The organism is Sphingobium sp. JS3065 (genome assembly GCF_026427355.1).
In the GTDB taxonomy this organism is placed as follows: Bacteria; Pseudomonadota; Alphaproteobacteria; order Sphingomonadales; family Sphingomonadaceae; genus Sphingobium.
Window position 1 is genome coordinate 742,501 of record NZ_CP102665.1, and the last position, 57,671, is coordinate 800,171.

The 57,671-nt window shown below is 66.7% G+C and carries 50 protein-coding genes (1 of these 50 running past the window's edge); 24 read left to right on the plus strand and 26 right to left on the minus strand.

The features are described 5' to 3' along the window. Positions 1–2,498: the 5' portion of an ABC transporter permease gene (locus tag NUH86_RS20805; protein ID WP_267252387.1), read on the minus strand. 34 nt of this gene lie to the left of the window's left edge; 2,498 of the gene's 2,532 nt are visible here — the first part of the coding sequence; the start codon lies at positions 2,496–2,498; the stop codon falls past the left edge of the window. Further along, positions 2,495–3,196: an ABC transporter ATP-binding protein gene (locus NUH86_RS20810; RefSeq protein WP_267252388.1), complete on the minus strand. Its 702-nt coding sequence runs from the start codon at positions 3,194–3,196 to the stop codon at positions 2,495–2,497. Before NUH86_RS20810 ends, NUH86_RS20805 begins: the two co-directional genes overlap by 4 nt. Before the next feature lie 16 nt (positions 3,197–3,212). Between NUH86_RS20810 and NUH86_RS20815 the strand changes: the two genes are divergently transcribed. Further along, positions 3,213–3,914 (plus strand): arylesterase, encoded by a 702-nt coding sequence (locus NUH86_RS20815; protein ID WP_267252389.1) that lies wholly within the window; start codon positions 3,213–3,215, stop codon positions 3,912–3,914. Positions 3,915–4,099: 185 nt separating this feature from the next. Here the strand turns inward: NUH86_RS20815 and ccoS are convergent, their stop codons facing one another. The 10 genes from ccoS to NUH86_RS20865 form a co-directional block, all read right to left on the minus strand. Next, on the minus strand, positions 4,100–4,240 hold the full coding sequence (ccoS, locus tag NUH86_RS20820; RefSeq protein ID WP_013849233.1) for a cbb3-type cytochrome oxidase assembly protein CcoS: 141 nt from the start codon (positions 4,238–4,240) through the stop codon (positions 4,100–4,102). Beyond that, a complete protein-coding gene (locus tag NUH86_RS20825) occupies positions 4,237–6,369 on the minus strand; it encodes a cation-translocating P-type ATPase (RefSeq protein ID WP_267252390.1) in 2,133 nt (710 codons plus the stop codon). Before NUH86_RS20825 ends, ccoS begins: the two co-directional genes overlap by 4 nt. Next, complete coding sequence (locus NUH86_RS20830) at positions 6,369–6,845, minus strand: FixH family protein (RefSeq protein ID WP_267252391.1); 477 nt, start codon at positions 6,843–6,845, stop codon at positions 6,369–6,371. Before NUH86_RS20830 ends, NUH86_RS20825 begins: the two co-directional genes overlap by 1 nt. A 2-nt stretch (positions 6,846–6,847) precedes the next feature. After that, on the minus strand, positions 6,848–8,272 hold the full coding sequence (ccoG, locus tag NUH86_RS20835) for a cytochrome c oxidase accessory protein CcoG (protein ID WP_267252392.1): 1,425 nt from the start codon (positions 8,270–8,272) through the stop codon (positions 6,848–6,850). A gap of 45 nt (positions 8,273–8,317) precedes the next feature. Further along, entirely contained in the window at positions 8,318–9,205 is an 888-nt protein-coding gene (ccoP, locus tag NUH86_RS20840) for a cytochrome-c oxidase, cbb3-type subunit III (RefSeq protein ID WP_267252393.1), read from the minus strand. Continuing rightward, positions 9,198–9,362 (minus strand): cbb3-type cytochrome c oxidase subunit 3, encoded by a 165-nt coding sequence (locus NUH86_RS20845; RefSeq protein ID WP_267252394.1) that lies wholly within the window; start codon positions 9,360–9,362, stop codon positions 9,198–9,200. Before NUH86_RS20845 ends, ccoP begins: the two co-directional genes overlap by 8 nt. After that, entirely contained in the window at positions 9,359–10,105 is a 747-nt protein-coding gene (gene ccoO, locus NUH86_RS20850) for a cytochrome-c oxidase, cbb3-type subunit II (protein WP_267252395.1), read from the minus strand. The genes NUH86_RS20845 and ccoO overlap by 4 nt, the downstream gene beginning before the upstream one ends. 14 nt (positions 10,106–10,119) lie before the next feature. Continuing rightward, positions 10,120–11,778, minus strand: a complete 1,659-nt coding sequence (ccoN, locus tag NUH86_RS20855; protein ID WP_267252396.1) for a cytochrome-c oxidase, cbb3-type subunit I — start codon at positions 11,776–11,778, stop codon at positions 10,120–10,122. 425 nt (positions 11,779–12,203) lie between these two features. Further along, positions 12,204–12,968: a Crp/Fnr family transcriptional regulator gene (locus NUH86_RS20860; RefSeq protein WP_267252397.1), complete on the minus strand. Its 765-nt coding sequence runs from the start codon at positions 12,966–12,968 to the stop codon at positions 12,204–12,206. A gap of 115 nt (positions 12,969–13,083) precedes the next feature. Then, entirely contained in the window at positions 13,084–13,746 is a 663-nt protein-coding gene (locus tag NUH86_RS20865; RefSeq protein WP_267252398.1) for an OmpW/AlkL family protein, read from the minus strand. 310 nt (positions 13,747–14,056) lie between these two features. Here NUH86_RS20865 and NUH86_RS20870 point away from each other — a divergent pair, with 310 nt between their 5' ends. From NUH86_RS20870 to NUH86_RS20880, 3 genes are all read left to right on the plus strand, one after another. Further along, the gene (locus NUH86_RS20870; RefSeq protein WP_267252399.1) at positions 14,057–18,832 is read left to right on the plus strand and encodes an autotransporter outer membrane beta-barrel domain-containing protein; all 4,776 of its coding nucleotides are present in this window, start codon (positions 14,057–14,059) and stop codon (positions 18,830–18,832) included. Positions 18,833–19,074: 242 nt separating this feature from the next. Then, positions 19,075–20,382, plus strand: coding sequence for an oxygen-independent coproporphyrinogen III oxidase (hemN, locus tag NUH86_RS20875; protein ID WP_267252400.1), 1,308 nt, complete (start codon positions 19,075–19,077; stop codon positions 20,380–20,382). Next, complete coding sequence (locus tag NUH86_RS20880) at positions 20,372–20,593, plus strand: hypothetical protein (RefSeq protein WP_267252401.1); 222 nt, start codon at positions 20,372–20,374, stop codon at positions 20,591–20,593. The genes hemN and NUH86_RS20880 overlap by 11 nt, the downstream gene beginning before the upstream one ends. Before the next feature lie 14 nt (positions 20,594–20,607). On the opposite strand, the gene NUH86_RS20885 is transcribed toward NUH86_RS20880, so the two are convergent. Further along, positions 20,608–21,696 (minus strand): helix-turn-helix transcriptional regulator, encoded by a 1,089-nt coding sequence (locus NUH86_RS20885; protein WP_267252402.1) that lies wholly within the window; start codon positions 21,694–21,696, stop codon positions 20,608–20,610. Between the two features lie 85 nt (positions 21,697–21,781). Here NUH86_RS20885 and cysD point away from each other — a divergent pair, with 85 nt between their 5' ends. From cysD to NUH86_RS20900, 3 genes are all read left to right on the plus strand, one after another. After that, positions 21,782–22,693, plus strand: coding sequence for a sulfate adenylyltransferase subunit CysD (gene cysD / locus NUH86_RS20890; RefSeq protein WP_267252403.1), 912 nt, complete (start codon positions 21,782–21,784; stop codon positions 22,691–22,693). A 133-nt stretch (positions 22,694–22,826) separates the two neighbouring features. After that, entirely contained in the window at positions 22,827–24,740 is a 1,914-nt protein-coding gene (cysN, locus tag NUH86_RS20895) for a sulfate adenylyltransferase subunit CysN (RefSeq protein ID WP_267252404.1), read from the plus strand. Next, complete coding sequence (locus NUH86_RS20900) at positions 24,737–25,486, plus strand: 3'(2'),5'-bisphosphate nucleotidase CysQ (RefSeq protein ID WP_267252405.1); 750 nt, start codon at positions 24,737–24,739, stop codon at positions 25,484–25,486. The genes cysN and NUH86_RS20900 overlap by 4 nt, the downstream gene beginning before the upstream one ends. Before the next feature lie 265 nt (positions 25,487–25,751). Here NUH86_RS20900 and NUH86_RS20905 read toward each other — a convergent pair whose 3' ends face one another. Continuing rightward, entirely contained in the window at positions 25,752–26,408 is a 657-nt protein-coding gene (locus NUH86_RS20905) for a class I SAM-dependent methyltransferase (protein ID WP_416365378.1), read from the minus strand. Between the two features lie 91 nt (positions 26,409–26,499). Continuing rightward, positions 26,500–27,384, minus strand: a complete 885-nt coding sequence (locus tag NUH86_RS20910) for a LysR family transcriptional regulator (protein ID WP_267252407.1) — start codon at positions 27,382–27,384, stop codon at positions 26,500–26,502. 100 nt (positions 27,385–27,484) lie between these two features. Here NUH86_RS20910 and NUH86_RS20915 point away from each other — a divergent pair, with 100 nt between their 5' ends. Further along, on the plus strand, positions 27,485–28,984 hold the full coding sequence (locus tag NUH86_RS20915) for a CoA-acylating methylmalonate-semialdehyde dehydrogenase (protein WP_267252408.1): 1,500 nt from the start codon (positions 27,485–27,487) through the stop codon (positions 28,982–28,984). 3 nt (positions 28,985–28,987) lie between these two features. Here the strand turns inward: NUH86_RS20915 and NUH86_RS20920 are convergent, their stop codons facing one another. The 3 genes from NUH86_RS20920 to NUH86_RS20930 form a co-directional block, all read right to left on the minus strand. After that, positions 28,988–30,076 (minus strand): PepSY-associated TM helix domain-containing protein, encoded by a 1,089-nt coding sequence (locus NUH86_RS20920; protein WP_267252409.1) that lies wholly within the window; start codon positions 30,074–30,076, stop codon positions 28,988–28,990. After that, a complete protein-coding gene (locus NUH86_RS20925) occupies positions 30,076–32,253 on the minus strand; it encodes a TonB-dependent receptor (protein ID WP_267252410.1) in 2,178 nt (725 codons plus the stop codon). The genes NUH86_RS20920 and NUH86_RS20925 overlap by 1 nt, the downstream gene beginning before the upstream one ends. A gap of 104 nt (positions 32,254–32,357) precedes the next feature. After that, complete coding sequence (locus NUH86_RS20930) at positions 32,358–32,777, minus strand: polyketide cyclase (protein WP_267252411.1); 420 nt, start codon at positions 32,775–32,777, stop codon at positions 32,358–32,360. Positions 32,778–32,900: 123 nt separating this feature from the next. Here NUH86_RS20930 and NUH86_RS20935 point away from each other — a divergent pair, with 123 nt between their 5' ends. Beyond that, positions 32,901–34,925 carry an elongation factor G gene (locus tag NUH86_RS20935; protein WP_267252412.1) on the plus strand — a complete coding sequence of 675 codons (2,025 nt, stop codon included), beginning with the start codon at positions 32,901–32,903 and terminating at the stop codon, positions 34,923–34,925. Positions 34,926–35,268: 343 nt separating this feature from the next. On the opposite strand, the gene NUH86_RS20940 is transcribed toward NUH86_RS20935, so the two are convergent. Continuing rightward, a complete protein-coding gene (locus tag NUH86_RS20940) occupies positions 35,269–35,631 on the minus strand; it encodes a hypothetical protein (RefSeq protein WP_267252413.1) in 363 nt (120 codons plus the stop codon). Between the two features lie 113 nt (positions 35,632–35,744). On the opposite strand from NUH86_RS20940, the gene NUH86_RS20945 reads away from it, so the two are divergent. Genes NUH86_RS20945 through fixJ form a run of 3 tightly spaced genes read left to right on the plus strand, consistent with a single transcriptional unit; the run spans position 35,745 to position 38,377 of the window. Next, positions 35,745–36,560 (plus strand): universal stress protein, encoded by an 816-nt coding sequence (locus tag NUH86_RS20945; RefSeq protein WP_267252414.1) that lies wholly within the window; start codon positions 35,745–35,747, stop codon positions 36,558–36,560. A gap of 20 nt (positions 36,561–36,580) precedes the next feature. Then, entirely contained in the window at positions 36,581–37,726 is a 1,146-nt protein-coding gene (locus NUH86_RS20950; RefSeq protein ID WP_267252415.1) for a sensor histidine kinase, read from the plus strand. Between the two features lie 3 nt (positions 37,727–37,729). Further along, a complete protein-coding gene (gene fixJ, locus NUH86_RS20955) occupies positions 37,730–38,377 on the plus strand; it encodes a response regulator FixJ (RefSeq protein WP_267252416.1) in 648 nt (215 codons plus the stop codon). Between the two features lie 260 nt (positions 38,378–38,637). Here the strand turns inward: fixJ and NUH86_RS20960 are convergent, their stop codons facing one another. Continuing rightward, complete coding sequence (locus NUH86_RS20960; protein ID WP_267252417.1) at positions 38,638–39,453, minus strand: DUF2182 domain-containing protein; 816 nt, start codon at positions 39,451–39,453, stop codon at positions 38,638–38,640. Further along, a complete protein-coding gene (locus NUH86_RS20965) occupies positions 39,450–40,085 on the minus strand; it encodes a DUF1326 domain-containing protein (RefSeq protein WP_267252418.1) in 636 nt (211 codons plus the stop codon). Before NUH86_RS20965 ends, NUH86_RS20960 begins: the two co-directional genes overlap by 4 nt. A 396-nt stretch (positions 40,086–40,481) precedes the next feature. Between NUH86_RS20965 and phhA the strand changes: the two genes are divergently transcribed. From phhA to NUH86_RS21015, 10 genes are all read left to right on the plus strand, one after another. Next, entirely contained in the window at positions 40,482–41,345 is an 864-nt protein-coding gene (gene phhA / locus NUH86_RS20970) for a phenylalanine 4-monooxygenase (protein ID WP_267252419.1), read from the plus strand. A 27-nt stretch (positions 41,346–41,372) separates the two neighbouring features. Then, the gene (hppD, locus tag NUH86_RS20975; protein WP_267252420.1) at positions 41,373–42,413 is read left to right on the plus strand and encodes a 4-hydroxyphenylpyruvate dioxygenase; all 1,041 of its coding nucleotides are present in this window, start codon (positions 41,373–41,375) and stop codon (positions 42,411–42,413) included. Positions 42,414–42,613: 200 nt separating this feature from the next. Next, positions 42,614–43,510, plus strand: coding sequence for a Flp pilus assembly protein CpaB (gene cpaB / locus NUH86_RS20980; protein ID WP_267252421.1), 897 nt, complete (start codon positions 42,614–42,616; stop codon positions 43,508–43,510). Between the two features lie 8 nt (positions 43,511–43,518). Continuing rightward, entirely contained in the window at positions 43,519–44,676 is a 1,158-nt protein-coding gene (locus NUH86_RS20985; RefSeq protein WP_267252422.1) for a type II and III secretion system protein family protein, read from the plus strand. A gap of 1 nt (position 44,677) precedes the next feature. Further along, positions 44,678–46,075 carry an AAA family ATPase gene (locus NUH86_RS20990; protein WP_267252423.1) on the plus strand — a complete coding sequence of 466 codons (1,398 nt, stop codon included), beginning with the start codon at positions 44,678–44,680 and terminating at the stop codon, positions 46,073–46,075. 3 nt (positions 46,076–46,078) lie between these two features. After that, complete coding sequence (locus tag NUH86_RS20995; protein ID WP_267252424.1) at positions 46,079–46,279, plus strand: hypothetical protein; 201 nt, start codon at positions 46,079–46,081, stop codon at positions 46,277–46,279. Further along, a complete protein-coding gene (locus NUH86_RS21000; protein ID WP_267252425.1) occupies positions 46,276–48,072 on the plus strand; it encodes a TadG family pilus assembly protein in 1,797 nt (598 codons plus the stop codon). Before NUH86_RS20995 ends, NUH86_RS21000 begins: the two co-directional genes overlap by 4 nt. 73 nt (positions 48,073–48,145) lie before the next feature. After that, complete coding sequence (locus NUH86_RS21005) at positions 48,146–48,325, plus strand: Flp family type IVb pilin (RefSeq protein WP_267252426.1); 180 nt, start codon at positions 48,146–48,148, stop codon at positions 48,323–48,325. A 6-nt stretch (positions 48,326–48,331) separates the two neighbouring features. Next, positions 48,332–48,760 (plus strand): TadE/TadG family type IV pilus assembly protein, encoded by a 429-nt coding sequence (locus NUH86_RS21010; RefSeq protein WP_267252427.1) that lies wholly within the window; start codon positions 48,332–48,334, stop codon positions 48,758–48,760. After that, positions 48,761–49,210: a hypothetical protein gene (locus NUH86_RS21015; RefSeq protein WP_267252428.1), complete on the plus strand. Its 450-nt coding sequence runs from the start codon at positions 48,761–48,763 to the stop codon at positions 49,208–49,210. Here the strand turns inward: NUH86_RS21015 and NUH86_RS21020 are convergent. From NUH86_RS21020 to NUH86_RS21040, 5 genes are all read right to left on the minus strand, one after another. Continuing rightward, complete coding sequence (locus NUH86_RS21020) at positions 49,200–50,198, minus strand: ParB/RepB/Spo0J family partition protein (protein ID WP_267252429.1); 999 nt, start codon at positions 50,196–50,198, stop codon at positions 49,200–49,202. The genes NUH86_RS21015 and NUH86_RS21020 overlap by 11 nt on opposite strands. Before the next feature lie 97 nt (positions 50,199–50,295). Continuing rightward, positions 50,296–51,513 carry an autotransporter outer membrane beta-barrel domain-containing protein gene (locus NUH86_RS21025; RefSeq protein WP_267252430.1) on the minus strand — a complete coding sequence of 406 codons (1,218 nt, stop codon included), beginning with the start codon at positions 51,511–51,513 and terminating at the stop codon, positions 50,296–50,298. 255 nt (positions 51,514–51,768) lie between these two features. Continuing rightward, positions 51,769–53,097 (minus strand): hypothetical protein, encoded by a 1,329-nt coding sequence (locus tag NUH86_RS21030; RefSeq protein WP_267252431.1) that lies wholly within the window; start codon positions 53,095–53,097, stop codon positions 51,769–51,771. Between the two features lie 303 nt (positions 53,098–53,400). Beyond that, positions 53,401–53,961: a 2OG-Fe(II) oxygenase gene (locus NUH86_RS21035; protein WP_267252432.1), complete on the minus strand. Its 561-nt coding sequence runs from the start codon at positions 53,959–53,961 to the stop codon at positions 53,401–53,403. Positions 53,962–54,010: 49 nt separating this feature from the next. Further along, positions 54,011–55,693 (minus strand): ShlB/FhaC/HecB family hemolysin secretion/activation protein, encoded by a 1,683-nt coding sequence (locus tag NUH86_RS21040; RefSeq protein WP_267252433.1) that lies wholly within the window; start codon positions 55,691–55,693, stop codon positions 54,011–54,013. Between the two features lie 451 nt (positions 55,694–56,144). On the opposite strand from NUH86_RS21040, the gene NUH86_RS21045 reads away from it, so the two are divergent. Further along, on the plus strand, positions 56,145–56,420 hold the full coding sequence (locus NUH86_RS21045) for an HU family DNA-binding protein (protein ID WP_267252434.1): 276 nt from the start codon (positions 56,145–56,147) through the stop codon (positions 56,418–56,420). A gap of 478 nt (positions 56,421–56,898) precedes the next feature. Next, a complete protein-coding gene (locus NUH86_RS21050; RefSeq protein WP_267252435.1) occupies positions 56,899–57,669 on the plus strand; it encodes a MucR family transcriptional regulator in 771 nt (256 codons plus the stop codon). Positions 57,670–57,671 lie beyond the last annotated feature (2 nt).

Sequence of the window (57,671 nt, forward strand, 5' to 3'; positions counted from 1 at the left end):
GACATCAGGGGAATCGACCCCAGCAGCCCGATCCCCAGCGTCAGCACCGCCCCCGCGCCCAGGGTCGACAACACCAGCAGCCAGTCCGGCGCCCAGTGGAAATCGAATATCCGCACGATCACGAACCAGGCCGCCGCCAGCCCCAGCCCCAGCGCCACCAGCGCCAGCACCCCCGCCAGCAGCGCATATTCGATAGCCTGCGCGCCCAATATCTGCCCCCGCGTCGCGCCCAGCGTTTTCAGGATCACACTGTCATAGGCCCGCGCCTGCCGGGACGCCGCGATCGCGCCGATCAGCACGGCGATGCCCGCCAATATGGCGACCGATCCCGCCAGCACGATGGCGGTCGACATCTGCCCCAGCAGCACGGTGACCTGCGCCACCACCTCGCCCACCGCGATGATGGAGACGGAGGGGAAAGCGGCCAGCAGCGCGCGCGTCATCGCCCCTTCCGACCCGCCTTTCGTCGTGCCGCCTTTCGTCGTGATCGTCGCGGACAGGCTGTGCGGCGCGCTGCGCAACGTGTCGGGTGAGAAGACCATGATGTAGTTGAAGCCCATCGTCTCCCAATTGACCTGCCGCAGGGATGCGATGCGCGCCTCTATCTCCCGCCCCAGCACCGACACGGTCAGCGTGTCGCCAACATCGACGCCCATCACCTCCGCCGCCTCCCGGTCGAGCGAGATCAGCGGCGGCCCGGCATAGTCGCGGGGCCACCACTGGCCCTTCACCAGTTCCGATCCTTCGGGCAGCGCATCGCTATAGGTGACGCCCCGCTCCCCGCGCAGGAACCATGCGCCTTCGGGCAATTGCTTCAGGTCCGCCACCCGCTGCCCGCCATAGGCGACGATGGTTCCCCGCAGGGTCGGCACCATATTGACGCTGGCCCCCGGCGCTTCCTTCGCGACCAGGGCGAGGAAGCGGTCCTTTCCGGCGATGGGGATGTCCAGCACGAACTGGTCGGGCGCGGTGCGCGGCACCGTGTTGCGGATTTCGGCGCTGAGGCTGGACTGGATCGCCGCCAGCGTCACGAACAAAGTCAGCCCCAGCCCCAGCGCCACCACCAGCGCCGAAGTCTGCGCACCCGGCCGGTGAAGATTGGCCACCGCCAGCCGGGCCAGCGGACGGCGCGGCGCGGGCGCGCGGCGCGCCCCATGCCGGACCAACAGCCCCATGCCGGTCAGCAGCGCCAGCATGGCCGCGACCGCGCCCAGCATCGCCGCCGCGAACCACGGCTCCCGCGCCGTGCCCAGCGCCAGCGCAACGGCTGCGGCCCCGGCCGCGCCCACCGCGATCATGCTCGCCCGGTCGACGCCGCGCCGCCGGTCCACCGTTTCGCGGAACAGGGCGGCGGCGGGCAGGGTCCGCGCATGGGCCAACGGCGGCATGGTGAAGATGAAGGCGATCAGCAGGCCGTAAAGCGCGCTGGTGACCAGCGGCCAGGGCGCGACGGCGAAACCCGGCTGCACCGGCAATATGTCCCGCATCGCCGTCACCAGCCCCAGCGGCAGCACGACCCCCGCCGCCAGCCCGCAGCCGATGGCCAGCATGGCGACCGCGCCGATCTGCATCAGGTAGATGCGGGCGATGTCGGCGGATGAAGCGCCCAAAATCTTCAACGTCGCGATGCCGTTGCGCTTGATCGCCAGATAGGATGCGACCCCGTTGCTGACCCCGATGCCCGCAATGGCCAGCGCGGCGAGGCCGATCAGCGACAGAAACTGCCCCATCCGCTCCAGGAAACGGCTGGTCCCCGGCGCCGCGCCGTCGCGATCCTTGATCTCGAATCCGGCGGAGGGGAAGGCGCGGTTCAGCCTTTCCCCCGCCGCCCCGGCATCCGCGCCGGCCGCCAGACGAATCCGGTATTTGCTCTCATAAAGGCTGCCCGGCTGGATCAGGCCCGTGCGCCTTATGCCCTCCATGGAGGTGAGCGCCACCGGCCCCAGGGTGAAGCCCTCCCCCACCCGATCCGGCTCCTCCGCGATGATGCCCCGGATGCGGAAGGTCGCCGCGCCATAGCGCAATCCATCGCCCGGCTTCACGTCCAGCCTGTCCGCCAGCGCCTGCCCGATGACCAGTTCGTCGGCGCGCATCGGCCCGGCGCGCCCGCCCTTCAGCGTCAGCGCACCGTAGAGCGGATAGGCCTCGTCCACACCCTTCAATTCCGTCAGAACGGCGGAGGGGCCATCGCCCTCCCCAACCCGCTGGGCCATGGCCCGCAGGCGGACCGTCTCGCTCAACGCGCCCTCGCGCCGGAAGGCCGCCTTCTCCGCCGCGCTCGCCTCGCGCTGCGACATCGCCACTTCGACGTCGCCGCCCAGCAGCACCTGCCCCTTGGTCGCGATCTCGCCGGTGATCGCGGCGGTCAGGCCGCCGATGGTCGCCAGCGTCGCCACGCCCAGGAACAGGCAGATGAACAGCAGCCGCAACCCCCGGAAACCGCGATGCAGGTCGCGCCGGGCGATCCGCCAGCAGCCCCGCCAACCCAGCCCCGTCACGGCCTGCGATCCGCGACGATCAACCCGTCGCGCATCTCGACGATGCGGTCGCACCGCTCAGCCAGTCCGGGATCATGGGTGATGATCACCAGCGTCGCGCCGTTCGCCGCCCGCCGGGCGAAGATCAGTTCGACGATGGCCCCGCTGGTCGCCCCGTCCAGATTGCCCGTCGGTTCATCAGCGAAGAGGATGTCCGGCCCCGGCGCGACGGCGCGGGCGATGGCCACGCGCTGCTGCTCGCCCCCCGAAAGCTGCGCCGGATAATGGTGCAGCCGATGCCCCAGCCCCACCGCCGCCAGTTCGTCCGCAGCGCGGGCGAAGGCATCCCCGAACCCCGCCAGTTCCAGCGGCACGGCGACATTTTCCACCGCCGTCATGGTCGGCAGCAGGTGGAAGCTCTGCAATATGATGCCCACGCGCCCGCGCCGCGCCCGCGCCAGCGCATCCTCGTCCAGCGGCCCGTAATCGATCCCCGCGACCCGCACGTCGCCGCCGCTGGCGCGCTCCAGCCCCGACAGGATCGCCATCAGCGACGACTTGCCCGATCCGGACGGGCCAAGGATCGCCAGGCTCTCGCCCTTCGGGATGGAAAGGTCGATGCCCTTCAATATCTGCGTCGGCGCTTCGCGAGTCCCCAGCGAAAGGGTGACATTGCGCGCTTCAATCGCGATATGGGCGAGGGAGGACGAACCGTGCATCGGCGAAAGGAACCCCATGAAGGCGGGAAGACGGTCAATATATGTGGGCGCGGCAGCGATTGTGCAATTGCTCACCGCCTGTTCCGGCGAACCGGCCGCCAACAACAGCGCCGCGCCGTCCGCTGAGGCGCGGAACGCAGCCGCCCCGGTCGCGGACGGCCAGCTCGTCCTCGTCTTCGGCGACAGCCTCTATGCGGGCTATGGCGTGGCCCAGAATGAAAGCTTTCCCTTCCGCCTGGAACAGGCGCTGAAGGCGCGGGGTCTGGCGGCCCAGGTCCGCAATGCCGGGGTTTCGGGCGAAACCTCTTTGGGCGGGATGCAACGGCTGGCCTTCACGCTGGACGGCCTGCCGCGCAAGCCCGACCTGCTGCTGCTCGACCTGGGCGGCAACGACATGCTGCGCGGCCTGGCGCCGGAGGATAGCGAGAAAAATCTGCGCGCCATATTGGACGAACTGAAACGGCGGCAGATAGCCGTGCTGCTGACCGGCATGCTGGCCGCGCCCAATATGGGGGCGGACTATGGCGCGAAGTTCAACGCCATCTATCCCCGCCTGGCGAAAGATTACGGCCTGCCGCTCTACCCCTTCTTCCTGGACGGCGTGATCGGCGATCCCCGGCTGATGCAGGCGGATTCCATCCACCCCAATGCCGCCGGCGTGAACGTGATCGTGGGCAGGATCGCGCCCGTCGTCGCAGGGTTGCTGAAATCCGCCTGAAACGGACGCCTACCGATTGGTTGGAAGCGATCGTTCTTAATCCTCCTTACGCGAAGCGTAGGGAGGATTTTACTAGAGCGGTTCTCGATCTGATTGAATCAGATCGACCGCTCTATTCCTTTGTTTTACCGCGATTTCTTAAACGTCAGATGATGCCATCTGACTGGAAATCGCTCTAGCCCCCATCACTCCTCATCGATCAAAATACGCACCGCCGCCCCGTCCGTATCCTCGAACTGGCCATTGCCCAGCGCCCAGAAAAAGGCCGCCAGCCCCAGCAGGCCAAGGCCAAGCGCAATCGGGATCAGCAGGCTCAGCCCAATCATTTCACGGCTCCTTTCAAACGCAACGCATTGGCGACGACGATCAGCGAGGATGTCGACATGGCGACCGCCGCCACCAGCGGCGTCACCTTCCCCGCTATGGCCAGCGGCACCGCCAGCGCATTATAGCCGATGGCCAGCGCGAAATTCTGCTTCACCACCGCCACCGTCCGCCGCGCCGCATGCACGGTCAGCGCCACGGGGGCCAGCCTGTCGCCCAGGAACACGGCGTCGGCGGCAAGCTGGCTCGCGTCGCTGGCGGATGCGGGCGCCATGCTGGCATGCCCCGCCGCCAGAGCCGGGCCGTCGTTCAGACCGTCCCCGACCATCAGCACCTTCTCGCCCCCGGCCTTCAGCCGCCCGATCAGCGCCAGCTTGTCCGCCGGGCGCAGACGGCCGATGGCGGTGACGCCGGTCGTCCGGGCGATCTCCTCCAGCGCGTCGGGGCGGTCGCCGCTGGCGATCAGCACCTTCACCCCCATGCCGCGCAGGACGTCCAGCGTCTCCGCCGCATCGGGCCGCAGCGCGTCGGTGAAGCCCAGCAACATGGCCTGATCGCCCCGCCGATATTCCGCCGCCAGCCCGAACAGGTTGATCAGGCTGCGCGGCCGCGCCAGCGACACGGCCACGCCTTCATAGTCCCCGAACACCCCCTCCCCCGCCACTTCGCGCACATTGTCGAGCATGGCAGGCGTCACCCCCCGCGCCTCCAGCGCCTGCCGCAAGGCGACGCTCAGCGGATGGCGCGAGGCCCGCGACAGCGACAGCAGGATCGACCGGTCGTCCCGCCACAAACGGCGCAGCCCCATCGGCACGGGACGGCCCAGCGTCAGCGTGCCGGTCTTGTCGAACACCGCTTCGCTGACCTCCGCCAGCCGCTCCAGCGCCGACCCGTCCTTCACCAGCACGCCCCGCCGCATCAGCGCGCCGCAAGCGACGATCTGCGCCGCCGGCACCGCCAGCCCCAGAGCGCAGGGACAGGTGATCAGCAGCACCGCCACCGCGATCAGCAACGCCTGATGCACGCCCGCCCCCGCGATCATCCACCCCGCGAAGGACAGCGCCGCCAGCAGATGGACGCAGGGCGCATAGAGCCGCGCCGCCCGGTCGGCCAGGCGGACATAGCGCGACTTGCCCTGCGCAGCCTCCTCCATCAGCCGGGCGATGTCGGCGATGACGGTATCGGCCCCCGCCGCCGTCACCTCTACCCGGATCGGTCCCTCGACATTGAGCGCTCCCGCCTGCACGCCATCGCCGGGGTGGACCCGCACCGGCGCGCTCTCCCCTGTCAGGAAGGCGATGTCGATCCCGCTTTCGCCCTCCACCACGCGCCCGTCGGCGGCCAGCCTTTCGCCAGCCGCGACCAATATCGTCATGCCCGGCCGCAGCGCATCGGCCCGCATCCACCGGCTGCTCCCGTCCTTCTCCAGCACCAGCGCGCCCGGCGCGGTCTGCTTCAGCAGCGCCGCCACCCCCGCCCGCGCCCGCCCGCGCATCATGCTGTCCAGCGCCCGCCCCGCCAGCAGGAAGAAGAGCAGCATCACCGCCCCGTCGAACCAGGCATGCGCGCCGCCGATGACGGTCTCATACAGGCTCATGCCGGTCGTCAGCAGCACGCCGATGCTGATCGGCACGTCCATGTTCGTCCGCCCCTGCCGCAGCGCCGCGAAGGCCGACCGGAAGAAAGGCTGACCCGCATAGGCCACCGTCGGCAGGGCGATCAGCGCGGAGAGCCAGTGGAACATCCCCCGCGTCGCGCCCGCCGCCCCGGACCAGACCGACACCGACAGCAGCATGATGTTCATCGCCGCGAAGCCAGCCACCACCAGCGCCCGCGTCAGGCGGCGACTTTCCGCCGCCGCGACGTCCAGCCCCGCGTCGGCCAGCGGTTCCGCCTCGAACCCCAGGGCGGCGATGGCGGCGCGCAGCTCCGGCGGGGTCAGCGCGGGGTCGTGGCGGATGGCGACCCGCTTCGCCCCCATATTGACCCGTGCGGACAGGATGCCGGGCTGGCGGGGCAACCCCTCCTCGATCTTGGCGATGCAGCCCGCGCAATGGATGCCGGGGACGGCGAACAGGCTTTCGGCCGTCTCCTCCGTGACGGGATCGGGGATCGGCGCTTTCGTGGCCATCAGTCGACCTCCCTCAACAAATGCTCCTCGCGCCCGGCGCGGCGCAGGTCGAAACGGATCTGCCAACGCCCCTCCGGCAAGGCCCGGTCGCTGGCATAGATGCCCGGCGTGGTCTCGCGGAAAGCCAGCGGCAGATCAGCCGCCCGCCCCAGCGGATGCTGCGCCACCGCCGTCACCTTGCCGCCCGCCAACGGCGTGCCCTTCGCGTCATTCAGCGTCAGCCCGACATGCCGCGCCGCATCCAGCGTCACCGCGTCCCGCCATCCCAGCCGCTTCTGCGCCCGCGCCTCCGCCAGCCAGCCGTTGAATTTCTGGCTGGCGACATAGGAGTTTTCGACCACCACGCCGCCGAAGGATCGTACCGCGACGGTCGCCATCAGCAGGTTGACCGCGATCGCCACGGCAAAGAAGGCCACCAGTATCGCCGTCATGTGCCAGCCGGTGAAGCGGCGGACGGGGGATGGTGCAGGGGTCATGTTCAAGGCCTTTCAAATCGTGCGGGTTCGCTGGCGCTGCCGCCCTCGCGATCCAGGGCGCGGGCGGTGAAACGGAAATCCTGCCGCGCCGGGCCGCCGGACGGCAGCGTCAGGAAGATGCGCAGCTTCGCCACGCTGTCGGCGGGCACCGTCGTCCGCACCGTGGAGGAAGCGGCCTCCCGCGATCCCGCATCGGTCCAGATCCTGCCGCCGGGCAGGCCGGCCAGGCCCACCTCCATTGGGCGGGGCCGCGCCTCCATATTGCGCAGCTTGACCGTATAGGCGTTGCGGATCGCGCCATCGGACAGGCGCACGAAAATCGGATTGCGGTCCTGCTGCGCGCTGATCTCCAGCCGATCCCGCGCCCCCAGCGCGAACAGCATGGCCGCGCCGATCCCCGCCCAGACCGCGAAATAGGCGATGATGCGCGGCCGCAGCAGCGTCCTCAGCACCGGGCGCGCCGCCGCGCCCTTCTGCTCCGCCTCCGCATCGTCCTGCGTGCAATAGTCGATCAGCCCACGCGGCCGCCCGACCTGCGCCATCACCTTGTCGCAGGCGTCGATGCACAGCGCACAGGTGATGCAGCCGATCTGCGGCCCTTCGCGAATGTCGATGCCGGTCGGGCAGACGGCGACACACTGGTTGCAGTCGATGCAGTCGCCATAGTCCCCCGGATGCGCTTGCGCCTTCTTCAGGCTCCCGCGCTTCTCCCCGCGCCAATGCCTGTAGGTGACGATCAGCGACTTTTCGTCCAGCATCGCCGTCTGGATGCGCGGCCAGGGGCACATATAGATGCACACCTGCTCCCGCATGAAGCCGCCCAGCACGAATGTCGTCGCGGTCAGCACAAAAGTCGTCGCATAGGCTTGCCACGCGGCGGTCCCGCTCCAGAATTCCCGTTGCAGCGTCGGGGCATCGGCGAAATAGAATATCCACGCGCCCCCGGTGACAAAGGCGATCCCCAGCCAGACCAACCATTTGAAGAGCCGCCGCGTGATCTTGGCCGCACCCCATGGCGCCTTGGCCAGCCGCAACTGCGCATTGCGGTCGCCGTCCACGAACCGCTCGACATGCTGGTAGAGGTCGGTCCACACCGTCTGCGGGCAGGCATAGCCGCACCAGGCCCGCCCCACCGCCGACGTGACCAGGAACAGCCCGATCCCCGCCATGATCAGCAGGCCCGCGACATAATAGAATTCCTGCGGCCATATCTCTATGGCGAACATGTAGAAGCGCCGATGGGCCAGGTCGACCAGCACCGCCTGGTCGGGCGCATAAGGCCCCCGGTCCCAGCGCAGCCAGGGCGTGCCCCAGTAGACAAGCAGCGTCACCGCCATGATCGCCCATTTCAGGCGGCGGTAGAAGCCGTCGACAGCCTTGGGATAGACCCCCTTGCGCTTCTCGTAGAGCGGTGCGGACATCAGCATCCCGCTATTCCTCCCCATGCAAGCATGGGGAGGATCAGGAAAGCCTCACCGCCCCCCATTGCCCTCACCCCCGCCCAGGCTATGCACATAGGCCGCCAGCATGCGGATGGTCGCCTTGTCCAGCTTGTCGTCCCAGCGCGGCATCACCCCATGGCGGCTGTTCCACACGGTCTCGCGAATGCTCCCCGCGTCGCCGCCATAGAGCCAGATCGCATCGGTCAGATCGGGCGCGCCCACCTCCCGGCTCCCCTTGCCCGCAGGCCCATGGCAAACCGCGCAATTGTCTGCAAAGACCTGCCCACCCCGCCGCGCCGCCGCGCTCGCCCCGTCCTGCCCGCTGATCGCCCGGACATGCGCCACCACGTCATCGACCTGCGCGGCCGTCAGCAATTGATCCTTGCCGAAAGCAGGCATCAGCGACTGGCGCGTGGCATCATGGTTCGGGTTGCGGATGCCGTCCGTGACGGTCTTCTCGATCCCCGCCAGATCGCCGCCCCACAACCAGTCGTCGTCATTCAGGTTCGGATAACCCTTCGACCCCGCCGCCCCCGACCCATGGCACTGGACGCAATGCACCCGGAAAGCGGCGCGCCCGCCCTCGACCGCCTGCTGCATCAGTTCGGGCCGCCCCGGCAGCGCCGTGATCGGCGTCTCCGCAATCGCCTTCCGGATCGGCGCGATCTGCCTTTCCCGCGCCGCCAGTTCCTTGTCCAGCGCCCCCCGGCTCGACCAGCCCAGCATGCCGCCGGTCGCCCGGTCGATCATCGGGATGGCCGGATAGGCGATCACATAACCGATGGAAAACAGGATCGTCGCATAGAAGGTCCACAGCCACCAGCGCGGCAGCGGCGTGTCCAGTTCCTGGATGCCGTCCCATTCATGATGCTTGATCTCCGTCCCTGTGGCGGCGTCGATGCGCTTGTCGTCAGCCATGATCGGCTTCCTCTTGTTCGAAAATGGCGAGCGCCGCTTCCGCGCTGCGCTGCCGCCCATGGGGCAGGAAGTGCCAGCCGATGAGGGTCACATAGACCACCCCCATGAACACCAGCCCCCAGCTATCGGCGAAATGCCGCAAGGCGTCGTAGCTCATCTGTCGACCTCTTGCGGCTTGGCGCTGTCCACATCGACCAGCGTGCCCAGCATCTGGAGATAGGCGACCAGCGCGTCCATCTCCGTCAGCTTGCCCGGATCGCCGTCGAAGTCCCGCGCCTGCGCCTTGGGATAGCGTTTCAGAAGGCCGCTGCTGTCCGCATCCGGATCGGCCTGCGCCTTCAGGTCGTCATTGGCCTTGGCGATATCCTCCTTCGCATAAGGCACGCCGACATCGTTCAGCGCCGCCAGATCCCGGCGCATGTCGCCCGCCTTCAACTCGCGCTCCGCCAGGAAGGCATAGCCGGGCATGATCGATTCCGGCACCACGGCGCGGGGGTCTTTCAGATGCTGGACATGCCACTCATCCGAATATCGCCCGCCCACCCGCGCCAGGTCCGGCCCGGTCCGCTTCGATCCCCACTGGAAGGGATGGTCGTACATGCTCTCGGCGGCCAGGCTGTAATGGCCATAACGTTCGGTCTCGTCCCGGAAGGGCCGGATCATCTGGCTGTGGCAATTATAGCAGCCCTCGCGAACATAGATATTCCGTCCCGCCAGCTCCAGCGGCGTATAGGGGCGCACGCCCTCCACCTTCTCGATCGTGTTGTCGATCCAGAAGAGCGGCGCGATCTCCACGATGCCGCCGATGGCGACGACGATCAGCGACGCGATGCCCAGCAGGGAAACATTCCGCTCCAGCCTGCCATGGTCGAAGAACTTGCCCTTGGTCTTGGTTGCCATGTCCGGATACTCCTTCAGGCAGGCTGGGTGACGAGCGGCCGGTCGGCTTCGGCGTCATAGGCCGCATCGTTCATCGGCTTCTCCACGCGCAGCGGACTGCCCGCGATCGTCCTGCCGATGTTCCAGGCCATGACGATGGCGCCGCTCAGGTACAGCAGGCCCCCCGCCGCCCGGATCAGGTACATGGGGAACATGGCGCTCACCACTTCGGAAAAGGCGTAGACGAGGTAGCCGTCGCTGCCATATTCGCGCCACATCAGCCCCTGCATGATGCCCGCGACCCACATCGACGCGGCGTAGAGGACGATCCCCACCGTCGCCAGCCAGAAGTGCCAGTTCACCAGGCGAAGACTGTACAGCCGCTCCCGCTTCCACAGTCGCGGCGTCAGATAATAGAGGCAGGCGAAAGTGATGAGGCCATTCCAGCCCAGCGCACCGCTATGCACATGGCCGATGGTCCAGTCGGTATAGTGGGAAAGACTGTTGACCGCCTTCACCGACATCATCGGACCTTCGAAGGTCGACATGCCATAGAAGGCCAGCGCCATCACCATCATGCGGATGATCGGATCGGTGCGGATGCGGTCCCATGCGCCGTTCAGCGTCATCAGCCCGTTGATCATCCCGCCCCAGCTAGGCATCCACAGCATGACCGAAAAGACCATGCCCAACGTCTGCGCCCAGTCGGGCAGCGCGGTATAGTGAAGATGGTGCGGACCCGCCCAGATATAGAGGAAGATCAGCGACCAGAAGTGGATGATGGAAAGCCTGTAACTATAGACCGGCCGCTCCGCCTGCTTGGGCACGAAATAATACATCATGGCCAGGAAGCCGGCGGTCAGGAAGAAACCGACCGCATTATGCCCGTACCACCACTGCGTCAGCGCATCCTGCACCCCCGCGAAGGCGCTGTAGCTCTTGGAACCGAGCAGGCTGACCGGCATGGAAAGATTGTTGACGATATGCAGCATCGCGATCGTCAGGATGAAGCTCAGGTAAAACCAGTTCGCCACATAGATATGCGGCTCGCTGCGGCGCAGGATGGTGCCGCCGAAGACGACCAGATAGGCGACCCAGACGATGGTCAGCCACAGGTCGACATACCATTCCGGCTCGGCATATTCCTTGCCTTCGGTAATGCCCAGCAGATAGCCGGTCGCCGCCAGCAGGATGAAAAGCTGATACCCCCAGAAGACGAACCGCGCCAACGCCGGAAAGGCCAGCCGCGCCCGGCAGGTCCGCTGCACCACGTAAAAGCTGGTGGCGATCAGCGCATTGCCCCCGAAGGCGAAGATGACGGCGGAGGTATGCAACGGCCGCAGCCGCCCGAAGCTGGTATATTCGATCCCCAGGTTGAGCGCCGGAAAGGCCAGTTGCAGCGCGATGTACAGCCCGGCCAGAAAGCCCGCCAGGCCCCAGAAGACGGTCGCGATCACGCCCCAGCGGACCGGATCGTCGTCATATTTCCCCTGGGACGCGGGCATCTTCAGCAACCCGCGGGTGATCGCCTCATAATCGGCATGCCGCATCGTCAGCACCGCCACGGCCAGCGCGGCGGCGCAGACGATGCCCATATGCACGGCAAAGCCGAAGTCCGCCGCCGCCAGCGCCGCCAGAAAGGCCAGCGTCGCGAGCGCGAACCAGCCGCCCGTCTTCCACACCAGTTGCTCCATAGGATTTCCCCGTCAAAGGCTATGCGGCGTCCTTCGTCCGGGAGCCGCCCTTATGCATTGACCTCTGTCAAAGCCGGAGGCGCGGGTATGTAGGGGAATGTCCTTATGGGGGTGGGAAGCGGACATTCCAAATCCCTCTCACTTGAGGGTCGGCCAGAGGCACGTGACTCTGGCCGAGGTTGCGCAGACTGGCAGCTTGCTGCCTTAGTCGTAGCTGGGTGAGGGGAGCGAACAGGTCGATCATGCCCCCGGCATGATCTAAGGGCTGCGGGGCAGCCCTTACCTGTTCGCTCGATCCAACGGATCGCGCGGGCCGCAGGCCCGCTCCCCCTCATCCAACTCCGCCTAGGCTCCTTCGTCGCCAAGGCTCCATATCCTTCTCCCTCAAGGGAGAAGGAATGTCCTGGATTGTCCAAAAACCGCCCTCATTCCCCGTCGGCCATCCCCTCCAGCCGCTCGACATCGACAACACGCACCCCGCGCCGCCCGGCCAGCGCGATCACGCCCATCCGCTTCAAATCGCCGATCTGGCGCGACACCGTCTCTATGGTCAGCCCCAGCACATCGGCGATCTGCTGCCGCGACAAAGGCAATTCGATCACCCCGTCCCGGTCCGCCCGAAGCCGCCTGCGCATGTCGAGCAGCAAGGTCGCCACCTTCTCCCGCGCATTCTTCCGCCCCAGCAGCAGCATCCACGCCCGCGTCCGGTCCAGATCGTCCAGCGTCCGCTGCAACAAGCGATGCTCCAATGCCGCATGCTCCCGCGCAAAGCCGTCAAAGGCCCCGCGCGGATAAAGGCACAGCCGCGCATCGGTCAGCGCCGTGACGCTGTGCGGCGTCCGCGCTCCAAAGGGCCGGCCGATGAAATCCGATGCATAGACGACGCCGACGATCTGCTCGCGCCCGTCGCCGGTGGAGGTGGACAGCTTCAACGTCCCCTCGATCACATTGGCGACCAGCGTCGAACTGTCGCCTTCCCACATCACGGTCTGCCCGGCCTGCAACGACACCCGCCGCCCGATCCGGTTCAGCGCCGCGCGCTCCTGTTCGCCCAGGTCTGCGCAGATCGCCTGATCGCGCACCTCGCACCGGTCGCAATATTGGCTGCTACAGCCCGTGGACGGCGCCGCCGCCAGGACGAAATCCACGTCCCGCGGCGGCCTTTGCGCCAGATCAAATCGCATATCCATGCGCCGATCCATGCCGCCCCGGCACGACTCAACCTATCCGTAATTTTCCCTAGGCCGCGTGGGCGAACCTATCCTAATCCTCCCCACGCTGCGCGCAGGGAGGATTTTCGCCCCGTCAGAACTTCATCCCCACGCCCACGCCGAAGACGAAGGGGTCAAGCTCCAGCTTCACCCTCTGCACGCCCGCACCGGCGGTCGACAGCCGCGCCGTGGTATCGATGTCGATATATTTGACGTCGAAATTCAAAAACATCCGCTCATTGAGGTCGATGTCGACCCCGACCTGCCCCGCCCAGCCGAAGCTGTCGGACATATGCACCCTGGTCGCGCCCACCGCGCCTTCCAGCGCGCCCGAAGCCTTCTCATTATAGAAGAGCGTATAATTCACTCCCGCCCCGACATAGGGCCTGATCTTCCCCTCCGGCAGGAAATGATATTGCGCCGTCAGCGTCGGCGGCAACACCCAGATGGAGGCCAGCCTGCCGATGCCTCCGGTCGCGCCGCTCCGCCCGCTCGCGCTATGCTTGGTGGTCGCGGCGATCAGTTCGAAGCCGATATGGTCGGTCGCCATATAGGTGATGTCGACTTCCGGCATCACGCTGTTATCCACCTTCACCTTCTCGCCCGGAAAGGCGGGCAGCACGCTCCCGCTCTTCTCGTTGGGCGCGACCATGATGCCGCGCAGCCGCACCAGCACGTCGCCCTGCGCCGCCTGTGCAGGCCCGGCCAGAGCCACGCAACCGGCGGCCGCGCCCAGCAGGATCGTCTTGATGCTCATGTCCCTGATCTCCATCCCTGTTTGTCGATGGCGCCCTTTTGCCGCGCCGCGCCGCGCCCGGCATTGATCCCGCGCAACCGGCAATTTGACCTGCCTCAACCCGGCGGGCCTTCCAGGGATGGAGAGGTTCGGGAAAAAGGAGACCGGCCGGAAAGCTATCCACCGGACAGGCGCGAAGATCGATGCGCAAGGCCGGTCCGTCCGCGACACAATATTTCGGCGAGGGATCCAATATACCCCAAACGGGGGATGCGGACCGACGCGCGGCTGAACTAGATCGCCTCGATATATTCGTCTTGAGGGGGTTTCCATGATCGGCCGGAATTCTATGCGTTCGCCCATTCGTCTGGGGCTCGCCATGGGCGTCAGCCTGTTCGCGCTGGGAACGGGCAGCGCCTTCGCGCAATTTTCGCCCACTTGCCCCGATGGCAGCGCGGGTCCGCTCTGCCTGATCGGCAACACGGATTCGATCGGCCCGATCGGCGGGACGCTGGGCACCGCCATCGTGGTGAACAACAGCGGCACGATTTCGGGCGACCCCGCCATCACCGCGGGCCAGGCGGTCGTGCTGTCGGTGACCAACGCGACCGGCGGCGTGATCGGCGGGGGCGTCAACGCCATCGTCTCGCCCGCCCGGACCGGCATTCCCCTGCTCAGCTTCAACATAAGCAACGCGGGCACGATCAACGGCAACGTCTCCTATGTGGAGCCGACCCCCGTCTCACCCCAAAATCCTCTGCCGGGCGCGCTTTATTATTATATCTCCGACGGCGGCACGCTGAACGGCAACCTGCAACTCGGAACGGGTTTCAGCAGCGCCAACTTCATCCAGCGCGGCGCGGACGACGGCGTGACGGGAACCATCTCCGCTGGCGGCGGCATCGATATCTACACGCGCAGCTATTCCCAGACGCAATCGCTGGAGCTTGGCGCGCGCACCCTGCCGACCAGCTTCGAGATTGAGGGGTTCGAGGTTCGCGGCGGTGCCACCACGGTGACGCTGACCGGCCAGGGGACGACGATCAGCCTGATGGGCGACGGCCATGTCGTGAACAATGGCACGATCAACCTGCTCGACACCGCGGGCCTTTACCCGCAGGGCGTGACCGTCGTGCCCGCCGCGATCAACTATTATCAACAGCGGTTCGCGACATTCCAGCGCGCCTTCGTGCCACCCGGCACCGTTCCGCTATACACGCCCGCCTATGGCGACGCCCTGGCCAGCTTCGTCAACGAAGGCACGGTCAACGGAGATATCCGGATCGCGACCGCGTCCTTCGCCAACAATGACGAGATCAACCTGAGCACGGGCGGCATCGGTTCGGTCATCACCACCTCGGCTGGCGAAGATTTCGCCTTCGCGAACGCCGGAACGATCGAAATGACGTTCAACGGCCAGCGTTCCCCCACGACCAATATCGAACGCGAGTTCGATGAGGGCGTGAACGCCGCCGTCCGCATCCGCCAGGCGCTGGAGACCACGACGCTGGCGGGCGCGACCATCGGCAACAGCGGCAGCATCGTCGGCGGCCTGGACGCCAATGTCGCGGCCGACATCTTCTCCTTCACCAACAGCGGCCTGATCGCCGGCATCGACGCCAGCGGATATTTCCAACGCGGCCTGACGCTGGCACTGGGCGAGCTGGACCTCGTCCTGCCCGACGCCAATGACGAGTTCAACGCGGACAGCGCGACGATCGTCAACACCGTCGACGGCGAGATTCGCGACGGCTTCTACGCGGGCGCCGCGACGCAGAATCTGCGGTTCGAAAATCATGGCAGGATCGCGGCCTCGGCGCGGGAGGGCGGCACGGCGCTCCTGATCGAGACCGGCCTGCTGCAGGATGACGGACCGGGCGACGACGATGTCATCGACATCCCGGCCGAAAGCTTCGCCTTCACGAACAGCGGCACCATCGACGGCGCGGTGGAGATCGAGATCGGCAACCGGGTGGCGACCTTCGACAATAGCGGCGTCGTGACCCGCACGGAACTGGCCATCGACCAGGATAATCGTCCGCTGTTCGGCGGCGTCGCCGCCTTCGACGTGGAATCGGAAACGGACGTCGGCCACAGCATCGCCTTCAACAACAGCGGCAGCATCGTCGGGCAGGATCGCGGCGGATCGGGCCTGTTCATCGAAACCGAAGCGGGCGACGGTGACGAGCCGGGCGTCCCGACGGCGGATTCGACAATCACCCTGGTCAACAGCGGCACGATCAAGGCGACCGGCGGCGCGACCGTGGCGGTCCTCAACCCCAACACCCAGCAGCTTGTCGTCAACCAGATCGCGGCGGTCGGCATCGACCAGGAAAGCAGCGGCGCGGGCGTGGTCACCATCGAAAACCGCGAAGGCGGACTGATAGAGGTGTCGGGCACGCCGACCCTCCTCGTCCCGACGCCGCCGGTGGGCGACTTTGTCTACAGCCCCGTGCCCAACGGCGTGAACGGCGCGATGGCGACCGCCATCGGCGTGGCGGGCAAGACCGTGAACATCGTCAATGCGGGCATCATCCGGGGCGGCGCGGGCAGCGACTATTCGGCGGGCGGCGACTTCATCATCGACAATGCGCTGGGCCAGCCCAACCGCTATCTGGCGGGCGCGATCCACACCAGCGGCGACCAGCTTGACGACGACAGCGGCTTCCTGCCCTCGACCGACCATGTGACGAACGCCGCGACCGGCGTCATCATCGGCTCCATCGACCTCAACGCAGGCGACGACCGCATCGACAATGCCGGGCAGATCAGCGGCGACATCTATATGCGCGAGGGCGACGACACCATCGTCAACGCAGGCGTCATCGCCGGAACGGTGCGGATGGGCGACGGCAACGACAGCTTCATCCACCTGCTCGCGTCAGCCGTGCAGAACGGAACGGTCGACGGCGGCGCGGGAGAGGACACGCTGTCCTTCGACATCACCGGCACGACCTATACCGGCTCGATAGACCCGGCGCTGCGCAATCTGTTCACCGGCTTCGAGGTCGATAAGATCATCGGCACCGGCCAGGTCGTCGTCCAGCAGACGGTGGAGGTCGCCAGCGGCGGTCCGCTCAACCTGACCGAGGGGTCCAGCATCGTCGTCGCCCCCGGCGAAACGGCGATCAGCGGCGGCGCGACCAGCGTCAGCGTGTCGAACAGCGGCGAAGTGGTCGGCAATGTCGATCTGGGCGGCGGCGACAATGTGCTGACCAACATGGCGGGCGGCTCCATCACCGGCAACATCGTCACCGGCGACGGCGCGAACATGATCAGCAACCAGGGCGGCACGATCACCGGCAACGTCACGGCGGGCAGCGGCGCCGACAGCCTGGTCAACAGCGGCGCCATATCCGGCGACGTCGACCTGGGCGCGGGCGCGGACATGCTGACCATCGGCACCGGCGGCAGCTTCGGCGGCACGGTCGCCGCGGGCGGCGGAACCGACGTGCTGGCGTTCAACACCGGCAGCAGCTATGCCGAACAGACGACCATCGACGGTTCCAGCTTCACCGGTTTCGAACAGCTCAACAACAGCGCCGGCGTGAACGGCTTCACCGGCAATCTGGATGTGGAGACGGTGAACGTCACCGGCGGCCGCCTGATCGGCCAGGCCGGATCGACCCTGACCGGGACCGTCGAGGTCGCCAGCGGCGGCACGTTCGGCACGGCAGGCGCCGTCAACGGCGACGTCACCATCGGAACGGGCGCCACCCTTTCGCCGGGCGCATCGCCGGGCATCATGACGATCAACGGCAATCTGACCATCGCCAACGGCACGACGACGACCTTCGAATTCGTGCCCGTGGGCCAGAGCGACCAGATCGTGGTCAATGGCGGTTCGGTGTCCATCGGCGACAATACGACCGTCAACCTGACAGGATCGCTGACGCCGGGGGCCTCGCGCGATCTGATCGTCGTCAATGGCGGCGGCACGATCAGCGGCGAATTCGACATCGTCAACCGCGATCCCGGCATCGTCGGCGTGCTGCGCAACAACGGCGCGACGCTGCAACTGCTGGGCACCTTCGTCGCGCCGACCGGCGTCACCAGCCAGACGGACGCGGCGATCGACTATGTCAACGATCTGCTGATCGCCGGCACCGCCAGCGCCTCGCTGATCGATGCCGTTCCCCTGCTGCTCAGCGGCGGCACCGCCAATGCGGCGGCATTCGGTCAGTTGACGCCTGAAGCCTATGCCAGCGCATCGCAGCTTGGCGTGGAACAGGGGCTGGCGCTGGCCAGGGCCGGGCGCGCGGGCCTGGCGGCGACGACCCGCGAGACGGCGGGCCCCTTCACCTTCGCGCAGGGCCTGGGCGGCTGGCGCACGCTGAAGGGCGACGGGGCGACCGGCACCGCCACGGCGAAGAGCCACAGCTACGGCGTCGTGGGCGGCATCGGCTTCGGCAACGCCAACGGCTCCATCGGCGCCTTCGTCGGCTATGTCGACAGCCGCCAGACCCTCCTCGGCCGGGGAGCGCGCACCAATTCCGACGGCGTGGTCGCGGGCCTGACGGGCCATTTCCAGAGCGGCGGTTTCGAGGGGACCGCGACCGTCGCCTATGACTGGAGCGAAGCCAGCACGCGCCGCGCCGTACCCGGCGCCGCGACCGCCCTGTCGGGCGACTATCGCCTGCGCAGCCTGGTTCTGGACGGCACGCTGGGCTACAGCTTCCCCATGGGCGGCTGGGCCGTCCGGCCTGAAGTCGGCGTGACGCATGTCGCCACGCGCCGGGGCGCGACGACGGAAACCGGCAGCGCCGCCTTCGCGCTGGCGGTCGACCGGGCCAAGACCAGCGCGACCTTCATCGACGGCGGCATCAGGCTGAAGGACTCCGGCGATGGCGCTGGCTTCCACCCCTGGGCGGCGCTGGGCGTGCGCCATCAGTTGGAGGGCGAACGCTCCACCGCGCGCGCAGGCTTTGTCGGCAACGCGGCGCGGTTCACGGCGCTGGGCGCAGGCCGCAAGGAAACGATGGCCACCGCCGGGGCCGGGGTCAGCTACGACCTTGGCACGGGCCTCAGCCTCTATGGCGCCTATCAGGGCGAATTTGGCGGCGGCCGCAGCCATAACGTCAATGTGGGCGTCCGCTTCGCCTTCTGATCCGGGGGGGGGCGCACATGCGCTCCCCATTCATCACTCCATTTTCAGGACGCGATTCTGACGGGCTGAAATTCCGCCCGGTTGATTGAGATAGATCAAGGCGCAGGTGAACCCGGCATCCTACATCCCTCTCGACGCCGATGGCCGATCCCGGCTCCGGCGGCAGCGGGTCCAGGCCGGAGCAAGCCATCATGTTCATCGCAATTCCCCCCGAACCGGCGAATCCGGCCTGAGTCAGGACGATGTGGACCTATCATCCCGACCTGCTCGACCGGCCCGTGCCGCGCTACACCAGCTATCCCACCGCCGCGCAGTTCGGCGGCGGCGTCGGCGCGGCTGACCTGGCCGCCCGGCTGGACCGGGTGGAAAGGGACGACGCGCTCTCCCTTTATGTCCACATCCCCTATTGCCACGACATCTGCTGGTATTGCGGTTGCAACACGGGCGCGGCGAACCGCGTCCAGCGCCTCACCGCCTATGTGGAGGCGCTGGAGCGGGAGATCGCGACGGTCGCCGGGCGGCTGAACGGCAGGGGACGGGTACAGCGCATCGCCTTTGGCGGCGGCAGCCCCAACAGCCTGCCGCTGGTCGATTTCGTCCGTCTGCTCCAGCAATTGCTGCTCTGCTGCGACGCGCATCATGCCGAATTGTCGGTGGAACTCGACCCCCGCCGCCTGGACGGGCAATGGATATCGACCATGGCCGCCATGGGCGTCGACCGGGTCAATCTGGGCGTGCAGAGCTTCACCCCCCATGTCCAGGCGCGCATCGGCCGCATCCAGCCGCTCGACATGGTGGAGCGCGCCGTGGACCAGCTTCGCACCGCCGGGATCGCGACGGGTTTCGACCTGATGTACGGCCTGCCCGGCCAGACGGCGGACGACCTCGCCGCCACGCTGGACGCCGCCATCGCGATGCGGCCCGCCCGCATCGCCCTGTTCGGCTATGCCCATATGCCCCGGCTGCTGCCCCGCCAGCGTCGCATCGACGCGGGCGGCCTGCCCGATCTTTCCACCCGCTTCGCCATGGCGGCGCAGGGCTATGAAATGCTGACCGGCGCGGGCTATGATGCGATCGGCTTCGACCATTTCGCCCTGCCCCATGACGGCATGGCCGCCGCCGCCCGCGAAGGCCGCCTGCGCCGCAATTTCCAGGGCTTCACCGATGATCCGGCGGAGATTTTGCTGGGCCTGGGCGCCAGCGCGATCAGCCAGTTTCCCGACCTGATCGTTCAGAATGAGAAACAGGCCGGTCCCTGGCGCGCCCTGGCCGACGCCGGACAATTGACCGCCACCCGCGGCACGCTCCGCACGCCGGAGGACCGCCGCCGCGGCCGCATCATCGAAACCCTGCTCTGCCAGGGCGAGGCGCATGTCGGCACGGCGCACCCGCTGCCCGACCTCAGCCGCTTCGAACAGCTCGGCCTCGTCCGCCTGAGCGAAGGCCGGGTCGCGCTGACGCGGGACGCCCTGCCCTATGCGCGCAGCATCGCGGCCTGCTTCGACGCCTATCTGCAACCGGCGGAACAGCGGTTCAGCCATGCGGTCTAGCGCGTTGGCGTTCCTTGCCATCATCCCGTTGACGGCGGTCCACGCGCCCGCCGCCGCCACGCAAAGCCCCTGGTATTGCGGCTCCGCGCCGCCGGGCTGGACGCCGCCCTGGCAGCGCAAGCCCGCCGCGCCGGACGACAAGAGCGCGCCCTGCCATTTCATCCCCTGCGACCGGAAGAAGATGCGCACCATTCCCGCCGCCACGGATTGAACGGCTGCCCCCGTTCAGGCCAACGCCAGCACGCTCGTCAAAATGTTGCGCACCAGGTCCGCCTGCCCCCGCGCCCCGGTCTTGGCGTAGATTTTCTTCGAATAGTTGCGCGCCGTCTCCACCGTCAGCCCCAGATCGTCGGCCGCCTCGCCAATCGACATGCCCTGCGCGATGGCCCAGGCCAGCCGCGCCTCGCTGGGCAGCAGGCCGAACAGGTCGACCAACTGGTCGCACCGGTCCGCCTGCGACCATCGGTCTCCGCTGATATAGGCGATGGCGACCGGCGGCGACTGGACCGACAGGGACCGGTCCTGGATCGGACGCACCAGCATGTCGATCATCGGATCGCGGCTGAGGTTGATCGCCCTGGGCCGCCCGTCCGCATCCTCCGCAAAGCCCTTGACCAGCGCGGTCAATTCCCGGTCCACCGCCGGGGAAGCGGGTATCAGCCGGTCGTAACGCCCCCGCCGCAGCACGCTCGACCGCTGGAAAAGCTGCTCCAGATGCGGCGTCATGTCCACGATGCGGCACCGCGCATCCAGCGTCAGCCAGCCCGCATTGAGCCGCCCGAACGCCTCCGACGTCACTGACGACCGGAATTTCTCCCGCTCGAACGCGACGAAGCTGCGCAGCGCGATGCGCAGATGCGGCACCAGCGCGGTCAGCAGCGCGCCGACCGCCGGACCCACCTCCCGCCCGCCCGCGCAGCTCAGCCAGGCGTCCATCCCGCTCGGCTCGGTGACGCGGACGGATCGCATGTTGCTGATACCCAACGGCTCCAGAAACTCGGCGCGATAGCCCTGATGCACCGCGTCGCCGGGATCGAGCAGTTCGTCCAGCGTATAGACCCGCGCCTCCCGCATCTGCCGGCACGGCAGGGGGTCGCGCCCATATTTTTCGTTGAACAACCGGCCCAGATGCAGCGGCGGCGGCGGCCCGGCATAGAGTTCGACGATCCGTTCCTCATCCACCGGACGGAACGCCAGGCTGGCATAGGCCGCCCCCGTCCGCGCCCGCAGCTTTTCCAGGAATCCATGCCAAAGGGGTTGCTCGAACATACCCTCATGGAGGGCCGCCAATAATCCGCCATCGTCCAGTCGCATGGCTAATATGTATATCCTCCCATATGGGAGGTACAGCCTTTTCCCTCTTCTGCCATCAGACGGTCACGAAACAAGGCGGTGAACGATGATCGATTCGAAAAGGCTGACGCATCTGGAGCGTCTGGAGGCGGAGAGCATCCATATCCTGCGGGAGGTGGTGGCGGAGGCCGAGAAGCCGGTGATGCTGTACAGCGTGGGCAAGGATTCTGCCGTGATGCTGCATCTGGCGCGCAAGGCCTTCTATCCCTCGCCCCCGCCCTTTCCACTGCTGCATGTCGACACCACCTGGAAATTCAGGGCGATGTACGACCTGCGCGACCGCATGGCGCGGGAAAGCGGCATGGAATTGCTGGTCTATCACAATCCCGAAGCGCAGGAACGCGGCATCAACCCGTTCGACCACGGCCCGCTGCACACCGACATGTGGAAGACGGAGGGGCTGAAACAGGCGCTGGGCCTCTACGGCTTCGACGCGGCCTTCGGCGGCGCCCGCCGCGACGAGGAGAAGAGCCGGGCGAAGGAGCGCATCTTCTCCTTCCGCACCGCCTCCCACGGCTGGGACCCCAAGAACCAGCGGCCGGAACTGTGGAACCTCTACAACGCCCGCAAGAACAAGGGGGAGAGCATCCGCATCTTCCCGATCAGCAACTGGACCGAACTCGACATCTGGCAATATATCCACCTGAACGACGTGCCCATCGTGCCGCTCTATTTCGCGGAGGAGCGCCCGACCGTGGAGCGCGACGGCATGCTGCTGATGGTCGACGATGAACGCTTCCCCCTGAAACCGGGCGAGGAGCCGGTGATGCGCTCCATCCGCTTCCGCACACTGGGCTGCTATCCGCTGACCGGCGCGGTGGAGAGCGCGGCGAAAACGCTGCCGGAGGTGATCCAGGAAACGCTGCTCACCACCACGTCCGAACGCCAGGGCCGCGCCATCGACAAGGATGCGAGCGGCGCGGGCATGGAGAAGAAGAAGCAGGAAGGCTACTTCTGACGAGCCGTCGCCCCCAGCCGTCATCCCAGCGACGGCTGGGATCTCAGGCCTCGTGGCAGACCCTCTCCCAGACCGCCCCTTCGACCCAGACCAACCAGATCCCGGCCTTCGCCGGGATGACGGGACAGATGATATGACCGACACGCTCGACGACCCCATCTACAAGACCGACGCCCTCATCGCGGAGGATATCGACCAGTATCTGGAGGTGCACCAGCACAAGACGATGCTGCGCTTCATCACCTGCGGGTCGGTGGACGACGGCAAGTCGACGCTGATCGGCCGCCTGCTCTACGACAGCAAGATGATCTTCGAGGATCAGCTTGAGGCGCTCCAGGCGGATTCGAAGAAGGTCGGCACCCAGGGGCAGCAGATCGACTTCGCCCTGCTGGTCGACGGCCTCGCCGCGGAGCGCGAACAGGGCATCACCATTGACGTCGCCTATCGCTTCTTCGCGACGGAAAAGCGCAAGTTCATCGTCGCCGACACGCCCGGCCACGAACAATATACCCGCAACATGGTGACGGGCGCGTCCACCGCCGACCTGGCCGTCATCCTGATCGACGCGCGCAAGGGCGTGCTGACGCAGACCCGCCGCCACAGCTATCTGGCGCACCTCATCGGCATCCGCAACATCGTGCTGGCGGTGAACAAGATGGACCTGGTCGACTATGATCAGGCGGTCTATGACGGCATCGTCAAGGATTATGCCGAATTCGCGAACAGCATCGGCATCAGGGCCTTCACGGCCATGCCCATTTCCGGATTCAAGGGCGACAATATCACCGGCCCGTCGGAAAACACCCCCTGGTACAAGGGTCCGGCGCTGATCGAACATCTGGAGACGGTGGAGGTCGACCAGGTTTCCGACCAGGAAAAGCCGTTCCGCATGGCGGTGCAGTGGGTCAACCGCCCCAATCTCGACTTTCGCGGCTTTTCCGGCCAGATCGCGACCGGCACGGTCAAGGTGGGCGATGCGATCCGCGTCCTGCCTTCGGGCAAGACCAGCAGCATCAGCCGCATCGTCACGCTGGATGCGGACCTCGACATCGCGGTCGCCGGCCAGTCGGTGACGCTCTGTTTCGCGGACGAGGTCGACTGCTCGCGCGGCGACGTGATCGCGGCGTCGGACAATCCCCCCCAGACCGCCGACCAGTTCGAAGCGACCATCATCTGGATGGCGGATGAGGAAATGCTGCCCGGCCGCCCCTATTGGCTAAAGATCGGCACCCAGACCGTCACCACCACGATCCAGCAGCCCAAATATCAGGTCAACGTCAACACGATGGAGCATCTGGCGGCCAGGACGCTGGAACTCAACGCCATCGGCGTCGCCAACCTGTCGACCGACAAGCAGGTGGTGTTCGAACCCTATGAGGCGAACCGGACATTGGGCGGCTTCATCCTGATCGACAAGATCACCAACGCCACCGTGGCGGCGGGGATGCTGCATTTCAGCCTGCGCCGCGCCCAGAATGTCCATTGGCAGGCGACCGACGTCAGCCGCGACTTCCACGCGGGCCTCAAGAACCAGAAGCCCGCCGTGCTGTGGTTCACCGGCCTTTCCGGCGCGGGCAAGTCGACCATCGCCAATCTGGTCGAAAAGAAGCTGGCCCGCATGAACCGCCACACCTTCCTGCTGGACGGCGACAATGTGCGCCATGGCCTGAACAAGGATCTGGGCTTCACCGACGCCGACCGGGTGGAGAATATCCGCCGCGTGGGCGAAGTGGCGAAGCTGATGACCGATGCGGGCCTGATCGTGATCACCGCCTTCATCTCGCCTTTCCGGGCGGAACGCGAAATGGTGCGGCAGATGATGCAGCCCGGCGAGTTCATAGAGGTGCATATCGACACCCCACTCGCCGATGCGGAGGCCCGCGACGTCAAGGGCCTCTACAAGAAGGCGCGCTCCGGCGAACTCAAGAACTTCACCGGCATCGACAGCCCCTATGAAGCGCCGGAGGATCCGGAAATCCACATCGACACCACCGGCATGACCGCCGAGCAGGCGGCAGAGGCGATCGTCGCCAGGATCATTCCATGACCGACGCCGAACTGGCGGCCCATCTGGCCGAAGTCGCGGGACGCATACTGATCGACGTGCGGACCAGCGGGTTGTTCAGCCCGAAGGCGCTGGGCAAGGCGGGCGACCAGACCGCCAACCAGTTCCTCTGCCACGCCCTGCGCGAGGTGCGGCCCGAAGACGGCCTGCTGTCGGAGGAGGAGAAGGACAATGCCGACCGCCTGGCCAAAAGCCGGGTGTGGATAGTCGACCCGGTCGACGGCACCCGCGAATATGGCGAGGCGCGCGCCGACTGGGCGGTGCATGTCGGGCTGGCCATTGACGGGCGTCCGGCCGTGGGCGCGGTCGCGCTGCCCGGCCTGGACGGCGGCACGCTGCTGCGTTCCGACCGGCCCGTCGCCTTGCCGCCCGCGCCGGAAAAGCCGCGCATGGTCGTGTCGCGCACGCGCCCGGCCAAGGAAGCGGTCGCCGTGGCGGAAAGACTGGGCGCCGAACTGGTGCCCATGGGATCGGCGGGGGCCAAGGCGATGGCGTTGATCCTGGGCCAGGCCGACATCTACCTCCACAGCGGGGGCCAATATGAATGGGACAGCATGGCGCCGGTCGCCGTCGCGCAGGCCCACGGCCTCCACTGCTCGCGCATCGACGGCTCACCGCTCGTCTACAACCGGAGCGACGTCTACCTTCCCGACCTGCTGATCTGCCGGCAGGAACAGGCAGACCAATTGCTGACCCTGATCGCGGACGTAGCCCGAACAGGCGGTTGAAGCTCAGGCGGCGGGGACGAATTCGGGGCTTGCCACACTGACCGATTGGGTGGGAAGCGGACTTTCCGCTTTCATTCTTCCGTTCGCCCTGAGTAGGGACTGAGCGAAGTCGAAGGCCCGTATCGAAGGGTCTGCGCGACATCCTTCGATACGCCATTTCGACAAGCCTGTCCTGAGCCTGTCGAAGGGCTCAATGGCTACTCAGGACGAACGGAGAGTGGCAGCAATTGGCCATTCCCCCACATTCCCAACCATCCAAACCGCCTCACCGCGTCCGCGAAGCCCAATAAAGATGGCAGGGCGGCACGTTGCGCCATTCGAACCCCGTCCCGACCTTCGCGAAGCGCCGTTCCAGCAGCGGCTGGACCGCCTTGCGCATCTGATAGGCCATGAACAGCCCGTCAGGGGCCAGGGCGCGGGCGCTCGCCTCCATCAACCGTTCCGCCCGCTCCGGCGCCAATGTCGAAAAGGGCAGGCCGGACAGGATGCAGTCCGCCTTGTCCCACCCCTGCCCGGCCATGATGTCCAGCACCGCGTCCGCCGAGCCGGTCACGGCGATCAGCCGCCTGTCCCGGTTCGCCCCGCGCAGATGATCGATGAAGGCCGCGCTGGTGTCGATGGCCAGCAGCCGCGCATGACCCGGCAGCCGGTCCAGCAAGGCGCGGGTGAAGATGCCCGTGCCCGGCCCATATTCGATGACGCGCCGCATCCGGCTCCAGTCCACGGGCGCGAGCATGGCTTCGACCAGGAAATGCGACGCCGGAAAGGCGGACCCGACGGCCAGCGGATGCCTGAAAAACTCCCGCGCCGCCAGCGCCAGCAATCCCGACCCGCGCTCCCGCGCCAGCACGCCTCGCGCCGCCCTGTTTTCGAACGTCTTGTCTTCGAAAGATGCCGCCACGATTGCTCCCTCTCCGAACATTCCGGCGGCCGATCCGCGCCGGGCTTGCAAAGCAAACCCTCAGGATCAGGCCGAGGTTCCTGGAAAAAGCCTCAGCCGGCCCCACGCCCGCCTATAACCGCTCCCGCACCCCCCGCGTCACCTCTTCCAGAAAATCCGCCGCCGCCCGAACCCTCGGCAGCCTCTGCAGATCCGCATGCATGACCAGCCAATAGCTGCGCCACACCTCCATCGACTCGGGGAATAGCTGGACCAGCCGCTCATCCTCCGCCGCCGCGAAGACGTGCAGCACCCCCAGCCCCATGCCCGCCGCCACCGCCGCATGCTGCGCCGCGCTGGAACTGGCGCGGAAGACGATGGCCGCGCCCGGCAGCAACTGGTCCAGCGCGATCATCTCGGCAAATCCGGCCAGTTCCTCGATATAGGAAACGAAGACATGACGGCTGAGGTCGGCGCGGGTCGCCGGTTCGCCCTGCCGCTCCAGATAGGCTTTCGACGCATAGAGACCCAGGCGATAATCGGTCAGCTTGCGCGTCACGAACCGGCCCTTGGGCGGCGGTTTCAGCATCACGGCGATCTCCGCCTCCCGCCGGGACAGGCTGGCCGCCTTGCTTTCGGACGCGATTTCCAGCGTCAGCCGCGGATGCCGTTCGCGCAAATCCGCGGCGCGGGGCGCGATCAGATGGCTGGCGAAGGCCTCCGGCGTGGCGATGCGCACCGTCCCCTCCACCTCCCGGTCGCGCCCGGCGACGCTGCTCAGCGCGGCCAGCAATTCGCTCTCGATCCGCTCGGCATGGGGGACCAGCGCGAAGGCGGCGGGCGTGGGCGTCACCCCGCGCGGGCTGCGGTCGAACAGCCGCGCGCCCAGCGTCGCTTCCATATTGGTCAGGCGGCGGGCGACCGTGCTATGATCCACGCCGACCCGGCGGGCGGCGGCCAGCATGTTCCCCTCCCGCATCACGGCCAGGAACAGGCGCAGTTCGTCAGAATTCAGCATGGGCAAACCTGCACAACCAATGTGTCCCGATACCTGTATATCTGCAAAGCCCAGGCGTCTATATCAAAGCGATTCCACCGTCAGGAGAGGAACCGGAAAAATGCGTTCAATTACCCACTTCATTCATGGACAATCCGCCCCGCTGGCCGGCGCCCGCCTTTCCGACGTGCTGAATCCCGCCACCGGCGCGGTCCAGGCGCAGGTCGAACTGGCCACCGCCGCCCATCTCCAGAAGGCGATCGATTCCGCGCTTTCCGCCCAGCCCGATTGGGCCGCGACCAACCCCCAGCGCCGCGCCCGCGTGATGTTCCGCTTCAAGGAACTGATCGAACAGAATATGGACGAACTCGCCGTCCTGCTCTCCTCCGAACATGGCAAGGTGGTGGCCGACGCCCGGGGCGACATCCAGCGCGGTCTGGAAGTCGTCGAATTCGCCTGCGGTATCCCCCATCTGCTGAAGGGCGAATATACCCAGGGCGCCGGTCCGGGCATCGACGTCTATTCGATGCGCCAGCCGCTGGGCATCGCGGCGGGCATCACCCCGTTCAACTTCCCGGCGATGATCCCGCTCTGGATGAGCGCCATGGCGATCGCCTGCGGCAACGCCTTCATCCTGAAGCCCTCTGAACGCGACCCCTCCGTGCCAGTGCGTCTGGCCGAACTCGCCATCGAAGCGGGCATGCCGGCGGGCATCCTGAACGTCGTCCATGGCGACAAGGAAATGGTCGACGCCATTCTCGACCATCCGGACATCAAGGCGGTCAGCTTCGTCGGATCGTCCGACATCGCCAATTATGTCTATGCCCGCGGTGCCCAGAACGGCAAGCGCGTGCAGGCGATGGGCGGCGCGAAGAATCACGGCATCATCCTGCCCGACGCCGACATGGACCAGGCAGTGGCCGACATCGTCGGCGCGGCCTATGGCTCGGCGGGCGAACGCTGCATGGCGCTGCCCGTGGTGGTGCCGGTGGGCGAGGCGACGGCGGAGGCCTTCCGCGCCAAGCTGATAAACGCCATCGAGACGCTGCGCCCCGGCATCCCGACCGATCCCGACGCGCAATATGGTCCGCTGGTCACCGGCGTGCACAAGGCGCGGGTGGAAAGCTATATCCAGATGGCCGCCGACGAAGGCGCGGAAATCGTGGTCGACGGGCGCGGCTTCTCGCTCCAGGGCTATGAGGAGGGCTTCTACCTCGCCCCGACGCTGATCGACCGGGTCACGCCGGACATGAAGAGCTATCAGGACGAGATTTTCGGGCCGGTGCTCCAGATCCTGCGCGCCCAGACCTTCGAGGAGGCGCTGAGCTATCCGTCGAAGCATCAGTACGGGAACGGCGTCGCCATCTTCACCCGCAACGGCGACTATGCCCGCAAGTTCGCCGCCGATGTCGAAGTCGGGATGGTCGGCATCAACGTGCCGATCCCGGTGCCGGTCGCCTATCACAGCTTCGGCGGCTGGAAGCGTTCGGGCTTCGGCGATCTCGATCAATATGGCATTGACGGCATGCGCTTCTACACCCGCACCAAGAAGATCACGCAGCGCTGGCCCGACGGCGGCGCGGTGATCGACCAGAGCTTCGTCATCCCGACGATGAAATAAGCCTCAGGAAACCGCCGGTCGCCCCCTGAGGCGACCGGCGGGCCTGCGAGTGGGACGCCTGAACCAGAAAGTCCACACCGCCAGTGTGCCAAGCAGCGTCATCGCCAGGCCCGACAGGGTCATGACCAGCTTGAACGCCAGCCCCCCGACCTTCGCGGCGTGCAGCGGGTAGAGCAGATTATATCCCTTCACCGCCGTCGGCAGCGCGGCCGCATCGCGCGCGCCGACCAGCGCCCCGCTGTCCGCCGCGAACCAGAGGGTGGTGCGGCCATTGGGCAGCCATTCCTGCGGCCGCCGCATGCGGATGGTGATCAGCCCGCTCTTCTTGCGCGGCAGGGTCAGGCTGCGCAGTTCCGCATCGGGAAAGCGCGCCTTCGCCGTCATGACCATCCCCGCCCAATCCAGTTGCGCGGCGACCTTGGCTTCACGCGGCGGCGGCGGGGCCAGCGCCTTGTCGATCTGGGCAGGCGCCCCCGGTCCGAACAGCAGTGCCGCCATCGGGCGGAACACCAGCACGGCCCCCGTCACCAGTGACAGCAGCAACAGCGGCGCGACGATCACGCCCAGATCGCGATGATGCCGCACGATCGCCGGTCGGCTCATCCGCGCGGGCCATAGCCGCCATTCGAAGGTCCGGCGGGTGCGCCACCACAGGATCAGGCCGGTCACGACGAAGAACAGTCCGCAAAGCGCGGCGACCCCTATCACCCATTCGCCCGCGTCGGCGGCGAAGAGATGATGATGCAGGTCGAACAGCCACAATTCGGGCCGTTCCCATTGGCTGTTCCATTGGGCCACCAAGGCGCCGCGCTGATCGGCATAGGCCCCGCCACCGTCCCGGAACAGCAGCTTCAACAGCCCGAAATCATCCGATGCATAGCTGATCGACTGAGGCCGCGCCGCCGGATCGGCCATGATGCGCTGCGTCACATCGGCCAGTTGGCGGACATCCTCCACCCTGGGATCGCCGGCATGGGGCGCCAGCGTCCAGGCATTCTTATGCACGAGCAGCGCACCGCTGAGACCCAGCAAGGCCAGCAGCAGCCCGATCAGTCCGCCGGTCCAGCGATGCAGGGTGTCGATCAGCCTCACTAGAAGCGATAATCCCAGGACAGGGTGAAATTGCGTCCGCGCCCTGAGAAATAATGAACCTTGTCTGTAGGCCTGACGGTCTGCGTGTAATAATCGATGTAGAATTTGTCGAAAATATTCTGAGCCGCCAGCGTCAGCGCTCCGAAGCGGGTCTGATAGCGCAGCGACAGGTCGGTCACATTATAGCCGCCGAAGCTGAAGTCGCGGTTGAAAATGGCATTGGCCTGGCTGATGCGCGGACGGACCTCGAACTGGCGCGAGAGGAAGAATTGCGTCTGGATACGCGCCGACAGCGGGCCTGCAACATAGCTGGCCGCGACATTCAGGCGGTCGGGCGAAATGTTAGCGCCGTCCAGGTCGCGATCGACCTTATCGATGCCGTCGCTATTGTTGCCGTCCGTCCGGCCGAGCAGGTGCGCATAGCCGGTGGACAGGGTCAACCCCGGCAGCGGCGTCTTGACCGACAGGTTCAGTTCCAGGCCCTGTATCTCCACGCGCTGGCGTTGAATCTCGAACGGCGCGCCGAGCGACGGCTGCACCAGCAGCGACCCGTTCTTGCTGGTCGACCAGAAATAGGCCGCGCTGGCGTCTACGGGGCCACGCTTCACTTCAACGCCGATCTCGCGATTGTTCGACACGATAGGACTGATGTTCACATAATTGTCGATATCGACCCCAGCCCGGTCAACGGCGCGCGCGATGCGTCCGACATCTGGGACGGTGTAGCCCTCGGCATAGCTGACATAGGCGCGGATGCCGTCCCACGGCTCCAATATGGCGCCGCCGTTGAACAACGTGTCATGAAAGGTCGGCGTGCCCCCCGCCACGTCGAAGCCGCCGCGATAGGAGGCCAGCGTATGGTAGTCGTCGATATGGATGCGCACATCCTCATATCGGATTCCGCCCGCCAGGCGCAACTTCTTGTCGAACAGCGCCAGGTTGAGTTGGGCGAACGGCGCCAGGCTCCGATAATCGGTCGGCGGTACCCAGGTCCGGCCGGTGGCGATCAGGCGCTGTTCCGTCAGATCGTAAAGCGCATCGAAACCCAGAACGGCTGTCAGCGCCTCGAAACCCGGCACCGCGCGTTCGTAGCTGATCTTGCCGCCATATTTGCGGCTGCGGTTCTGCGACTGGTCGAACAGCGTGTTGGCTGGCGCGATGGCTGTATCCTGGAACGTGGCGATGGGCGCAACCTCTCCGCCATAAGTGTCCCGCGAGCGGTTGAAGAAGAGCTGAGCGATGAGATTGCCGCCCCACAAATTGCTGTCCGTCAGCGTCAGCGCCGCGCTTTCGGTGCGGTTGGTGGCGGGAACGCCCGGCGGCGTGCCGCGCACGGCTGTCGTCGGCAGGCCGATAGCGGGATTGCCGTCCAGCGTGACATAATCGCCCTCCCCCTTCAACTGGAAGCGGCTGAGGGTCAGGTCCAGCCGCGCGCTGTCGCTGAGCGCATAGCCGAAGCGGCCGAACAGCGACCAGCTTCGGCTGTCCTGCGTTTCGCCCTGGGTCAGGTCCGTGCCGACGCGATTCCCGTGGCCATCGTAAAAGGCGCCGCGCTTCTCATAGGCCGCGCCCACCGTCGCGTCCCACCGCCCGGAACGCCAGCCGATCAGCCCCGCCACCTTGCCGCCGATGCCGTCGCCGCGAAAGCCGGTGTCGGCATTGCCCTGCACCAGCACCCGGCCCGTCACGCCATCGGCCTTGGGCGGCGCGACCGTCACCTGGTTGACGATGCCGCCCGTGCCGCCAATCCCCTGCAAGGCGTTGGAGCCGTAGATCAATTCCACCCGGTCGATGAAGAAGGGATCGATGCTGAAGCCGTCGCGCGCACCGTCGCGCAAGGGCGCGGTCTGCGGGATGCCGTTGATCGCATAGAGCGGCGAACGGCCGCGCAGAGTCTCGCCCGCGCCCGACAGCTTCTGCCGCGTGGGGGAGAAGGACGGGGTCAGCGCCGACACCGCATCCACGATGGAGCCGCCAATCGCCACCTGCTGGGTCAGCGTTTCCTGATCGATGACGTCGATGGTCAGCGGCAGGGCGTTGGCGGGCAGGATCGTGCGCGCCGCGGTCACGACAATCGGGCCGGCATCCTCGGCGGCGGGCGCCGATTCGGCCAGGGCAGGCTGGCCCAGAAGCACGAGCGCGGTGGTGGCGAGCAGGACAGACGAGCGGATATGCATGCATTCCCCCAAATTGGCTGTCCTCCCGCTAGCCAAATGAATGGGATGCTGCAAGTCATTAGCATTATAATCCGAAGCCCCCGCAGAGTGCGGCTGCGCCCGGTTTATCGCTCGATCAAATTCTTCAATGCCTTGAGGTCGCGGTTGATCCACCGGATATCGGCGGCGAAACGTTCATCGTCCATGCCCGGCTGGCGGAAAAGCGTCAGCATGACCTCCGCCCCGTCGCCGTTCGCGACGATGCGGAGCGGCACATGAACCTCCCCGCTTTCTCCCAGATCGACATGATGATCCATCACGCCATAGGGATTGTGCGGCGTGAAACGGATGCGGATCGGGCCTTCAGGGCCATCGGCCAGCCAATGCTCCCCTTCCCTGCGCAAATCCGACTCCGCAAGACCCGAGGCCCATTTGGGGAAGAATTCCGGCTGCCAGATGGCTTCGTAGAGAGACTGCCAGTCACGGCGGATGGTGATGCTGAAGGTACGGGCGGGCAGCATTTCATTCTCCAATAGGATCGTCATGGGTCGCCCATAGCATGGGATGGGCGATCTCTCCCTTGCGTTCCGAACGATATGGGGCGAACATCGCCGCTTCCAAGCGACCGGCTTCGCCCAGAAAGACGGATGGATTGGAGGAGAGCCAGGATGAGCGGCTGTTGTACACGGGCCATCGCGCTCGTCGGCCCCGCCGGAGGGGGCAAGACCAGCCTTGCGGAAGCAATGCTGTTCATCAGCGGCGCCGTTCCGCGCCAGGGATCGGTGCAGGCGGGCAGCAGCGTGGGCGACGCCAGTCCGGAGGCGCGGGAGCGCGGCAGTTCGACCGAACTCAACCTGATGCATTTCGAATGGATGGGCGACAGTTTCGCATTGATCGACGTGCCGGGCGCGCCGGGCTTCGCGACGGACGGGGCGATCGCGCTCGACATGGCCGACCTTGCCGTCGTGGTGATCGATCCCGATCCGGAACGGGCCGCGCTGGCCCAGCCGGTGCTGCGCAGGCTGGAGCGGGCGGGCATTCCGCACGCGCTGTTCGTCAACAAGATCGATCAGGCGCGGGGCAGCATAGAGGATCTGCTCACCGCGCTCGCGCCGATGAGCGCCGCCGCGCTGGTGGCGCGCCAGATTCCGATTCGCGCCGGGGAGCGAGTCGCGGGCTTCGTCGACCTCGCGTTGGAGCGGGCCTATCATTATGAGGCGGGGAAAAAATCGCAGCAGGTCGCGATCGCCCCGCATGTGAAGGACGATGAAAGCGCGGCGCGCTTCCATATGCTGGAGCAACTGGCCGACCATGACGACCTGTTGCTGGAACAATTGCTGTCCGACGAACAGCCGAGTCTGGATACCGTCTTCGCCGATCTGGCGCGGGAGACCGCGAGCGGGCTGATCGTGCCGGTGCTGTTCGGTTCCGCGTCGAACGGCTTCGGCATCCGGCGGCTGTTGAAGATGCTGCGCCACGACACGCCGATGGCGGCCCAGACGGCGGAACGGCTCGCGATCCGGGGGGAGGCGGCGCAGATCTTCAAGATTTCCCATGCCGCGACGGTCGGTCGGCTGGCGCTGGCCCGCATCTTCGGCGGTCCGCTGGCCGACGGGGCGGAGATGGTCGATGGCGACGGGCGGCCGTTGCGACCGGGCGGGCTGTTCGCTGTCCAGGGCGCGGCCACGACCAAAATCCCCTTGGCGGAGTCGGGCGCGATCGTCGGCCTCGCGAAGATCGAGGGTGTCCAGGCAGGCGATGTGATCGGCATGGCGGGCACGGTCCCGACGACCGGCCTGGAGGTGGAGAAAATGGCGGCCAATTGCGCGCTGGCGATTGCCGCCAGGGACCATAAGGACGAGGTGCGGCTTTCCACCGCGCTCAACCGGCTGGCCGAAGAGGATGCCGGGCTGCACTGGGATCAGGATGAAGGGTCTCGCGAAACCCTGCTCCACGGCATGAGCGAGGATCATCTGGCGGTCGCGCTGGACCGGCTGAAACGCCGCTATGGCGTCGCCGTGTCGGTCCACGCGCCGACGATCGCCTATCGGGAATCGATCCGCAAGGCAGTGACGCAACGCGGGCGGCACAGGAAACAGTCCGGCGGCCATGGCCAATTCGGGGATGTGGTGCTGGAAGTCCGCCCTCTGGAACGGGGCGGGGGCGTGAGGTTCGAGGAACGGATCACCGGCGGCGCGGTGCCCAGGCAATATATTCCGGCGGTCGAAAAGGGCGTGATGGACGCCGTGGCGAAGGGTCCGTTCGGCTTTGCGGTCGTGGATGTCGCCGCCGCGCTGGTGGACGGGTCTTTCCACAGCGTCGACAGTTCGGAACTGGCCTTCCGCACCGCCGGGCGCATGGCCATGTCCGACGCTTTGGCGGCGGCGTCGCCCTATCTGCTGGAACCCATCGCCCATGTGACGATCATGAGTCCCAGCGCCGCGACGTCCCGCATCACATCCGCCGTGGCGAGCCGGCGGGGCCAGATGCTGCGGATGACGACTCTGGACGGCTGGTTCCACTGGGATGTGGTGGAGGTTTTGCTGCCCGAAGCAGGGTTGCAGGGGCTGGAAGCGGAAATCCGGTCGATGAGCCAGGGCATGGCCCATTACACGGCGCGCTTCGATCATCTGGCGGAGGTCAGCGCGAAGCTGGCGGACGGCATCATCCAGCGGGCGCGGGAATTGGCTTAGTGTTTGGATAGGCTGCGTGGACGGCCGGAATTTCGAAAAATGGCGGTTTTGCGTCGAAGTTCACAGTGTATGCGCGCGCGTGCCTGGGCGCGCGTAGGCGTGAAGGGGGGTGCGGGACGTTTCAAAGACGGGGGCGAGATAGCGCGGTGGGGGTGGAATAGGACAGGCTGAAATGCCGCCTGTCGGAGAAATAGGATGTTTTGCGGGGAAGGCTGTTGCTGCTGGGCTACCTATTGGGGTTGGGAGGGGCCGATGGCGGGGCATAGTCAGCCATCACCATATTCCTCACCCTGAACTTGTTTAGCATGACGAGTAGGCAAGGGCGGGAAACCACCCGAATCCATCAAGCCGGGCTAAGCCCCTTCACCACGAAGGGCAGGCATTCCCCATCCGGATCGGTCAGCGTCAGATAGGCCCCCGGCTGGATGGCATGCGCGTCCAGCCGGTAGATTTTCTCGTCGTCCGCATCCCCCGGTTCATAGGACAGCGCCCAACCGTGCCTTGTGTGCAGCAACGTGCCGTGCCGGTCCGGCTCATTGGGCCAGAAACGGCGGGCGGTCGCCAGTTCGGGGTGAACCCGATATTCCTTCTCATCGATCAGGCCGCCGCTGCTGAGCGGCAGGCGCAGCACATAGCTTCGCGCCGCCGATCCGTTGGGAAAGGCAGGCGTCCGGGCAAGTTCGAGGCGTATGGTCGTCCAACTCATATGCAATGCAATCGGATTCCACGGCGAAAAGGGATATAAGGATTATTCCTGATGGCGACCGCGCCGGGACGGTCCTAGCCAGATGGGGAAAGCCGCTTGCCGGGAGACAGACGATGAAATCGATCCTGTTGCACATTCATGAAGATCATGGCGCGGAAAGCCGCTTGCAGGCGGCCTGCGATCTGGCCCGCGCATCGGGTGCGCATATCCATTGCGCGCAGGTGACGGCCATGCCCGATTTCGTCGCGGCGGACATGTATGGTGGCGCTTCCATGGCCCCGGCGATGATGGCCGAGCTTTACGACATCGACGAAAAGGCCCGGGTGCGGGTGGAGGACCGGCTGCGCCGGGAGGATGTGAGCTGGGACTGGCGCCATGTGGAGGGCGATGTCGTCCATGCTCTGCTGTCCGCCGCGACGCTGACCGACGGCATGATCGTCACCCTGCCGTCCGGCCCGCGCAAGGATTTTGCCGATCCGCTGCACCTGGCCGCCGATCTGGCGCTGGCCGGGCGGGTTCCCGTGATCGCCGTGCCGCAGGAGGCCAAGTCCTTCCCGGTGACGGGCCGCGCATTGGTGGCGTGGGATGGTTCGCAGGAAGCCTCCGCCGCGCTGCGCCTGTCCGTGCCGCTGCTGAAACTGGCGGAGGAGGTGCATGTCGTCACGGTCGAGGAAGCGGGCAAATATCCCTTCCCGGCGACCGACGCGCCGGAATATCTGGCCCGCCACGGCATCAAATGCCAGTTCCACACCTGGCCGCAGGACGGCCGCACTGTCGAAGCGGCGCTGAAGGCCGCCGTCAGCGTGCTGAAGCCGGACTGGATGGTGATGGGCGCCTTCGGCCATAGCCGCCTGAGGGAGATGGTGTTCGGCGGCGTAACCCGCACCCTGCTGCGCGAAGTGCAAGTGCCGCTCTTGCTGGCGCACTGAAGCCACGGCATGGTGGGGGCATGGCGGTAGCGGACGACGAAACGGATGGCTTGACGCAGCGCGAGCATAGTCTGGAACAGGCTCTGCTCGGCTCCATTCTGGCGACCGTGCCGGACGCGCTGATCGTCATCGACATGCGCGGGCAGATCGTGTCGTTCAGCGCCGCGGCGCAGCGCATGTTCCAATATGCCGAAAGCGACGTGCTGGGCGAAAATATCTCGATGCTGATGCCCTCCCCCGACCGGGAAAGGCATGACGGCTATATCCACCACTATCTGTCGACCGGGGAAAAGCGGATCATCGGCATCGGCCGCCTGACCAGCGCGCGGCGGCGGGACGGGTCGACATTCCCCATCGAACTGTCGGTGGGCGAGGTGCAGGATGAGGGGCGGCGGCTGTTCACCGGCTTCATCCGCGACCTGACCGAACGCCAGCAGGCCGAGCGGCGCGTGGCCGATTTGCAGGCGGAACTGGCCCATGTCGGGCGCGTGACGGCGATGGGGACGCTGGCGTCGGCGCTGGCGCATGAACTGAACCAGCCGCTGACCGCCATCGCCAATTATCTGGAGGCGGGGCGCGACATGCTCAATGCCGAAGGGCCGGTGGACCGCGAATTGCTGCGCGAGGCGATGGCGGAAAGCGCGAACCAGGCATTGCGCGCGGGCGAGATCATCCGGTCCCTGCGCGAATTCATCAAGCGGGGCGAGACGCTGCGCCAGCCCGAACCGCTGCGCGGCTTGCTGGCGGAGGGGGCGGCGCTGGCCTTTATCGGCGTGGACAGCCGGGGGCTGGACATGGACATCAGCGTCGACCCCCGCGTCGACAAGGTGCTGGTCAACCGGGTGCAGTTGCAGCAGGTCATCATCAACCTGACCAAGAACGCGGTGGAGGCGATGGCCGACAGCCCGGCGCGCATCCTGCGCCTGTCCGCCGTTCCGGGGGAAAATGGCCGGGTGGAGGTGATCATCGCGGACAGCGGGCCGGGCCTGGCGCCGGACATGTCGCGCACGCTCTTCACCCCCTTCACCACCACCAAGGCGTCCGGCATGGGCGTCGGCCTGTCGATCAGCCAGACCATCATCGAAGGGCATGGCGGGCGCATCTGGGCTGCGCCGTCGCAATGGGGCGGCACGGCCTTTCACTTCACCCTTGATGCAGTGGACTAACGCATGAGCGAAGCTTTCCCCATCTATGTCGTGGACGATGATGAGGCGATCCGGCGGTCGCTGTCCTTCATGCTGAGGACCAGCGGGTTCGCCGTGAAGCTGTTCGAGGGCGGCCTGCCCTTCCTGAAGGAGGCCGCCGACCTGGAGCCGGGCTGCGTTCTGCTGGACGTGCGGATGCCCGATATGGACGGGCTGGCGGTGCAGCGCGAGTTGCGGGCGCGGGGCGTCATGCTGCCGGTGGTGATCATGACCGGCCATGGCGACATCGACATGGCGGTGACTGCGATGAAGGCCGGGGCGAGCGACTTCATCGAGAAGCCGTTCGAAAAGGCGGCGCTGCTGGGCTGCGTCGAGGCGGCGCGGCGGGTGGCGGTGGCGGATCGCGGCGCGAATGCGCGGGCGGACGATGCGCGGGCGCGACTCAACATCCTGACCGACCGGGAACGGGAGGTTCTGGACGGACTGGTGGAGGGCCTGCCCAACAAGACCATCGCCTATGACCTGGGCATCAGCCCGCGCACGGTGGAGATACACCGCGCCAACCTGATGCAGAAGCTGGAGGTGAAGAGCCTGGCCGAGGCGCTGAGGATCGCATTCCATGCCGGAGTGGAGAAGGACGAGGGAGGAGGGTTATGCCATGCTGAATCGTAGGACATTTTCGTCACGGATTTACCGTAAAACCTGATCAATATCGTAATTCATCTTGCGAATCCGTCTCCATAATGTGGGACAGTAATCAGGGGGACAGGAGCCGATGATGATGAAACGGAGCAGCCATGGCAGCGCCCTGGCCGAACAGCTTAAGTCGTTCATGGCCGAACATATCTACCCCAATGAGCGTCGCTATTATCAGGAGGCCGAACGGCTTGGCCCCTGGTCCGTCTATCCGGTGGTGGAGGAATTGAAGCCCATCAGCCCACCAAAATCGTCCAGCCCCAGAGGATGCAGCCCAGACCGGCGGCGATGGAAACCGCCCTGCCCCATGGCATCAGCTTTTCCAGCGCGACCAGCAGGGTCAGCAGCGCGATCCAGGCAAGGTTCATGATCCCGCCCGCGAACAGCAGCGCCATCAGCATCCAGCAGCAGCCCACGCACCAGGCGCCGTGGATCATCCCCATGCGCAGCGCGCCGGTCCAGCCCGGCCGGTAATGGCGGCTGAGGAACTGCGCGGGGTTGCGGCACTGGTGCAGGCAGGCGTCCTTCCAGGAACTGATCTGATAGACGCCCGCCGCGATCAACAGCCCCGCCGCCAGCCAGCGGCTGGAGGCGGCCATCGCCATGGGGGAGAGCATGGCGATGGCATCGAGCCGCCATTGCGCGGTCGCGGCGATCAGCGAGAACAGGCCCCAGACCAGCAGATAGCCGAGCAGGAAGCCCTCCGTCGGCGGGCGGACGGCTCCGTCCCGATGGCTGACGGCGCGGGCATGGAGCAGGATCACCGGCGCGGCGGAGGGCAGCATCATCGCGACCATCATCACCCACCACATGGCGAGGGTGAGGGCGAACTGCGCCGCCGTCCAGGGCGCGACGGCGGGCATCGGCATCGCCATCATGGGGGACATGGCCGCTGGCGCTTCCAGGCCGGAGGGCGCGAGCGAGGCCATGGGCGCCATGCCCATGCCCGCGCCCGTCAGCAGCCAGCCCCAGGCCAGCAGGATCAGCACGGTCAACGCGATCGCGCACCACAGGCGATGCCGGGCCAGTATCGCTTCGATGGCGGTCTTCATCCGGCCCTGACGACGCCGTGGCTGTCGAGGTGGAGATAGGCGAACTGGCCATAGCTGGACGCATGGTCGAGCCGCATCGGCGCGATGGCGCGGCTGGCGCCGGAACCGATTTCCGCCACTTCATATTCGAAGCCGTCGGGCAGGCGGATCTGGGCGCGGATTTCGGAGCCGTCCACCGGGCTGCGAATCGGTTCGCCGTCCATTTCCAGATGGCCGGGGATGCGCAGGCGGCCCCTGCGGCCCTCCACGTCGACCTCGAAATCGACGGGCACGAAATGCGGTTCGTGCATGGTGACGATGGTGGAGGCGAAGACCGCGAAGACGGTCGCGAGGGGCGCGGTGTCGCCGCCGGTCATGATCGTCAGCAGGGATTGGCGCTGCGCCTCTGTCGCGCGTTCGTCGACGAAGGCGACGCATTCCCCCTGCCCTTCATGAATCGGGCCGGGCCAGCGGAAGACGGCGGCGATGTTGAGGCCCGCAAGGTCGGTGTCGCCATGGCGGCCTTCATCGATGGCGAAGCCGAAGGCGGCCTGGCAATGGCCCTTGTCGGGCAGGCCGCCAAACTGGCAGTTGCAGCCATATTCGCAATTGCAATTGGCGAATTCCCGGCCCTTGAGCATCCAGTAAGCCATGATGCGACTCCCGCGCGGTCGCGGGAATATAGCAGAGATCGGGGACGATAGCCATTTCGAGCGGGTCGAGAGAGACCGGCGATCAGGAGTGGAAATGGACGGCCAGCGCGTAGCGGTCGCCGGGTAGAGCAGGCGGGCGTCGGTGATCGTCGCGGATGGAACCGGGGCGGCGGCGAAACGCTTGGAACGGGTGTGGTGGAACGCTCCGGCGACCGGTTTGATGCGGCATATGACATAGCGCTGGATTGCGCGGGATAAGGGTTGGACCTGCCGGGGATGTTGGGGATGAATTTGTTTCAGTATTCCGGTTAATGTGATGATCCTGTTTCATATGAAGAGGGGATGAGCAGGAAATTGAAACCCGTTTTCCCTTTTGGCGTGCGATAAGGCTTTCCTATGGCACATGCGGAACTGGCACTCCCTGAAGGCGCGGCTGCGGACTGGACGGTTCCGCAGCACTGGGCGGCTTATACATCCGGCGAACATGCGATGTGGGACCGGCTGTTCGAGCGGCAGGCGGCGATGCTGCCGGGGCGGGTGGTGCCGGAATTTCTGGAAGGGCTGGATATACTGCGGATGACGCGGCCGGGGATTCCCGACTTTGCCGAATTGTCGGAGCGGCTGATGCGGCGGACCGGCTGGCAAGTGGTGGCGGTGCCGGGGCTGGTGCCGGACCGGGTGTTTTTCGAGCATCTCGCCAATCGGCGGTTCGTCGCTGGGCGGTTCATCCGCAAGCCGGAGCAGATCGATTATCTGCAGGAGCCGGACGTGTTTCACGACGTGTTCGGCCATGTGCCGCTGCTGACCCATCCGGCCTTCGCCGATTATATGCAGGCCTATGGCGAGGGCGGGTTGCGCGCCGATCATATGGGGGCGATCGACCATCTGGCGCGGCTTTACTGGTATACGGTGGAGTTCGGGCTGATGCGGCGGGGCGGCGACCTGCGGCTTTATGGGGCGGGGATCGTGTCGTCCTTCGGCGAGTCGGTGTTCGCGCTGGACGATGCTTCGCCCAACCGGATCGGGTTCGACCTGAAGCGGTTGATGCGGACCGAATATCGCATCGACGACTATCAGCAGAGCTATTTCGTGATCGACAGTTTCGAGGATCTGCTGGCCAGGACATCGGACGTGGATTTCGGCCCCATCTATCGCGAGCTGGAGAGCGAGAGCGATCTGCCGCCCGATGCGGTGTTGCCGGAGGACCGCGTCCTTCATCGCGGGACGCAGGATTATGCGCGGGCGAAAACGGCATGCTGATTTTTCAGAAAGGAGAGGAGCGCCTTCATGGCTGACACCGTCAATCCGCTGGGCCTGAACGGGTTCGAGTTCGTCGAATTCACATCGCCCGATCCCGAAGCCATGGGGCGGCAGTTCGAACAACTGGGTTTCGTGCCGTCGCACCGGCACCCGACCAAGAACATCACCCGGTACAAGCAGGGGCGCATCAACCTGATGCTGAACCGCGACGATGCCGGGCGGGTGGCGGCTTTCCGGGGCGAACATGGGCCGTCGGCGAGCGCCATGGCGTTCCGCGTGGCCGATCCGGAAGCGGCGATGGCCTGGGCGCTGGAGCATGGCGCCAAGCCGACCGAGGAGGACGATACCGTCATCCAGGGGATTGGCGGTTCCTATCTCTATTTCATCAGGGATGGGGAAGATCTGTACGCCGATTGGGCAGAGTTTGCGGGTTGGCGGGAAGCTGAGGCCGCGAACAGCGTCGGCCTGGATCTGCTCGATCATCTGACGCACAATGTCCGGCGCGGGCAGATGCGGGTGTGGAGCCAGTTCTACCGGACGCTCTTCGGGTTCGAGGAGCAGAAATATTTCGACATCAAGGGGCAGGCGACCGGGCTGTTCAGCCAGGCGATGATCGCGCCGGATCGGGCCATCCGCATTCCGCTGAACGAAAGCCAGGACGACAAGAGCCAGATCGAGGAATTCATCCGCCAATATCATGGCGAGGGTATCCAGCATCTGGCGCTGACCACCGCCAATATCTACGAGACGGTGGAGAAATTGCGCGCGCGCGGCGTGCGGTTGCAGGATACGATCGAGACCTATTATGAACTGGTCGACAAGCGCGTGCCGGGGCATGGCGAGGATCTGGAGCGGTTGCGGAAGAACCGCATCCTGATCGACGGGTCGGTGGAGAATGGCGAGGGGATCTTGCTCCAGATCTTCACCGAAAACATGTTCGGGCCGATCTTTTTCGAAATCATCCAGCGCAAGGGGAATGAAGGCTTCGGAAATGGGAATTTCCAGGCGCTGTTCGAAAGCATCGAACTGGACCAGATACGGCGCGGGGTGATTTCGGTGGATGCCTGAGGGACAATCTGGACCATTTTGGAGCGATCTGGGCCGCTTTGGATGGGGTTTTGCGTGATCGGGATCGGGGGAAACCCTGACGGCCATACGCAAAACCGCTTTTGTGACAGCCCAGGACTTTACGCCGTTACGGTTTCTTCTTTCATGCCCTGACAATGGCCCGAAAGCTATGACCTCCTCCAGCTTTTGGGGGTTCGTTCATGCGTCTGGGTTTGAAGGCCAAGCTGACCATCGCCGTCGGGCTGACGGCCGCTTGCGCCTTTCTGGCCATGGGCGTCAGGGAATTGCGGAGCGCTTCCGCCGCCACCGGAGAGGGTCGCACCGCCGCGCCCGCGAAGAAGGATGCGCCAACCGCGCTGCTGGTGCAGGCGGCGCGGGCGATCCGCACCGGGGAGACGATCACCGCCGCCATGATCCGCAACGCGGCGGGCGATCCGGCGCGCTATCCCTATGCGGCGACATCCGCCGAAGTGGTGGGGAAAGTGGCGACGCGGGACATTCCCCTGCGCGCCCTGATCGCCCGCGAAGCGGTGGGGATGGAGAGCAATCTGGCCATTCGCGTGCCCATGGGGATGCGCGCCGTCAGCATCGACACGACGGCGGAGATCGCCGTGGCCGGGCTGGTCCGGCCGGGCGACCGGGTGGACGTGCAGGTCGTCTATCCGGGCGCCGACGCGATCAGCGGGGCGCGGGGGTCCGGGCGCAGCCGGGCGCAGCCCTTGTTGCAGATGGTGCAGGTGCTGGCGGTGGGCGAGGTCGTCGTCGGGGCGCAGCAGGCGTCGGGGGTGGACAGGGCGCTCGCCTCCCCTCCCCCGCCTGCGCGGACGGTGACGCTGGCCTTGACGCCGGAGCAGGTGTCGGCGCTGTCGCTGGCGAAGAATATCGGGGCGTTGACGCTGTCGCTGCGCAATCCGGCGGACAGCGCGCAGGTGGCGGTGGCGGTCGCCGCTTCGGCGGGGGTCGAGCCGGCGGCGGCGGCAAGGGTGGCGGTTCCCGCGCCCGCGCCCCGCGCCGTTCCCCGCCGGACGCCTCATGCCATTGAGCTGGTCGTGGGAGACCGGCGCGAGACCATCTATTCGGGGAGCGGCGGGCGTTGAGGCATTTTGTGACCCTGATCGCGCTTGCCCTGCCCATGACGGCGGCGGCGGAGACGGCGCTGCATGTGAAGCAGCAGCGCACCCTTTCCTACCCCCGCGCCATCGGGCGGGTCGAGGTGGACCGGGAGGGCGTGCTGTCCATCGCCGCGCCGTCCGCCCGGTCGTTGCGGCTGACGGCGATTGGCGAAGGGGAAGCGACCGTCAGCGTCTTTGGCGGCGATGGCGGTTTGATCGCGCGGGAGCCGGTGCGGGTGGCGGCGGATGCGGCTGCAAGCGCGCCGGTCGTCCGGGCGGGCGAGCAGGTGGTGGCGGTCGACGTGCAGTTCGCCGCCGTGTCCACGACGACGCTGAAGGCGCTGGGGTTCAATTTTTCCAAGCTGTCCGGCGACATTCAGGGGGCCATCGTTTCGCCCAGCAGCCTGGGCAGCGCGTCCTTCAATCCCGACGGCCTGTCGCTGGAGGCGAGCGCGCCGATCCAGAACGCCTTCAACCTGTTCCTTTCCGCGCCCAACAGGGGGATCGGGGCGGTGCTGAGCGCGCTGTCGTCCAACGGGCTTTCGCAACTATTGGCGCAGCCGACCCTGCTGGTGCGGTCCGGCGAGCAGGCGAGTTTCCTGGCCGGGGGCGAGTTCCCAGTGCCGGTGCCGCAGGTTTCGGGATCCGGCAATACATTGTCCATCCAGTATAAGGAATTCGGGGTGCGCTTGTCGGTCACGCCCTTCGTGTTGTCGAAGGACCATATCGTGCTGAAGATCGCGCCGGAGGTCAGCGAACTCGACTATAATAATGGCGTGCAGTTGCAGGGCTATGTCGTGCCGGGGCTGCGGCGGCGGTCGGCGGAGACAACGGTCGAACTGGGCAGCGGGCAGAGTTTCGTCATCGCGGGCCTCAGCTATTCCAGCCAGACGGTGACGAAGGAAAAGGCCCCCCTGCTGGGTGACATTCCGGTGCTGGGCGCCTTCTTCAAGCGGCAGCAGAACCAGAAGGAGAAGCAGGAGCTGATCATCGTCGCCACGCCCCGGCTGGTGGGACCGGTGAAGGCGGAGGAGATGCCGCCCCTGCCCGGCGCGGCGACGGCTGGGGTCGACCCCGGCATTGGCGACATGATTTTGGGCACGGACGGGCTGGACCAGTCGAGCGCGCCCCTTGGCGTGGTGAGGCGCTGACATGGCGGCGATATATCTGCTGTCGGTCGACCGGATGCTGGCACGGCGGATCGGCGAGGCCATGAGCGAACGCGCGACTGTCGAACTGGTGCAGTCGATAGAGCGGGAGGCGCTGGCCGGGCCGTGCCTGATCGTCATCGACCGGGCGGCGATCCCGCCGGATCGGGCCTTGTCCGCCGCGATTGCGACCGTGGTGGAGAATGCCGGCGGGCGGGCCGTGGTGCTGGCGACCGGGGAGATGGAGGCGGAGCCGTTGCTGCGCGCCATCCGGGCGGGGGCGGACGATGTCATTCCCCGCGACGGCGAGGGGGCGGAGATCGCCGCCGTGCTGGCGCGGCTGCTGAACGATGCGGTGGGGGACCGGGGCCATCGGGGGCGGTTGACGCTGCTTCTGGGGGCGGACCGGGACGCCTGCGCGATGGTGGCGACCGACATGGCGATTGCGGCGGGACGCGGTTCGACCCTGCTGGTCGATTGCACTTTGCCGACCAGCGCGGCGGCGACCTATCTCGATTTGAGGGTCGATTATGGGCTGGCTTCGGCGGTGGGCGACAGGGACCGGCTGGACGCCAGCCTGCTGGCCAGCGCGGTGGCGCGGCATGGGCCGAGCGGGCTGATGCTGCTGACCTTCGACGGCGGGACCGGGGTGGAGCCGGCGGGGCTGACGCCCGGCGATCTGGCGGCGCTGATCCGGCTGTTGCGCGGCTGTTGCGACCATGTGGTGCTGAATGCCGGGAGCCTGCGCCATGGCGGGTTGCTGCGCGAGGTGGTGGCGGATGCCAACCAGGTGGAGCTGCTTTGCGGCCAGTCGATTCGGGAGATAGAGGCTTGCCGCCGGTTGCTGGACCGGATCGGGGCGGAGCGCGGCCAGGTGGAGGCGATGCGGCTGCTGGTCTGGGATCATCTGCCCGGCGTGCTGCTGGACGGGCGGCGGATGGCGGATGCATTGGGCGTCGGGTCGGTGATGGCGTTGCCGGTGGATCGGGCGCGGATGCGCAACGGGTTGAACGCCGGGCGGCCGCTGGCGGTGGGGCTGCCGGGCGGGGCGGATGATGGCGGCGTCAGCGCGGTGCGCGGGCATTTGCTGGCGGCGCGGGGGCGCTGGGCGGAGGCGGCGGATTTTTATGAACGGGCGGAGCGCGCAAGGCCTGCGGATGCGTTGCTGCGCAATGCATGGGGCTATGCGCTGCTGCGCGCCGGGCGGGCGGAGGCGGCGATAGAGGCGTTGCGCGGGGCAAGCGACCTGGCGCCGCAAAGCGCGGTCATCCGCAACAATCTGCTGCTGGCGCTGATGGTCGGCGGGCGGGGCGCGGAGGCTGAGGCGGGGTTGCGGCGCATCGATGGGACGTTGCGGCGGAAGCTGGCGGCCGAGGCTGTCCGGATCGGAAAGGGAGGCTGATCGATGATGATGCTGTTGGTGATGCTGGCTTCCCCTGCCCCCGCGCCGGTGGAGAGCGAGGCGCGCCGGGTGGTCGAGTGGCAGTTGAAGGCGGCGGCCCGGACTGAGGCTGAATTGTCGGCGGAAGAGGCTGCGCGGATTCGGGGGCTTTATCTGGAGTCCATCGGGCGGCGGGTCGAAAAAGCGCCGGATGCGGGGCGATGAGGGTGTGGAGGCGCCGCCAGTTCCTGCGCAGGGGCAGTCGGGCGAGGATCGGGTCGCTCTGGCGCGATCGGTCGGCGGCTGTGGCGGCGTTGGGGGCGGTGTTGATCGGGGCGGCGGGATTCGCGCTGGATGCCGGGCTTTATTATGTGGGCGAACGCGATTTGCGGGCGGCGACCGACGCCGCCGCGCTGGCCGCCGCCATGAATCCGGCGCAGGCGGCGGCGCGGGCGCGGGACAGCCTCAGCCGCAACGGCTATGACCCGGCTATTCTCCGCTCGGTCGAATGGGGGCGTTATTGCGCCGACGCCGGGTTGAGCGCGGCGCAGCGTTTCGACGCCAGCATGACGCTTTGCCCCGGCAATGGGCGGGTGAATGCGGTGCGCATCCGCACGGGGAAGCCCGCACGGCAGTTTCTGATGCGCGTGCTGGGACCGGCCAATCCGCTGCCCGATCTTTCCGCCGGGGCCACCGCGGCGCGCATCGATGAGGCGGGGGTCGGCATCACGTCCGGCGTGCTGACCGTCACCAACGCCTTGGTGAACGGCGTCAACGACCTGCTGGGCGCTTTGCTGGGCATCACGCTGCGGCTTTCCACCGCCGATGTCGAGGCGTTGATGGCCAGCAATGTCGATGCGGGGCTGTTCTTCGACGCGCTGGCGCAGCGGGTGGGGGAAAGCGGAACCTATGCCGACCTCACCGACCGGACCGTGGGCTTGCGGGATCTGCTCCATGCCGCCGCCAGCGCCGCCGACAATGCATCGACCGCCGCCACGCTGAACCTGGTCGCGGGGCAGGTCGGCAATGGCTATGCCGTGCCGCTGAAGGGGCTGTTTGGCCTGGGCGTATGGAAGAATATGCCGGTGGGCGGCGCGGACGGGAAACCCGCCTTGCGCGCCGGGATCAACGCCTATCAGCTTTTTTCCTTCGCGGTGCAGGCGGGCAATGGCCGGGTCGACCTGTCGAACGCCGTCGGCACCGTCGCGCCGGGCAGCAGCGTGTTGCTGGCGGCCATGGCGACCGGTCCGATGGACAGGCCGCGATTTTCCTTCGGCCCGGCGGGGGAGACCAGCGTCGCGACGTCGGCTGTGCGGCTGCAACTGGATGTCGGCATCAGGAACGTCACATTGCTGGGCGTCCCGCTGGTGTCGGTCAACCTGCCGGTGACGATCGATATCGCGGCGGCGCAGGGCCAGGTGAGCGCCATCGACTGCCCTGATACAGCCGAGCAGGCGCGGGACATGCGCGTCACGGTTCAGGCCAGCAGCGGCCTGGTCAACGCCTATGTGGGCGCCCTGCCAGCCGGTGCGATGACGCGGCCCATGCCCGCTCTGTCCGCCGCCGATGTGCAGCCCGTCCAGATCGTCAACGCCCTGGGCGTCCTGACCGTGGACAGCCGCGCCGTGGCGCAGCCGGTGATGGGCAATAGCGGCGCGCTGGTCTTCGGCCCCGGCGGGCAGGGCATGATCGGCCGTCCGGGATCGCCCGGCACGCCTGCCAGCATCGGCAATGGATCGCAGGTCGGGCCGTTGCTGACGTCGCTGGTCGGCAGCCTTGCCGCGTCGGATGGATTGCAGGTGCAGTTGCTGGGTCTATGCCTTCCGACCGTTTGCGAGACGACCAGGGCGCTCGCCCGGTCGCAACTGCTGAGCAGCGTCGTCAATCCCATCGCCGCGCTGGTCGGCACCACCATCGATCCGCTGGTGACAAATCTGCTCGCGGCGCTGGGCATCCAGCTTGGCCATGCGACCGTCTGGGTCACGGGCGCGCGCTGCGGGGTGCCGGTGCTCGTGTGAAAATCAGGCGGCGGGCGCATCCCCTCCCCGCCCGCCGCCATTCGCCATCCGGAGGGGGTAGAGGAGAATGATCATGAAGAAACTGGGACGGTTGATCGCCAGGCTGAAGCGCGACCAAAGCGGCCTGACCGCCGTGGAATATGCCGTGCTGGGCGCGGTGGTGGTGGCCGCCATCGTCGCGGTGGGCGCCAATTTTCAGACGCAACTGGGCGCGGCCTTCACGGCCATGTTCAACAGCATCCCGCAGGGCTGATACGCCATGCCGGGGCGGGTGCGCCGCCTGGCGGCATGCAACAGGGGGCTGGCGGCGCTGGAATTCGCGCTGCTGGCGCCCGCGCTGCTGATGCTGGTCTTCGCGATCGTGCTCTATTCATTCTATTTCGCCGCGCTGATGGGCGTGCGCCAAGCCGCCGTCGAGGGCGCCCGCGCCGCCGTGGCGGGTCTTTCCGCCGCCGAGCGCGAGGCGCTGGCGCGCAGCCGGGCGCAGGCGGTGATCGACGGCTATGGCACGCTGCTGGCGGCGGGCGGCGGGCCGGTCATCGCCGCCGCGCCCGACGCGACCGGCACATTCCGGGTGCGGGTGAGCTATAATATGAGCGGCAGTCCGATGATGCGCTACGCCGCCTTCGTTCCCATGCCGTCGCCCACGGTCAGCGCCAGCATCATCGTCACCAATGGGAGCTATTGAATGAATGGAGCGTCCTTCATCGGCAGCGCGCTGATGATCCTGCTGTTGTTGCCGGTGCTGGTCCTGCATTGGGAGGGGCGCGCGGTGGCGGATCGGCTGTACGGGCTGATCGCGCTTGGCGGCGTTGGTTTCGCGGCGATTTTGCACGGGGTTGCGGGGATGATGCTGGCGGCGGGGATCGGCCTTGCCTGCCTGTCGCTGCTGTCGTCGGCTGTCGCCGGGATCAGCCTGCTCTGGCGGCTGAGGCTGCTGACGGGCGGGCATATCAAGCTGATCGCGGCGGGCGCGACATGGTTGAGCGCAAGCGGGGCGGTGCTGATGCTGGGGTTGGCGGCGGCGTTGTTCGTGCTGGCCGCCATGATTTTGCGTATACGCAAAACGGCCGATCCCCGGCCCGACATGGCGGGAATCGCCGCCATCGCCCTGCTGTCGGCGCAGCTTATGACATGAGCGGCGTGGCGCGCACCGCGACGATGGTTTCGCGCAGCCGCGCCAGCAATTCGTCCAGATCGGCGTCCTCCGCGATGCTGAGGTCGACCGTCAGGCCGCCGCCGCGGCTGGGTTTGGCGCGGCCGATGCGCGCGCCGCCCGCCATGATCGCGATGTCGCGGGCCTCCTCCTGCGATTGGGGCATGGCGGCTTCGCGCAGCCGGGCCAATACCGTGGCGGGCGGGATCAGGCGGTCGCCTTCGCGGGCGAGCGCCTGCTGCTGCTCCCCGATCAATTGCGCTTCGGCGATCATCCGCCCGCGCTGTCCGGCCTGCCGCAGCAGCGGAGTCAGCAATTCGGAATAGCGCACCCGCAATTCATCCCTGGTGGCGAAGGCGTTGATCACCTCCTCCGGCAATTGCGCCAGGGCGATCAGGCGGCTCAACTGGCTGTTCGACAGGTTCAAGGCTTCGGCCATGCGCGATTGCACGCCGCCATAGAAGCGGTCGACCGCATGCTGGTAACTGCGCGCCCGGTCCAGTTCGCTGATGTCCGCCCGCTCGCGATTTTCGATGTCGGCGAGGCGGAAGGCTTCCTCGTCCGACAGGTCCACCACAAGGGCCGTCAGCCGCAGGTCGGTCCGCCCATTATGGTTGAGCCAGCCCACCGCGAAACGGCGGCGGCTGCCGACCAGAAGCTGATAGGGCCGGTCCGAACCGGGCGGATTGAGGCGCACCAGCACGGGGATGCGGTTGCCGCCTTCGCTGGCGATGGACTCGATCAGCGAGCGGCAGGAGTCGGCGGTCAGGCCCGGCTGGTCGCGGGGATTGCCGTCCCAGACGGAACATTCGTCCGGCTGGATCGCAATCGCCCCGCCCGGTCCCGCATCCCTGCCCGCGAAATGGGCCAGCCGTTGGTCGAGACGGCTGAGTTCATCCCGATCGGCGGGGGCTTTGGCGGCGGGTTCATAGGACAGGGTCGCCAATATGTCGCGGATGAAGCGGGCCATGGATCACTCCCTTTTTGCGTAACATGCGTGCGCAATAGCCCGATCGGCGCGGTTGTGGCGGGGAATCCGGTTCGTTTTGGAGCAATCGATTCTCCGCCTAGAAGCGCCGTCCGATCGTCAGCGTCGCGGCGTGGACGTGGCGGTCGGAACTATATTCGCCCGCATAGCCCAGGCGGACGGTCGTGCGGCTGTTCCACGTCGCGCTGAGGGCGGCGTTCACCAGCCCGGCGTCCCGCGCCAGCCGCGTGGGGCGCAGGGTGAAGATCGGCAGGTCGCGGGTGGCGAAGCGGGCCTCTATCCGGCTGTCGGGTCGGGCGCGCAATTCCCGCTGCCATTGCGCTTCCACCGAGGGGCGCAGGGTCCAGCCGCCTTGCGCGACATTGGCGGAGAGGCGCGCGCCCAGCGCGCCGCGCAGGGATTTGACGCGGAAGGGGGCGACTTGCAGCGCGGCAGGGCCGCCATTTTCGGTGAAGCCGCTGACATCGGCATAGCGATAATGCAGGCCGGCAAAGGGCTGGAGCCGGAACGCGCCTGCGCGCAGCATCGCGCCCGCTTCGCCGGAGGCCGCCCAGCCGTCGCCGTCGACCGGGGCCACCATCCGGCCGGTGAAGCCGGGCCAGCCGATCTGGCGGCGCAGCTTATATTCCGACAGGGTGTAGGATGCCGTCGCGTCGGCGTAGAAGCGGCCGTCGCTATAGCTGAGATAGGGGCCGATCTGGCTGTTGAACTGGCTGATGCGCGGGCGCTGCGCCGGGTCGAGCCGGGCGTCGATGCCGTCGATGCCCAGCGTCGCGCCGACGATCAGTCCGCGCACGGGCTTCACGTCGATGGCGAAGCGGAGCGAGCGGCTGTCGCTCTCCGCTTCGGGGCGGTCGATGCGGCCCTTGTAGGTCGCCTGTTTGACGCCGCCGGTCAGCATCATGGTGATGGTGCGGTCGCCGCTCACCGGAACATCGGCGGGGGCGTCCAGGGCGATACTGCGCCGTTCAGCGAGCCAGGAGCGGATTTCCCGGTCGGCGGCGTCCATCGACTGGATCGACAGGCGAGGCAGCAGGGAATAGCTGCGCGGCGAAAGCTGGCCCAGCGCGTCGGCGCGGGCCGCCGCCATGGGCAGGGCGTCGATGGACGCCAGCATCGCGGCGCGGTCGCTGGAGGGGGCGGTGGGGATCGCGTCCAGCATCGCGCCGACGGCGGCCTCGCCCGGCGTCGCGGCATAGGGGGCGTAGGGACCGGCGAGGGCAGGCTGGGCAGTGAGCAGCAGCAGGGCAGCAGCGCGCTTCATCAGGCGGCGGATCGGGAGAAGACGGTTCGACAAGATGGGATTCCCCTTTGGTGGAATTTTTTTGCGTATGCGCAAGTTTGAGGAGGCAGTGGGTCCACTGCCTCCTCGCCCCCGCCCTACCCCCGGGGGCTATTTGGGGGAGAGCTTCGTCGGCGCGCGGCCCCGCCATGCATGAGGGTCATGGCGGGGCAGCGCTCCAGCGTCAGTTGCCGCCGATCAGCCCGCCGAGCAGGCCGGTCACGGGAGCGGTCGTCTGGCCCGATCCGGTCGCCGGTGCGAGCACGCCGTTCACAGGCCCGTGACGGGGGCAAGGGCGTTGCCGGTCCCCTCCCCCGCGCCCAGCAGGTTGTTGACCACGCCCGTGACCGGCGCGAGCGGCGATCCATTTTCCGCTCCGGGCAATGCGGGCGTCAGGCTGTTGACGGTGTCGAGCAAGGGCGCGGTGACGCTGCCGACCGCGCTGGTGACGGCGGCGACCACGGGCGCGACGGCGCTCGTCACCTGGTTGACGGCGGTTTCGGCCTGAGGCCCCAGCAGGCCGCCTGCCAGATTGCCGACAGGTTGCAGACCGGCCTCCACCCCGGCGGCCGTCGTCGGCACGGTCAGGTCGACCAGATTGCCTTGCGACAGGACGCCGACCGTCGCCAACTGTCCGGTCACCGCGCCGCCGTCCGACGGCAGCAGGTTGACGCCGACCAGCGTGGCCGCCGTGGACGGGCCGGTCAGCGCATTGCCGCCGACATTGGCGCCCACCAGCGGGCCGCCCAGCGCGGCGGAGGGATCGCCGCCGACGCCGCCCAGCACGCCCGTCAGGCCGCCGACCGCATTTTCAACCAGCCCCGTCACGGGGGCGAGCACGCCATTCTCACCGACCAGCGGGTCGGTGACGGGCGACAGCGCGCCATTGACCGTGCCGAGCAATGGCGCGGTGAGCTGACCGACCGTAGAGGTGACCGCCGCCACCGTGGGCGACAGGCCGTCGGTAAGCTGCGTCACCGCCTGCCCCGCCGGAGCGCCGAGCAACGTCCCGGCGAGCGTGCCTACCGGGGCCAGTCCCTGCTGAACCTGCTGGGCGGTAGTCGGCAGGTCGACCTGCGCGACCGTGCCGTCCCCCGTCAGCAGGTCGACCGTCGCCACGCTGCCGGTCGCGGGCGTTTCGCCCGGCAGCAGATTGACGCCGATCAGCGAACCGGGGCCGGTGGGACCGACCAGCGGCTGGTTGCCCACCGATGCCCCGATGATCGACCCGCCGGTCGTGGGGCTGGTGGGGCCACCGGGACCGGTAGGACCGCCAGGACCGGTGGGGCCGGATGGACCTCCTGGACCGGTGGGACCGGCAGGCCCGGTCGGACCGCTCGGACTGGTGGGACCGGTTGGGCCGCCTGGCCCCGAAGGTCCGGTGGGGCCAGTCGGGCCACCCGGACCCGTCGGGCCGGAAGGGCTGGTCGGGCCGCTGGGACCGCTTGGTCCGGAGGGACCGGACGGAGACTGGCCGCCGCCGCCCGCGCCTATGTCGAACCCGACTCCATCGGCGCAGGCGCTGAGCAAAAGAAGAGGTATCGCCGTGGCGCACAGCAGATAGCGCCTTCCCGATCGAACCGGTCCGTGACGTGGCATTGCAAGACTCCCTGTTTCCCTGCGATCAGATCGCAACAGGTGCAAATTAAGCCGGGCAATCCCTATCGCCTCGTCAAGAAGAAACCGGTCTGGTTGAAACATATGGCGGACGGCCAATCCGCCTTGCCGGGGCACGCAACCGGCTGTCCCGGCATGCGCAAAGCCGGTCGGAAGATCCGGAATTGCCCGATGACGCGCCGTTTTCGGGGCTTTTCAGGGGCGTCCTATCTGCAAAATACGGCGCGGGGCAAGCAAATCGCGCCGGTCGTCCATTCCACCGAAACGGTTCATTTTAAGCGGGCATCACCGCCATCTCGGCCCTTCGATCCAGCTCACCAGGCTGCGCCGCACGCCCTTCGTCACGGGCAGGACGCGATGCTGGAGGAAGGAGGGAAAGATCAGCATGCTGCCGCGTGGCGCGAAATTCGCGCCCGGTTGCTGAAGGCCGAAAAATTCGAAGGCGCCGCCCTCATAATCTTCCGGATCGGACAGTTGCACCACCACCGACAATTTCCGGTCATAGGGGCGGGACGATTCCAGCCAGACATCCTGGTGCCAGTCATATTTGCCCTGCGCCCGGCCATGATATTCGGTATATTGCAGGTCATAGGGTCCGGCGATGTCGATGCCGAAATTGGTGCGGTTCGACGAATGGACGAACTGCATCAGCCGGTCGGCTATATCCTTGTCGCGATGGACGTCCAGCCAACTGACGGTGGACGAGCGATAGCCATGATCCGGGCGCGCGCCCTGGGCGAAGCCGACGGTGGCGCTTTGCGGCGCATAGAGCGCGGCGCGCTTGACGATGGCGTCGCATTCGGCCCCGGTCAGCGCCGACGGCCATACCTCCCACACATTGTTCATCGTCTCAAATTCCTGCGCATCTGTTTTTGCGTGTTCGCAAAAGGACGGATCAGAATGTCCGCCCCAGCCCGAAGAAAAAGCGCGCCTTGCGGCCATAGGCCGGGCCGGGGCGCTTGACCGGCACGGCGACTTCGGCGCTGGCCCGCCATTTCGGCCCCAGGCCGATCCGCACCCCTCCCCCCGCCGACGCAAGGCTGTAATCCTGCGCGGCGAGCCTGTAGAAGGGCCGGGCGGTCGTGTGCGCCCATGCGCCGTCGGCGGCGACGAACAGGGCGGTCCCCTTCGGCAAGGGCGATTTCGCGGCCAGCGACCATGTGAGTTCCGCGCTGGCCGCGACCCCTTGCTCCGCCGTCAGCGCGCCGGTGCGGAAGGCCATGCCCGCGCCCCGGCCGCCCAGCGGGAAGCGCTCTGTCACCGGCAGCTGGTCCTTCGAATATTGCCCCTTGATCGAAGTTCTGAGGCTGATTTTGTCGCCGATCCCCTTCACCGCGACGGCCTGAACATTGATCTTGGCGAAGCCGGTTTCGGAAAAGCCGGTAAAGGGCCTGGCGCCCAGCACATTCAAGCCCCGGCTGACCACCGCCGACAGGGCGTAACCATCCTTTGCGTCGGCGCGCGACCAGGATGCGCCCAGGCGCAGCGCCCTGGACCGGTAATCGCCGAAGCGGATGTCCAGGAAATAATTGTCGCTGTCGATGCCGTCGACCGCCGCCGTGACCGACATGTTGGTTCTGGCGGACCGCAGGACCGGATAGCTGAGCGCAATCCCGGCCAGCGTCGCCTCCCCTTCCGTCCTGCTGTCCCGCGAGCGGCTCTGCACATGGGCGGCCTGCGCGCTCAGGGTCAGGCCGTCGCTGCCGATGGGCGTGCCGTGGCTGAGCGCATAATATTGATAGCGGTCGGGATAGAAGGGTAGATAGCCGGATATCCGCGTGCTGTCCCCTTCCCGCGCCAGGCCGTTGACCGTGACCGACATCTGCGCCTGTACGCCGTCCACGACATTGCTGACGCCGCTATTGTCGATGGTAAGGCCGATCTGCACCTGCTTGCGCTTGACGATCAGGTCGATCCGCAGGTCGCCGGGCGCCCCCGATTGCGCCATCCGGGCGTCCACCGTCTGCCCCGGAATGTCGCGCAGCAGGGACAGGGTCCGTTCCAGCGTGCTCTTGCGCAGCGGCGCATCGCGCATCAGGCGGCGCATATGCGCGGCGATCAGGCCCGTCGGCATGCTGGGCGACATGCCCGCCAGGCGATAATCCCTCACCCGTCCCTCGACCAGCCGCACGGTCAGGACGCCGCCAGACGCCGCCTGCGGAGGGATGGACACGGAATAGTAGGCGATGTCGCTGCCCGCATAGACAGCGGCGATCGCATTTGCGACGGCTTGCAGCGTCTCGCCGGTCAGGGGGCGGCCGATCTGGGATGCGGTGGCGGCGTCCAGCCGCGCGGCGGACAGCGTCGTCCCGTCATAATGCAGCCGCGTCAGCAGAAGCCGAGTGGCGGACACCGGCGCGGGCGCGACCTGGACCAAGGGCGCGGGGCGGGCGGGCGCGGCGGACGGGGCCGAGATCCGCGGCTCCAGCCGGTCGGTGCGGTCGCGGTCGATGATCGGCTGGTTCGACACGCCTTCCTGCGCGCCCGCCGGAACCGCCAGCATCAGACCAAGGCCGATGAAGACTCCCCATGCGGCGCGTCCGCACCGCGCCGCCCCCGCCTTGCACTTCTTCCACATCGTCCCACGCCACCCTGAGGCGCCAAAAGGGCCGCCCCGGTGGACAGGATGGGAGAAAATGGCGCGGCCTTCATCCGCAACCGGGACCGGATCGGTTCTATCGGCAAGCTTTCGTAAAGTTCGGCCCGGACGAAAGCGGGCTGTTACCGGTCGCCGGGCGAGAGAGCTTGCGCAGGCCGTCCCGACAATTGCGACCGTTTTGGCGAGACCCGCTCGACGCCCTTCAGCCGCCGTTTCGCAGAGGCCAAAACCCCCTCCTCCTCTTACCGGATCATGGAGTCGCGACAGGGCGGGAAAGCCGCCGGACGAAGGGGAAGCAGGCGCGATTTGGCCCCAAAAAGCCGTAATGACGCGATTTTAACGCTGATTTTCGCCGATAACCGGTCGCAAAGGGACTAGTTGAGCGCGAAGAGACAGGTTAAGACCATCCGTCCACGAAAGGGAGATCATCATGAATAATACCGAACTCGCCGAAGCACTGGCAGCCGATCATGGCCTGACCAAGGCCGATGCGCGCAAATATGTCGACGGCGTCTTCTCCGCGATCGCCGGCGCCGCCGCGAAGGGCGATGAGGTTTCGCTGAACGGATTCGGCAAGTTCAAGGTCAAGGATCAGCCCGCTCGCGAAGGCCGCAACCCTTCGACCGGCGCCGTGATCCAGATCGCCGCTTCGAAGAAACTGACCTTCACCCCGGCGAAGGCCGTGAAGGACCAGTTGAACGGTTGAACCGACCTTTAGGAAGATCGCGGCCGAAAGATCGGAACGGTCCATCCGAACGACCGGACGAGATCATATTCCCGAACGAATGGCGCGCTCCTGTTTCATCAGGGGCGCGCCATCGTCTTTGCGGCGGGACGGAGGCCTGCCTCCTTTCCGCCCGGCAGGAATAGATTTCACGCCATCGGAATATTGGCGAGGTGCGCGCAAACACTGTCCCGCGACGGACGAATATAGATTGGCAAGGCAATTTCCTTCCACGCAAGCTGTCATGCGCTCGGCCCGAAACTGTCCGCTGCCGGCGCAAAGCCGGACGCCGGCCGGGAGCGGAATTGGCGCGCATCATCTGTACCATCCCGGAACATTGTGATGGTTTATTCCGTGCAAAAGCAGTCGGTCGACGCAGTTCAATTGTTTCGGATTTACATTTCACGCAAAACCGCGCAAAAGACTGTCTCTATTGATCAGAAAATGGGAAGCGGGGCCAATGTCTGAAAACAACCAGCCTGATATCACGACGCTCACTGTTCAACTGGTGAGCGCCTTCGTATCCAACAATAATGTTGCAAGCGAAAGTCTTGCCGATCTCATTCGTACCACGCGCCTGGCCTTGACTGATGATCTGGCGGCTAAGCCCGCCGAGGCGGCGGCGCCGACTTACACGCCCGCCGTGTCCGTCCGCAAAAGCCTGTCTTCCCCCGAACATATATTGAGCATGATCGACGGCAAGCCGTACAAGACATTGAAGCGCCATCTCGCCAGCCATGGCCTGACGCCCAATGATTATCGCGAACGTTATGGCCTGCCGAAATCCTATCCGCTGGTCGCGCCCAACTATTCGGAAGCGCGGCGCGCAGTCGCCACGAAACTGGGTCTGGGCCGCAAGCCGGTGGTGAGCGCCAAGAAGGCGCCCGAAACGGCCGCAACTCCAGCCGCGCCAAAGCCCGCCGTCGCGAAGACTGCTCCTGCCAAGCCCGCCGCGGCGAAGGCACCCGTCGTCAAGGCGCCGGCAGCCAAGCCGGCCGAGGGGAAGGCCCCCGCACCGAAAGCCGCAGAGGGCAAGAAGCCCGTCGAGGCCAAGGCGCCCGCTCCCAAAGCTCCGCCGACAAAAGCGGCGGCTTCGCGCAAGCGGCTGTCCATCGCCACGCCGGCAGCACCGAAGAAAGACGCGGCTGGCGCCAAGCCTACCGACAAGGCAACCGCCAAGCCCGCCAAGAAAAAGCAGGCCGCCAAGGCGCCCGCGCCCGAAACAGCCTGATC

Bases quoted from the DNA above. Each gene is read 5' to 3' on its own strand.
- cpaB (WP_267252421.1), top strand. From the start codon at position 42,614: ATGCGTCTGGGTTTGAAGGCCAAGCTGACCATCGCCGTCGGGCTGACG.
- NUH86_RS20950 (WP_267252415.1), top strand. From the start codon at position 36,581: ATGGCGGTAGCGGACGACGAAACGGATGGCTTGACGCAGCGCGAGCAT.
- NUH86_RS21045 (WP_267252434.1), top strand. From the start codon at position 56,145: ATGAATAATACCGAACTCGCCGAAGCACTGGCAGCCGATCATGGCCTG.
- hppD (WP_267252420.1), top strand. From the start codon at position 41,373: ATGGCTGACACCGTCAATCCGCTGGGCCTGAACGGGTTCGAGTTCGTC.
- cysN (WP_267252404.1), top strand. From the start codon at position 22,827: ATGACCGACACGCTCGACGACCCCATCTACAAGACCGACGCCCTCATC.
- NUH86_RS20925 (WP_267252410.1), bottom strand. From the start codon at position 32,253: ATGCATATCCGCTCGTCTGTCCTGCTCGCCACCACCGCGCTCGTGCTT.
- NUH86_RS21040 (WP_267252433.1), bottom strand. From the start codon at position 55,693: ATGTGGAAGAAGTGCAAGGCGGGGGCGGCGCGGTGCGGACGCGCCGCA.
- NUH86_RS21010 (WP_267252427.1), top strand. From the start codon at position 48,332: ATGCCGGGGCGGGTGCGCCGCCTGGCGGCATGCAACAGGGGGCTGGCG.
- fixJ (WP_267252416.1), top strand. From the start codon at position 37,730: ATGAGCGAAGCTTTCCCCATCTATGTCGTGGACGATGATGAGGCGATC.
- NUH86_RS20965 (WP_267252418.1), bottom strand. From the start codon at position 40,085: ATGGCTTACTGGATGCTCAAGGGCCGGGAATTCGCCAATTGCAATTGC.
- NUH86_RS20860 (WP_267252397.1), bottom strand. From the start codon at position 12,968: ATGGATATGCGATTTGATCTGGCGCAAAGGCCGCCGCGGGACGTGGAT.
- NUH86_RS21020 (WP_267252429.1), bottom strand. From the start codon at position 50,198: ATGGCCCGCTTCATCCGCGACATATTGGCGACCCTGTCCTATGAACCC.
- NUH86_RS20945 (WP_267252414.1), top strand. From the start codon at position 35,745: ATGAAATCGATCCTGTTGCACATTCATGAAGATCATGGCGCGGAAAGC.
- NUH86_RS20900 (WP_267252405.1), top strand. From the start codon at position 24,737: ATGACCGACGCCGAACTGGCGGCCCATCTGGCCGAAGTCGCGGGACGC.
- ccoG (WP_267252392.1), bottom strand. From the start codon at position 8,272: ATGCTGATGTCCGCACCGCTCTACGAGAAGCGCAAGGGGGTCTATCCC.
- NUH86_RS21005 (WP_267252426.1), top strand. From the start codon at position 48,146: ATGAAGAAACTGGGACGGTTGATCGCCAGGCTGAAGCGCGACCAAAGC.
- NUH86_RS20815 (WP_267252389.1), top strand. From the start codon at position 3,213: ATGAAGGCGGGAAGACGGTCAATATATGTGGGCGCGGCAGCGATTGTG.
- NUH86_RS20910 (WP_267252407.1), bottom strand. From the start codon at position 27,384: ATGCTGAATTCTGACGAACTGCGCCTGTTCCTGGCCGTGATGCGGGAG.
- hemN (WP_267252400.1), top strand. From the start codon at position 19,075: ATGTGGACCTATCATCCCGACCTGCTCGACCGGCCCGTGCCGCGCTAC.
- NUH86_RS21000 (WP_267252425.1), top strand. From the start codon at position 46,276: ATGAGGGTGTGGAGGCGCCGCCAGTTCCTGCGCAGGGGCAGTCGGGCG.
- NUH86_RS20885 (WP_267252402.1), bottom strand. From the start codon at position 21,696: ATGCGACTGGACGATGGCGGATTATTGGCGGCCCTCCATGAGGGTATG.
- ccoN (WP_267252396.1), bottom strand. From the start codon at position 11,778: ATGGAGCAACTGGTGTGGAAGACGGGCGGCTGGTTCGCGCTCGCGACG.
- NUH86_RS20865 (WP_267252398.1), bottom strand. From the start codon at position 13,746: ATGAGCATCAAGACGATCCTGCTGGGCGCGGCCGCCGGTTGCGTGGCT.
- NUH86_RS20940 (WP_267252413.1), bottom strand. From the start codon at position 35,631: ATGAGTTGGACGACCATACGCCTCGAACTTGCCCGGACGCCTGCCTTT.
- NUH86_RS20960 (WP_267252417.1), bottom strand. From the start codon at position 39,453: ATGAAGACCGCCATCGAAGCGATACTGGCCCGGCATCGCCTGTGGTGC.
- phhA (WP_267252419.1), top strand. From the start codon at position 40,482: ATGGCACATGCGGAACTGGCACTCCCTGAAGGCGCGGCTGCGGACTGG.
- NUH86_RS20810 (WP_267252388.1), bottom strand. From the start codon at position 3,196: ATGCACGGTTCGTCCTCCCTCGCCCATATCGCGATTGAAGCGCGCAAT.
- NUH86_RS21050 (WP_267252435.1), top strand. From the start codon at position 56,899: ATGTCTGAAAACAACCAGCCTGATATCACGACGCTCACTGTTCAACTG.
- ccoS (WP_013849233.1), bottom strand. From the start codon at position 4,240: ATGATTGGGCTGAGCCTGCTGATCCCGATTGCGCTTGGCCTTGGCCTG.
- NUH86_RS20830 (WP_267252391.1), bottom strand. From the start codon at position 6,845: ATGACCCCTGCACCATCCCCCGTCCGCCGCTTCACCGGCTGGCACATG.
- ccoP (WP_267252393.1), bottom strand. From the start codon at position 9,205: ATGGCTGACGACAAGCGCATCGACGCCGCCACAGGGACGGAGATCAAG.
- NUH86_RS20870 (WP_267252399.1), top strand. From the start codon at position 14,057: ATGATCGGCCGGAATTCTATGCGTTCGCCCATTCGTCTGGGGCTCGCC.
- NUH86_RS21015 (WP_267252428.1), top strand. From the start codon at position 48,761: ATGAATGGAGCGTCCTTCATCGGCAGCGCGCTGATGATCCTGCTGTTG.
- NUH86_RS21035 (WP_267252432.1), bottom strand. From the start codon at position 53,961: ATGAACAATGTGTGGGAGGTATGGCCGTCGGCGCTGACCGGGGCCGAA.
- NUH86_RS20845 (WP_267252394.1), bottom strand. From the start codon at position 9,362: ATGAGCTACGACGCCTTGCGGCATTTCGCCGATAGCTGGGGGCTGGTG.
- NUH86_RS20905 (WP_416365378.1), bottom strand. From the start codon at position 26,408: ATGTTCGGAGAGGGAGCAATCGTGGCGGCATCTTTCGAAGACAAGACG.
- NUH86_RS20995 (WP_267252424.1), top strand. From the start codon at position 46,079: ATGATGATGCTGTTGGTGATGCTGGCTTCCCCTGCCCCCGCGCCGGTG.
- NUH86_RS20990 (WP_267252423.1), top strand. From the start codon at position 44,678: ATGGCGGCGATATATCTGCTGTCGGTCGACCGGATGCTGGCACGGCGG.
- NUH86_RS21030 (WP_267252431.1), bottom strand. From the start codon at position 53,097: ATGCCACGTCACGGACCGGTTCGATCGGGAAGGCGCTATCTGCTGTGC.
- NUH86_RS20915 (WP_267252408.1), top strand. From the start codon at position 27,485: ATGCGTTCAATTACCCACTTCATTCATGGACAATCCGCCCCGCTGGCC.
- NUH86_RS20930 (WP_267252411.1), bottom strand. From the start codon at position 32,777: ATGACGATCCTATTGGAGAATGAAATGCTGCCCGCCCGTACCTTCAGC.
- NUH86_RS20880 (WP_267252401.1), top strand. From the start codon at position 20,372: ATGCGGTCTAGCGCGTTGGCGTTCCTTGCCATCATCCCGTTGACGGCG.
- NUH86_RS20935 (WP_267252412.1), top strand. From the start codon at position 32,901: ATGAGCGGCTGTTGTACACGGGCCATCGCGCTCGTCGGCCCCGCCGGA.
- cysD (WP_267252403.1), top strand. From the start codon at position 21,782: ATGATCGATTCGAAAAGGCTGACGCATCTGGAGCGTCTGGAGGCGGAG.
- ccoO (WP_267252395.1), bottom strand. From the start codon at position 10,105: ATGGCAACCAAGACCAAGGGCAAGTTCTTCGACCATGGCAGGCTGGAG.
- NUH86_RS20825 (WP_267252390.1), bottom strand. From the start codon at position 6,369: ATGGCCACGAAAGCGCCGATCCCCGATCCCGTCACGGAGGAGACGGCC.